This window comes from Bradyrhizobium sp. RDI18, from assembly GCF_043203335.1.
Lineage (GTDB): Bacteria > Pseudomonadota > Alphaproteobacteria > Rhizobiales > Xanthobacteraceae > Bradyrhizobium > Bradyrhizobium retamae.
Map to the genome: position 1 here is coordinate 1 of NZ_JBICRN010000001.1, position 46,448 is coordinate 46,448.

The following is a 46,448-nucleotide window of genomic DNA, read 5'->3' on the forward strand; positions in this document are numbered from 1 at the left end:
TCCTTCAGGCAGCACCGGAATGAGCCGCTCGATTGTCATCTGCGACCAGACGCGCGTCGCGCGCTTGGCGCTGTCGGCCGCGAAATCGTTCTTTTTTGCGGCGATGATCGCATTCGCAACGGTAGCCTTGAGATCGCGCCCCGAGACCAGCGCCTTCGTCGCGTCATCCGCTTTGGCGTCGCGCTTCGTCCAGTCGTCACGCACCTCCGCATGGCGGCTTCCGACAGCACGCCACGCCGATAAGATGTGTTCAGGATTTCGAACGGGTCGTAGGGCCAGCCAAAGCAGCGCGTAGTTTGATCTCATCCAGGCCAAGCGTTTCGCCATGCGCCGACGATTTTCCAAGCTTTATTCGGCGAGCCATAGCCGATCTGCGTCTTGCACGCGATCAACCACGGCTTCGAATGATCAGCCTTCGCCGTCTTGATCGCTGCTGAAATCGCCGCCGCGTCATGACCGTCGACGCGGATCGTATTCCAGCCAGACGCCTCGAAGCGCTTCACCTCACTGTCCGACACGGCAAGGCTCATCGCGGTCGATGGTGATCGAGTTGTCGTCCCAGAACACGATCAGCTTGCCGAGCTTCAAATGTCCAGCCAGCGAGATCGCTTCCCGGCTAATGCCTTCCATCAGGCAGCCGTCACCGGCGATGACATAAGTGTGGTAATCGGCAAGATCTGAGCCGACCCGCGCCGCGAGCAGCTTCTCCGAAATCGCCATGCCAACCGCGCGACGCCTTGGCCCAGCGGCCCCGTCGTCGTCTCGATGCCTGGTGCATGACCATATTCCGGGATGGCCCGCTGTCTGCGATCCGAACTGCCGGAAATTCCTTGATCTCCTCGATCGTCATTTCCCGGATAGCCGGTAAGAGATAAAGGAGCGAATAAAGAAGCATCGAGCCGTGACCAGCCGAGAGAACGAAACGATCCCGGTTGGCCATTGTGGCGCGCTGGCGTCGAACTTCAGCGCCTCGGTGAAGAGGACCGTGGCAACGTCCGCCATCCCCATCGGCATGCCCGGATGCCCGGAATTGGCAGCCTGAACCGCATCCATCGAGAGAGCGCGGATGGCGTTAGCCATGTCCTTGAGGCTCGGCGAGGATGTCTCCGCCACGACTTGAGCTTTGCTCATTATCTTACTTAAGGCCGTTCCGGCGGCCGCCGCTGGCGCGCTGTAAAGTGGTGGGACACGGGGATCTACCGCGCGCGCAATGGTAGCGCGCATTGACTGGGCGTTTTAGGCCCCGCCGCCACGGACCGGAGCAAGGTCACGCTCAGGACGCGATACCGCCCGCCTTCGCGCCTTGCTCTCCCGCTGACCTTTGGACCGCGTTGGGTCTTCTCAAGCATCTGTGCCAGCTTGGCCTCCTCGACCTCGTCCTCGCGGAAGAGCTGAGCATGGCCTGAGACCGTCCGAGCCCGTTCCAAGAGCTTCTCGACATCGGTCGCGAGCTTGTAACTTGGTCAGATGCCGCCTGTCATACCCGGAGTGGAAGCGTCCGGGTCGGTGCAGGATAGCCACACGCTCAGAATACTTAGTCCAAGCATCAGCGTCCTCGAGATCGAGAGACGCGAGAAACGCCCCGCGCCGCATCGCCGCAACGCCGAGATCGAGAAGCTCAGTAGGCATGCATGCGATCCCGCGCCCGCGCATAGATCGGCACATGCGGATATGCGTCTTGACGATTTCCGCCGCACGTACCGACGCTTCGACGTCGTCGATGGCCAACACGAAGGGCTTTCGCCTTGTCCGTTTGCGCAGCCTCCAGCAACCTCCGGCCGACTTGCATCGCCATAGAAGGCCTTGTTGCCGAACCGTTTGACGAAATCCACCTGCTCGACGCTGATGTCGAGCGCCGTAAACGGCACGCCTTTGGCGCGCAACACGCGGGCCACATCTGGCCGAACCGGCCGAAGCCATAATAACCACATGCCCGTCGCTGTCAGGCAGCGGATCGAATGCCCAGAATCTCGACCTTCGACTTCTTCGAAAATAGCCGGTCGACGCCCAGCAACAGCGGCGTCATCGCCATCGACAGCGTTACGATGACCGCCATAATCTGCGACGAGCCACTGCCCAGCACACCCGCCGCTTGCCCAACCGACAGCAAAACGAATGCGAATTCGCTGCCCTGCGAAAGCGCGAACGCTAAAGCCGTCGCGCCGGCCCCGCCTCAAGCCCCTGCCAGCGTCCGAGCAGATATAGAATGACCGACTTGACCACGATCAGTGTGAGAGTTGCCGATATGATCAGCGCCGGCGCCGAAATCAGCAGACCGAGATTGATGACATGCTGATCGCAGTGAAGAAGATGCCAAGCAGCAAGCCCTGGAACGGCGCAATGTCGGCTTCAAGTTCATGTCGATAGCTGCTCTGCGAGCAGCGCACCCGCGATGAAAGCGCTAAGAGAGGCTGAAAGCCCCACAGCTTCCATGATCAGCGTGATGCCGACGACCGTCAGCAGCGCTGCAGCGGTCATCGCTTCCTTGACGCGCGACCCGTTCCACGAGGCGCAGCAACGCATCGAGAACATACTGACCTACGACCACGAAGACCAGGAAGGAACGATCATCCCCAAGCCCCGCGGCAAAATAATCGATCCCAGTATGGGTCTTGACTGCCGACACGGCGAAGTACGGCGCCAAAGCGATCAGCGGAATGGCCGCGATAACCTGAAACAACAGCGAATGGGAGAACCCTAAACGGCCGTGCCGGGTCGAGAGCTCGGCCGTTCTCTTCCATCACCTGAAGTGTAAATGCCGTCGAAGACAACGCCAGCGCCGTCCCGGCAAAACAGAGACGGTTGCCATTCGCTGCCCAGGAAGAAAATGCCGACGCACGCCAGCGCAAGGCCTGTAATGGCTACCCGCAGCGTTCCGAGCCCGAAAATGGCCTGACGCATGGCCCATAATCGCCGCGGACGAAGCTCCAGACCGATTAGGAAAAGGGATAGAACGACGCCGAATTCGGCGAAGTGCAGAACCTGCTCGGCGTCCTGCACGGAAAACATGCGCCCAATGCCGTAGGACCGAGAATGACGCCGGCAACCAAATAGCCAAGCACAGCGGCTATGCCGAGCCACCGATGAAGCGGAGCAGCAAGCGCCAACGCGGCCAACAAGATTGCCAGTTCATTCAGTGTCACATCGTCCCCCGTTGTCGCGGTGCCCTCGCGTTCAAGCGCAACTTAAGCAAAGATCTCCAATACGCCACCCCGCGCCGTTGTGGGTGAGCAATAACCCAAATCTGGACCACCAATGAACGTGGACCTGGCTGACGCGCACAGAATTTCACGTCTCGCCTCGCAGCAGGTGCGACACATTGAAGTCAATGGATTATTGGCCGCCGCCGAAGGAAATCCGCCGAGAGGAATTCGATATTTCAGTCTGAAAGTTCCACAGGCATGGACGCGCATCGACGACGAGGCCGCCGATCTCTTGCCAACCGTCAGTACCATCGCGAAACCATGAGACATTGGTATAACCAAAGCTCAGCGCCCGTTTCGCGGCATTCCAGCTCATCCAGAAGTTTCGGAGACAGAAAAGACCAGCGGCTTTGCTTGTCCCCGGCAGTGAGCTTTTCTAGATTGTGCTTAAAATAATTCCCATACGTTTGACGGAGCCCCATAGCCGACGTTGGGCCAGAGACCGCATTGATGGTCATGCGCGGTCCCCGCCAGATCGGGCGGCAGCCCTGCGGGCTGGCGGATGGGGATAAACGTCGATAAACACCGCGTGACCCTCGGACCAGACTTCGCGGTCTAGTTGCTTGATAGGACCGTCGTAGCGCCCCTTCGGGGGGAAGCGTCAACGGCAACCGCGCGACCGATATTGTCGGTGCGATAGCCATTCGGCCGGGCGGCGGCGGCCGAGGGGCGACGGGCCCGGAAACATCTTCGGCCAACACGCGATCAACGGAGACGAGGGTAAGACGGCCCAACGTACTTGATGCCGCGATCAACGCCGCCAAAAACGCTGGGCAAGGCCGATTTCAGCGGCATCCGGGAACTCCAATGACAAAGAATAGGCCCCACTGTCGCCAAACGATGATGAATGGGCAATATCACTAATGCGTTTTTGCTCAGGGCGTAGCAGCCGCTGGCGCTGGTGTCGTCGCGGCCGCATTCGACGGCGCCGGCAGATCAGCTTCCGACTGTCGCGTGCGGCTTGGTCACCATCTCGGTTGAGGTATCATCATCGACAAGCAACGGGACGCCGTAGTCGAGCAGCACCTTGTCGTGATGTCGGCACGGCGCTTGCGGATTACCTCCTGTACAGAGTCGCCGCTTCCAGCGTTGTCGTCTCCGTTGCGCACGCCCATCGTGATGCGGAAAGCGATACGTGCAGCTCCGTTGTCTTTGACGAGGGGAACACAACCAGCGGGTCGCCATCCCGCTTCGCCCAATAGGCTGCCATCGGTCCTCCCCACAGAATACCGGCTGCAATGTCACCCTTGCGGATATCATTCATCATGTTCACGGCGGCGATCGACGATCAATGGATAGCCGTGGACGCGGTCAGTCCGTATTTCGCTGTGAGCGTAGCGCCGGCCGAGCCCTGCTGCATGCCGATGCGCTCGGTAAAGACGCGGATCGCTGCTGAGCGATTCAACGCCGTCGAGACCGGTCCCCTTCTTGTAAATGAGCGCGGAGGTCGAACGATAAATGGCGTTGGCGCTGAGCACCATGTCAGCACGCGCGCCTTTGCCCTCACACCAAGGATCACCAGATCGCAGCGCTTATGCTGGAGCGTCATGCGAATGAAGCCCGTTGCCTTAGGAAACCACGTATAAAACGACAGGAAGCTCTGTTTGCGAAGTTCGTCGCCGATAATGTTTATGATCTTGTTTTCGAAGCCTTCGCCTTTCAGGTTCGAAAGGGAAGATCGGGTCGGCGCAAACGCGAAGCTCTTTGCGATTGACGAGATCGGCCTTGAGTTTCAGCGGCCTGCGCCGCGCTCATGAATGCAGAGATCATCGACAGGGTCGTCGCGATCATTCCGAGCGCCAAAGTTGGCGCCGAGAAGTTCGAAATCTTGAGCGCTTGTTTCCTCACGTGAGTGAATCTTTTTGTTATTATGGTGGCGTGAACGTCGCGGCCCCTTGATATGGACTGGGGGCACGTCGCGCTTGTGACCCGCCCCCGACCTTACTGAATGCCGATAACGGGGCTGCATCACGCGACACCGACGCGCGAGGCAGGCTTCCTCATATGAGAAGGTCGGGAAAAGCCCAGACCTCAGCCGGTAGTCGTCGGCAGGCAGCTTTGGCTTCCCGGCGAGATGTCTTCACGGCCATTCGGGCGACCCGGTGAGGCCAGTCTTCGGATCGGTTGCGTAGTAGGAACGGGCTTTCTTGATGTAGGTATAGTCGATGTAGCACATGATGTTCTTATCTTCGCCGAACGCCGGCATGACGAACAGCATCGCGGTTCACCTTTCGGCCACTCGAAACGGTCGCGTCGAAGGTATTGTAATCCATCGTCTTCAGCGAGTTCATGAGAGCCGGAGCGAACGTGCTGCCCAAAGCACCTGACCGTGGCACGGCAGGCGTCGTGATAACGAGATTGCCGCCCAGGTACCCCAGTCAACCATATAGTCTTTCGTCACGACCGGCACAGGATCGCCGTCCTGCATAGGCGATACCGCCGTTTCATTCCACCCAATTTGATGCCGTCCTTCGCCAGTTCACTGACGGGTTCGATAGATGGCATCGCCATCGGGCTTTGAACGCGGGTGCGGGCGGATCGTCCGGATTGGGAGCGGCATCTTCCGCAACTTGAATCAGCTTCGGGCAGCGGAGCCGCCGCGTGTGTTTCTGTCTGTCTTCGTCTGCTCCTTCGCAGCGGCAGCGCCTGCAGCCCCGAACGTCATCAATGCGACTGCAAGTGTCTTAATCAACTTGTTCACGAGGATCCTCTTCTCCCTGATTGAATTGCGTGGGTCGCCACCGCCCATTGATCTTTTTTGGAGCCCTTTTTCCGAATGGGCTCCTTGTTGCTGTCCGATAGAACAGTGCGCAGGATAAATACCTTCGCAAACTTGCCTGTTAGACTATTACAAATTGTCGCCCTCGTAGCAGATTGTGCCATTTTTGAAAGATGTTTTTTGGCCACTGCATACCTGGCGTACTTTTCACGGCAAGAGCCGGCACGGGTTGCCCCGCACCGGCTCCTTTTATGTCTAGGCTCGAGCCTATGGAGAGCCGGCAACACAGTGAGCATACCGAGGTCGGCACCTGGCGTCGCCAGCGTGAGCGCACTGGGGTAGGCACCGAGACCGTCGGTCGGGTTCGTCAAGCCAGCAGCTAGACCGATACCGGCCCAGCCACCAACGCCCGAAAGCACAGCAACATACTGCTTGCCATCGTGCATGTAGGTCATCGCGTTGCCGATGATGCCCGACGGCGTCTTGAACTTGTAAAGCTGCTTGCCGGTCTTCTGGTCGACGGCCTTGAAGTAGCCTTCGAGCGTGCCGTAGAAGGCGACGCCACCAGCCGTCGTCAGAGCACCTGACCACACCGAGAACTGCTCGGCTTCGACCAGACGATCTTACCCTTGGCGCCGTCCCACGCGATGAAGTTACCCATGCGCTCCGGCTTATCCGGGCCAGGGAACATCGAAAGCGTGGCGCCGACGAACGGCTGACCAGCCGTGTACGAGACCTTGAACGGTTCGTAGTCCATGCAGACGTGGTTCGTCGGTACGTAGAACAGGTCCGTCAGCTCCGAATAGGAAGCCGGCTGCTGATCTTTCCTTCGCGCCCGAGACGCAGGGCAGATGCCCTTCGTGTTGAAGTCCGCGCCGTCTGCGAAGGTCGAGTACTTCTTCACGCGGATCGGACGGCCGTAGTTCGGGCTCGACTTGTCGAGATCGATGCCGGTCGCCCAGTTGACGACCGGATCATACTTCTCGGCAACGAGCGGTTCGCCCGTGACGCGATCGAGCGTATAAGCAAAGCCGTTACGATCGAAGTGGTCGTCGACTTTGCGCTCCTTGCCCTTGATATCCATCGTCGGCGAGGATCGGCTCGTTGATGCCGTCATAGTCCCACTCGTCGAACGGTGTCATCTGGTAGGCCCACTTGGCGATACCGGTGTCGACGTCACGCGCGAAATAGGTCATCGACCACTTCTGATCGATCGGCTTGCCATCCGGTCCTGCACGCTGAACCGGGTTCCAGGTCGAGGGTTGCCCGTGCCGTAGTAGATCAGGTTGAAGCCGGGATCGTAGGCCATGTAGCCCCAGGTCGAACCGCCGCCGATCTTCCACTGATCGCCGTTCCAGGTCTTGAGCGAAGAATCTTGCCGACCGGCTTGCCGAGCGACATGGTCTTCTCCGGGTCGATAAGCATGTCGGCGTCCGGACCCATCGAGTAGGCGCGCCAGACTTTTTTGCCGGTGTTGATGTCGTAGGCGGTTAGATAGCAGCGAACGCCGAATTCGGCGCCCGAGATACCGACGATGCACCTTGTCCTTGACGACAAGCGGAGCACATGTGCCCGTTCCTCACGCCCATTCTTCGGATCGCCGTCGACGACCTTCCACAGTTCCTTGCCCGTCTTGGCATCGAGAGCGACGAGCGTGGTATCGGCCTGGTGCAGGAAGATCTTGCCTTCAGCGTACTGTACGCCGCGGTTGACCGTGTCGCAGCACATGACGGGGATAACTGACGGGTCCTGCTTCGGCACGTACTTCCAAATGATCTTCTGTTCGTGCGCGAGATCAGGGCATAGACGATGTTCGGAAATGCGGCGTGACCACGTACATGACATCGCCGACGACGAGCGGGCCGCCTTCATGGCCGCGAAGCACGCCGGTCGAGAACGTCAAGCCACCTTGAGCTGGCCGACGTTTTTCCGTCGTGATCTGGTCCAGCTTGGAGTAGCGGGTGTACCAGCACTAGTCACCGGACTGATGCGCCCAGTTATTCGGTCTTCGCTCGACAACTTGATCACATCCTCGTTCGCCCATGCCGACGCAGAATGCGGCAGTTGCGAGCAAGCCCGCATGCGAATGCACTTTGCGCATCGCGCTTCCTCCGTTTAAGACAAATGTCTTGCCACGCTTGTACAAGTCGATCCGCGGGACTGCCGATATCTCCCTGCTCTGATCTCGGGTTTTTGCGGGATTTCTTCCTGTTTGCCCGGCCGGAGCAGGTGGTCTTCACGGCTTAATGGCAGAAACCGGTAGTCCGCGTGAACGGGGCATGCCGATACTTTTTTCTAGCCGCGACACGTTTAAGTGCGACGATCATTCTCCTGCGGCAAATTAGGACAACCCTTCTGACCCAAAAACCCTGTGTTTATGGGGGAAAATTGCGTCGCAGCAAAAATGGTGCGCCTTACGCATTTAATTGTTCCCGAATGTGAAAAATCGCGGCATCCGATCACAAAAACTCGCTGCGTGAAGGCGTAAATTCAAATGCGTGCGGAAAGAGGCATACTCAGGAGCCGCAATCAATCCAGGCTCAATATGCATGACCGATTATCCCTTCGCCATTGAAAAACCTTCCCAAAAGATTTTCTCCGAGGTGCCGCGCTGACAGCGCTGCTACCGCTCCTGCCCCGGGTCTCGCGCGCCGAGGCCGAGCGGATCGGTGTCCTTGAAATCGCTCCAGGAATTTTTCGTTCACGTCGGCAAATACCAGCTCGTGAACAAGGCCAACCGGGGCGACATCTCCAATCCGTGTTGTATCGTCGGCTCTGAGGCGGCTGCCGTCATCGACACCAGCGGATCATTCGCTATGGGAAGCGATCTCCACGCCGCCATCAAGCAGATCACGGACAAGCCCATTCGTTCGTGATCAACACGCACATGCATCCCGATCACGTCATGGGCAACGCCGCCTTCAAGGCGCCGAACCTGGAATTCGTGGGCCATTACAAGCTTCCCGCCGCACTTTATGCGCGCAAGGAAAAGCCATCTGGCGAATGCCCGCGAGCGCCTCGGCGAAGCGGCAACTTCGCTAAAGGCACCGAAATCATCCCGCCCACGGTGCTCATCAAAGACACTCTCGAACCCTCGACCTTGGCAGGGTGACCGACTCAAAGCCCGGCCGACAGCTCAATACACCGACAATGACTTGACGATCCACGACCAACCGACTGGGACGTTCTTTATGGGCGATCTCTTGTTCTCGGGGCGCATTCCGACGCTCGATGGCTCAATCGTCGGCTGGCTCAAGCTCATTCCCGAATTGATTGGAAAAAGCCAAGCGCGCCGGGTCCCAGGGCACGGCCAAAGTCCATGGCCTGACGCCATCCTGCCCGTGCAGCTCTACCTGACCGTCCTGGCGACCGACGTCCGTAAGATGATCAAGGACAGGAAAAACTTGCTCGAACAGAGCGTCGCGACGGCGGCGCAGTCCGAGCGGATAGAATGGGCCCCTTTTCGTGTAGGCACAATCCGCGCAACGTCACAGCGCCCATACCGAACTTAGAGTGGAATGAAAGATAATGGCGCCGGGTCCGGCCGACTTCGGGGAGTCGGCGGGGGCAACAAAAGCAGCGCAATTCGCCTTCAACCTGCGCGCGGCGCGTTTTTGACCTTTTCCTGGAATTCCGGCGCGTGGGTCCACGACGTCTCACTGCCCTTCAGGCCGACTGAGATCAGCGTCTCAGCTTCTTCCTGCGCATAAGGCAGAATGTTTGCGATCTCGTCGATCGAGCACGAGCACTTTTTCATAGCATCGGCCGCGTCTGACCATTGACGGCCATGCACGTAAACATAGTCGGCGCGTGCAACGGTCGGATAGTCGTTCGCCGGCAATTCCTGCGCCCATAAGTGCGTCGTGAAACCTGGAACGAGAACGCCGCAATCGCGAGAAAACCGCTCGCGCCGGCATTCACAAGACGGCTTTTATTTGACGTCTCCTACACCATCAAGGGTCAACGTCTCTTTGAGCGACGGACCTTTTTTGTCGTTGTTCGTATAGTCCGGAAACCATCTTCGCAAAATGGCCGGGATCTTGTCCGATAGCGCAATGGTGAATACCGAGCCCTCGAAGCCGTTCATGCGTGCCTTCGCCAGATCGTTGATATAGGGCGGAGGCTCACGCGAAACCATCGACGGATTGCCCTTTAGCGTCGATCTTCACCGGCGCAATCTTCGCGTCCTGCGCCAAGCTCTTCTTGAACATGTTCTTGAGATAGGCACCGTCGCCACCGGCAAGAAGCCTGAAATGCGCCACCGCATCGTCGAGGTAGACGACGAGCAGCGGATTGCCATCCATGTCGGTGATTTCTTGCGGATCTCGCGCGCGGTCACCCGAATAGATCTGCAGCCGAACGTTCTTTTTTGCCCGAGCCGCCATCGCTCTCTCGACCGTCAGCGTAATGTTATCGGAAAAGCCGGGTCCCAAGGTCTTCGGATCCGATGGCGTGCGCCTCGAACTTGTCGACGAGGTTCGTACCCGGCGCGACGGACGCAATGAGAGCCGTTCGAACAGAATGTCGGCCGGCTTTGGAGTTTCCTCCGCCGATACGCTGGCCGACGCCATGCACGCTGCCGCAAGAGCTGCCAGACCGGCATAACGGAATGAAAACTTGGACATAAAGGGCGATCCTCTAGATCGTCTAGGTAATTTTTCCCGGCTATGAAGCGGGACATGGATCGCTTGAACAGAGATTGAAGAGAAATCTGCCAAACACCGCAGGGCCGCTTGCCGGGTTGCAAAACATCCCGAAAGTTGCCGGAAGAACAGCAACTCACAACTTACAAGCCGGTAACCCTGCAAAATTTAACGAAGAAACTTACCGAAGGCGCGCGGCCCGTCAACGGCTGCCCCCTCCCCGTAACGGCGAGCTTGAGGATCGATGCGAAGCAAAACGTCTTCGCCCCAGCACGGGACGTAAACATTTTTTCGCCGGCATCGGCTTCAATCCCTTCCGCATGATCGCACGTGTCGATCCGCTTGACCGGAGCGAGCGTCGCCAGATCGAAAACCGTAACCGTCCCTCCGTATTGGTCCGTAACGAACCCTTTCCCCTGCGCAAGCGCCACAGCATAAGGCCGACGCCCTGTCTTGACGCTGCCAACGACTTTCCGCGCTGCAATATCAATAACGGTTGCGTCGTCGCTCTTGACGTTCGCGGTATAGGCACGCTCGCCACGCATGTCGATCGTAATGCCGAAAGGACGCTTGCCGACCGGAATTGATGCCAGCACTTTACGGCTCGCAACATCAACGATCGAAATCGCATCGCTGTCGCGATCCGCTGACAGGAGCAATTTTCCGTCGGGCGTCACGGCGAGGCCCGATGGCGGTCACCCACCTGACCTCTCCAACAACGGTCAGGCTCTTCTATCGACGATCGAACTTTATGCGTATACCAGTCGGCGTAGACCTCCGGTCTGCCCGGATTGGCTGCGATCCCGAGCGGTCCGCCGTCAAGAAAAAGCCGCCGCTTCACCTTGCGCGCAACGGCATCAACCTCGATCAGCTCCTTGCTGTCGGGTGCCGTGATGTAAAGCAGTCCCCTTATCGGCGGAAAGCGCGATGCCGGCAGGCTTGCGGTCACGGTCAGCCGCTCCGTTTCCTTCATCGTATCAAGATCGACAAAGGACAGCGTATCGGACGTCTGATCCGTCAACAGTGCTTCGTGCGCCGACACAGGCAAGGCCATCGCGCATACCGCGATCAGGCCTTGCCAAGTTTCAAAGGCGCAATTTATGTGCGATTTTGCGCACTCAGCCGCCGCTCTCGACCTTCTTTTTCAAGTCCTGGAGACCTTGCTTGTAGAGGTCAGTCGGCGGCCTTGAGCGCCACTTCGTCCGTCAGGTTCGGCGGCGGATCGTTCAGCATGTAGCCGCGATAGAAACCACCCCACCACGTCACCGTCGACTTATCGGCGCCGTCAGCTTCAACTGTAATGTGCGAGGAGTAATCGTTGACAGGTAGAACCTTCACATCGACCTTCGTGATCTCGTAGGCGTACATGTGATCTTCCGGGTTGTACTTGTCGAGCATCTCATCGACCGTACCACCGTTCTTGAGTGTGAGCGTCCGCGTGGCGTTAACTTCGTTGCCGCCCTTGCCTTCGGTCTTGGCGACGATACCGAGCCAGCTCATGTCCTGGAAGTTACCGACGACCTTCCAGACTTTGTCGACCGGCGCGTTGATCTCAATTGTTTCCGTTACCTTCTGGCGGCTCGGACCATGTGCCCAAGCTGCCCCAGCGAGCGAGAGCGGCGCAGTCCGACGATCGTTGCGGCGATCACCAAGCGTTTCAGCATGCATTTCCTCCGGAGATTTCTGGTGTGGGACCCAGCCCTGAGCCCAACAACGAGCGGGCGGACATTATGCGTGTTCAGGATAGACGGAAAGACGGCAAAATGTGTCGCATTCGATCTGCCCCTTCGCTGTGCTTGACCGTTAGCGTCGCGTTGTTTTACCTGCGCCAGCGTACTTTGGTCGAATCCGCGGCCGAGAGGCTCTGGGTCCATGAGGAGCTCGATTTGGAATCCGAAAAGTCGAGGAACGGCGCGAACCATTTTGAGAACGTCGCCTGCCCGTTTTGTGGCATCCTTTGCGATGATCTCGATATCGGCCCTTCCGGTGATGGACTGAAAGTCCTCAAGAACGGCTGCGTAAAATCTGTTGCCGGGTTCGAGCGACCGCTCAGCGAACCGAAACCGCAGATCGATGGCAAGGACGTTACGCTCGACGAAGCCGTCGCTGCCGCTGCCCGCCTCATCAATGAGAGCCGTCTGCCGATCTTCGGCGGACTTGGCACCGACGTCGACGGTATTCGCGCGGCCATTGCCCTCGCTGAAAAAGGCGGCGGCATCGTTGATCATGCGCTGAGCGATGGACAGTAATCGCAATTTCCGTGTGCTCCAGTCGACGGGCTGGGTTTTGACGACGCTGACAGAAGCCCGCAACCGCGCCGATCTCTTCATCGTTGCGGGCAGCGATATCCATCAGCATCACCCGCGCTTCTTCGAGCGCATCGTGTGCAACGAAGCCTCGATGTTTGCCGACGATCCGCCGAAGCGGACCGTTGTGTTCCTTGGCGATCAGCTCGATCAGTCCGCAGTAAAAGGCAAACGCATCGGCGAAGTTCTCTCGCTGCCGCGTTCAGCCCGATCGCATCGCCGAAATTCTCGACGCCATGCGCGCCATGAACAAGGGCGGCACTGTCTCGGGCGATAGCATCGGTGGTCTGCCGCGCACCGCCGTCGAAGATCTCCTCGCACGTTGTAAGGCAGCGAGCTACGGCGTCATCATCTGGGCGCCGCCGAGCTTGACCTTCCCGAACGCTGATCTCACCGTCCAGGCGATCTCCGAGTTCGTCAAAGAGATCAACCTGACCTCGCGTTTCGCCGGCCTCTCTTGGCGGCCATGACGGCGCAACTTCTGCCGGCGCGGTGTGTAGCTGGCAGTCAGGTTTCCCGCTGCGCGTATCATATGCGTCCGGAAAACCCGACTATGACCCCGAACGTTATTCGGCGAACCGTTTGCTCGCAGCAAAAGAAGGCGATCTGCTGTTGTGGCTCTCGTCGTTCTCGTCGAACATTACAGAGCCAGAGACGGACGTCCCGACGATCTTCCTCGGCGCACCTGGCATCGAAGCCGTCGCGCACACCGAAGGTCTATATTCCGGTGGGCACCCCGGGCGTCGATCACGCCGGCACAATGGTGCGCGTCGACAATGTCGTCTCACTGCCGTTGAGACAACTTCGCCAGTCGACGCTTCCGCGCGCGGCTGACGTCCTCGAAAAAATTGAAGCTGCCCTTTAAGGCACAAATCCGAGATCGCGAATGCTCATCAAGCTCACCGGCGGCAAAGTCTACGACCCGGCGAATGGGGTCGACGGCGAAGTCCGCGATATCTTCATCGAGGACGGCCGCATCGTCTCCCCGGATCGAATGCCAAGATCGCGCAGCGAATATGCGCTCACGGCAGAGTGATCAGGCCGGCGGAATCGACCCTCACTCGCACATCGGCGGCGGCAAGATGACGATCGCCCGCATGATGCTGCCCGAAGATCATATGCACGACACCGTTGCGCGCACCGATCTGACGCGCGCGGGCGTCGGCCATGCCGTACCGTCGACGATGCTGACCGGCTATCGCTACGCCGAAATGGGCTACACCGCGGCATTCGAGCCTGCGATGCTGCCTGCCAACGCCCGCCAGGCGCACATGGAGATGGCCGACACGTCGATCATCGACAAGGGCGCCTTCGTCATGCTCGGCTCGGATGACCTCTTCCTGCGCCAGCTCGCAGGCAAGAAAGACTTCTCCGCGATCAAGGATTACATCGCCTGGACGATGCACGCCGCGCAGGCGATCGCCGTCAAGGTCGTCAATCCCGGCGGAATCAGCGCCTTCAAGTTCAATCAGCGCAAGCTCGACCTGAACGAAAAGCACGTCTACTACGGCGTCACCCCGCGTGACATCATCGTGACGTTGGCCCGGGGGTTGAAGAACTCGGCGTCGTCCATCCTCTGCACGTCCACGGCTGCAATCTCGGTGTTCCGGGCGGCTATGAAACCACTCTCGAGACAATCAAGGGCGCCGAAGGCGCTGCCGGATCCATCTCACCTGCATTCAGTTCCACAGCTATGGAACTGAAGGCGATCTGAAGTTCTCGTCGGCCGCCGCCCATCGCTGAAGCGATCAACGACAACCCGAACGTCTCGTGCGACGTCGGTCAGGTCATGTTCGGCCAGACGTGCACGGCATCCGGCGACTCCATGCGCCAGTTCGTGACGTCCGTTCTGCCAACCCGAAGAAGTGGGTCGTGATGGACATCGAGCGCGACGCCGGTTGCGTGTCGTGCCGTTCAAGTATCGCGACAAGAGCTTCGTCAACGCGCTGCAGTGGGCGATCGGCCTGGAGCTGTTCCTGCTTGTCAACGATCCGTGGCGTCTCTTCCTCCGACCGACCATCCAAACGGCGGTCCGTTCACCTGGTATCCGCACCTCATTCGCCTGCTGATGGACAAAGCCTTCCGCAACGACATGATGCAGAAGATCAACCCGGACGCGCTGAAGTATTCGACGCTTGCCTCGCTCGATCGCGAATATTCGCTCTACGAGATCGCGATCATGACGCGCGCCGGTCCGGCTCGCAGCCTTGGCTTGAAGGATCGCGGCCACCTGGGCGTCGGCGCCTGGGCCGACATCACGGTTTATGAAGATAATCCCGACCGCGAGGCGATGTTCACGACGCCGGAATTGCTCTTCAAGAACGGCGAACTCATCGTGCGCAACGGCAAGATCATCAAGGTCGTCAACGGCGCAACGCACGTCGCACGGCCGTCGTACGATCCGTCGATCGAAAAATCTCTCAAACCATACTTGAAGATTATCACACGATCCGCATGGACAATTTCCGCCTCTCCGATGACGAGATTATCAACGGTGGCCGCGGCTCGCTGATCATCCAACCGACCGGGGCGCGCGTAGCATGAGCAAGACCGTTAACGGTATCTCGATCGACGATACGTTCGCCGAAGCCTTCGGCATGAGCGGCACCGGGATCATCATCACGGCCGACTCCATGAAGTGGGCGAAAATTGCAGCGACGGTTGCGACAGGCTTCGGCACCTCCGTTATCGGCGCAGGCGCTGAATGCGGTATCGACAAGGAACTGTCAGAGGACGAAACGCCGGATGGCCGTCCCGGCGTTCGCATCCTGATCTTCGGGTTTTCGCCGACGCCCTGCTCCTGCAGGTCCGCAATCGTATCGGCCAGTGCGTGCTGACGAGCCCCGGCTCGGCTTGCTATGCGGGCCTCAAGGCCGAAAAGACGATGCCTCTCGGAAAGGCGGCACCCCGTCTATTCGGCGACGGCTATCGACGGCTAAAAAACTCGGCGAAAGCCGCTACTGGCGCGTACCCGTCATGGATGGTGAGTTCATCATCGAAGAAGACACCGGCGTCACGACGGATGCTGTGGGCGGTGGCAACATGCTGATCGTCGGCCGCGACCGCAAAGGCCTTCTCGAAACGGCGGAGCACGCTGTCGAAGAGATCGCCAAGATCGACGACGTCATCACCCCGTTCCCCGGCGGCATTGTTCGTTCGGGCTCGAAGGTCGGTGCGAAATACGCTGGCATGCGCTTCGTCTAACGACGCGTTCTGCCCGACACTGCGCGGCACGATCAAGCACAGTGAGGTATCGCCCGATACCCTCGCAGTGCTCGAAATCGTCATCGACGGTCTGACGTCCAAATCCGTCGCCGACGCCATGCCGCGGGTCTCAAAGCCGTAACAGATGTCGGCGCCAGCCGCGGTGTTGCGCGGATCACCGCCGGCAATTACGGCGGCAAGCTCGGACAGCACCATTATCATCTGAAGGATCTGATCTGATGAGCGGCCTCACGCTGCGCTTTAAGGCGCCCGCGACGGAGCGGATCACTCTCGACGGCATCACGCCCTCTAAGCTCGCCGCGCTATCGTCCCACGAGATTGGCAAGCTGAACGTCGGCATCGAAAAGGGCGGCGTCGCCCTGGGCGATGCATTCGATATTTCCGGCAGCGCCGGCGATACCTTGACCATCGAAGGCGCAACGTCGGAAATTGATTTCGTCGGCGGCGGCCTCGATAGGCACAATCCGCGTCGTCGGCAACATCGGCTCGTTCGCTGCGCGCCTGATGACCGGCGGCAAAATCGAAGTTCGCGGCAATGTCGGTGACTATCTAGCGTCTGGTTCCACCGGCGGCATGATCCTCGTTTCCGGCAACGCCGGAGACAATCTCGGCGGCGTCGCGACCGGCGATCGTTTCCGGCATGCTCGGCGGTACGGTTGTCATCGAAGGCCACATTGGCGCCCGCGCCGGAGACAAGATGCGTCGTGGCGTTATCGTCGTCAAAAGGCAAGACCGGCCCAGGCGCAGGCTCACGCATGATCGGCGGCACCATCTGGGCGGAAGGCGGCTTCGGTGCCGAACCTGGTCTTATGATGCGCCGTGGCACACTGATCGGCCCGAGCGTCGAAAGCCTGCTGCCGACGTTCGTCGATTGCGGCAAACACGATCTCGTGATCCTGCGGGTCATCGCCCGCTATCTGAAGGAAACGCTTGGCCATCTAGCGCCTAAGCCCATGCCCTTGTTTGTCCAGAAGATTGGCGGCGACACTGCCACGATTGGGCGGGGCGAAATCCTGTTACCGGCGGCTTAAACTGCCGGCCTTGGGGCCGGCCGACATAAGAAACGGATTCCCGGTGCGTAGCGTCTCAGTATGATGACGCTTCAACGACACATCGCCCGGGAACCTCGCCATGATCGCCCTCATTTTGTCGGCTTGCTTGACGAACGATCCAAACGTCTGCCGCGACTATAAAATCCTGATTGATGCGAACGTCGACGCACGAACGTGCATGGCGCATGCCCAGCCACAGTTCGCCCGATGGTCTGCGGATCACCCCGGTTGGACGGTGAAACGCTGGCATTGCGGTCCGACCAGCAGAAGATAAGATCTGAGCTATCAAGCGGCCTGATTGTCAGGCGGTCCGATTATCGGCCTGACGTGGCGATCGAATACTTTTGCGAAGCCACGCTGCTGACTTCGATGACGAACTTTTGCCGGATCGCCCGCTCGAAATCACCGTAACCCAGCGCCGGCAGCACGAAACTGCTCGGACCGCCCATAACGTGCGCGCGATACCATTGTTCGAGCGGTGGCTTCCACCGGGAACGGCCTTCGGCAGCAGCGCTGAATCCTCGGGCGGTGTCGAGCAAAATCGGCAATCCGTTGATCGTCACACCATTGCTGACGAGTTCGTTGCGGACTTTATCGATCGGCTCCTCGGCGTTGCAATTGTCGGGACCGTCGCCCGAAACGTCGATGATGATGCGCGAGGCCTTCGCGGGAATCTGCGGCACGATCTTATCGTTCGCAGATCGCAGCATCCGCGTCATGCATGTGAATTCCCCGCCCTGCTGCGGCAGGGATCGCACGCGCTTCGCCGCAGCCAAGGCGTCAGCCTTGTTCGCAATCCTGATCCACGGAATGACGAACGACGGCGTGTCGGCCCACGTCACCATGGAAAACAGAATGCCGCCCGCCGAACCGCCGGTAATGGCATCAATGACGCCGGGATCTTCCAGCGCCTTCGCAATACCTTCCATCTGCAGCTTATAGCGGCCTTCGTCGACGGAGTTCGACACGTCGACAGACACAACCAGCGCCGTATCGACCGGCGGTCCTTCTTGCGCGTTGGCAGACGTCACAGCGAAACCAATGCCGGCGACAATAGCCAAGATCGCTGCGATGGTCGCTCGTCCCTGTCCGACAAAATTAAAAATGCGAGGCTCCTGCAGGCGCGAGCGCGGCGCGAACACCGAATTCACACAAGCCAGCAAACAGGCATGATTGCGCAAGCCATCTGCGCCGATCGTAATACTCGCGCTTGCTACGCACCATTCCCCAGTGAAGAGGCGTCCTTGTGCATCGCCACATATTTTCCGCCGCGCGAGAGATCTCGGACTAGGCCAAAAGGTCGATCAGGCTCACGACGAAACCCTAGTAAGCGTTCTTGCCCGTCAGCAATGAAATCGGCGTCATCGCGATGATGTAAAGATCGAGCAGCACCGACCAATGGTCGATGTAATAGAGGTCGTGCTCGACGCGCCGGACAAGCTTCTCGTGGGTATCGGTTTCCCCACGCCAGCCGTTGATCTGCGCCCAGCCGGTGACACCGGGCTTCATGCGGTGGCGCGCGAAATAGCCCCGCACGACATTCTCGTAGAGATCTCGCCCGCACGCGCGCCGGTTGCATGCGGCCGCGGTCCGACAAGAGACATCTGCCCTTGCACAACGTTGATGAGCTGCGGCAGCTCATCGAGACTCATGCGCCGAATGATCCTGCCAACACGAGTGACACGCGGATCGTCGCGCGTAACGAGTTTGCTCGCCGTGACATCCTGCTGATCGACGTACATCGAGCGGAACTTCAGGACTTCGATCAGCTCATTGCTGAAGCCATACCGCTCTGCCGAAAGAAAATCGGTCCGCGGCTTTCGAGACGGATCGCAATCGCTACGATCGCCAGGATTGGCGAAGCCAAAATCAACAGCAGCGAACCGATCAGCCGATCTTCGACTGCCTTGAGCATATGATCCCAGTCGCCGAGCGGCTTGTCCATCGCCGCCAACATCGGCACCCGACCGATGAAGCTATAGGCTCGCGAGTTGATCCGGAGCTTTGAATTCAGAGCCGAAATCCGCACATCGACTTGCAATGCAAACAGCTTGTCGAGAATCTGCATCAAACGCTCTTCGGCGCGCGCCGGCACCGTAACAATCAAAAGGTCGACGCACGACCTGCGGCAGAAGTCTGCCAGGTCTTCGAATGTCCCGAGCCGCGCGACACCTCCGAAGTCGCCGGCTGAGCGATCATCTTGCCGGTCGTCGAAGATGCCCAGAATGCACAAGTGATTGTCCGGGTCGTTGGTCAACTCGCGGATAAGGTGCTCCGCATCCTTACCGCCGCCAACGATGACCGTCCGGCGGACCAGCAGGCCAGCGCGTGTCAACCGACGAGCTACCAACGCCGCAACGAAACGCACGAAACACAAAAGGAGGGCTGACAGCTCCATCCATGCGCCGACGTCCTCCGGTGACACCGACGTGTCGCCCGCAAGGAAAATCACGCCCGATACCGCGAGTGAGACGACGGCGACGGAAATCAGCACTTTCCAGACTTGCTGAACAAACTTGCGGAGGGATGGAATTGTATATGACCACTGCACGCGCAGCGCGGCAATGAACAACCCGGCCACAAAGACCGTCGCCCAGAAGCTGCGCCATGTTGGCGTGAAAGATTGATGAAGGAGTAAGTTGACCAGCGGCCAAGCGGCCATCACCGACAGGGCGTCTGCGCATGCGACGGCGAATAGCAATTTTGGCCTTGAGGCATTGCCACGGCGGTCGAAAAACAGCGACCTCAGCCGAGGAGCCCACTCCGGCACGCGCGCCGAAGCATCCTTCTCGAAGATGGATCGGGCTCGACCCGTTTCCTCAATCATTGCGCAAACCGCGTACCCGCCAACTGCCGAAATGGGCATACGCGCTTGCCAGTGAGGCTCTGGTAAACGAAAGCGCCGGAGGCATCCGTAGAATAGAAAAGGGTCACAAAACAAAATCGGCACGGCAAAAGATAACGTAATTGTGTGCCGCAAAATGATACGCTCGGCCGCGATCCTTTGATCTCGACATCACCCCCGTGCGCGGGCTGTTCCCTTGGGAACAGGTAACCAAGCCACCTCTTCCTACCTTATGGCTAACGGAGAGACGTTCCGTTCGTCGGCCTTCCCGACCCGACGCAACAGCGCCCCCACGCACGTCCCTGAATCCTCAGACCTGCGCGCGAAGCGCCCCGTCACCCGACGGCACGAAGGCCGAATGCACTCGCATCTGATCAAGGAGACAGCAATGTCGAAACGATTCTTATTTCCGCTGGTTGCCGGAGCGTTCGCTCTGGCTGTCGGCGCCTGCGCCGCGGTGGCGGCGCCGACAACCCCGCTAACAAACCTAGCGTCAGGCAACGTTCAAGGTTTTCTAATCCCCGTGCACGCCGGGGGCGGTGGTGGCGGCGGCCACGGTGGGGGCTTCGGTGGCGGCGGAGGTCACAGCGGAGGCTTCGGGGGCGGAGGCTTTCATGGCGGTTTTGGCGGTGGTGGGTTCCACGGTGGCGGTTTCCATGGTGGCAGCTTTGGCGGCTTCCACGGCGGTCACTTTCGCGGTGGACACATGGGGGGACGATCGCACGTCCGCACCCAGTCTCTTGCCCGAGCGAACCTAAATCACGGTCGCCATTTCCATCACGGACATGGACACGGTCATCACCACCGTCACCGCTTCTTCATCGGCGGCTATCCCTACTTCTATTATGACGACGGATACTATGATGATGGCTATGGCGACGATTGCTGGTGGAGCAGCCGCTATCATCGCTGGGCCTGCCCGGATTATTGAGCGCAACTGATACCCACTTTGGCCAGCGCCCCTGAACCTTTTCGTTCTGGGGCGCTTTCCGTATCGGCCGCCAAGCGATGGTCTTGATTGGCCGTTAACCTGTGTTCTGATGTTTTCGAGCCACACGCTTTGGCAGAGGCACGATTACGGAGCATGCGCTAATCAATAGGCAACCTGATTGAGATTATGTTGGAGGCCTCTGTTTTCTCGCATCAGCTGCTATTTAAGGTCTGACAAATGTTCAGTTTGCGTCTTCAGCGGAAGCGTTCGATCGTCCGGTTGGCAACCATCGCGTTATCGACCCTGGCCGTCAGTGCCGCCCTCACCCCCGCAGACGCCGGAAAACGCAATCAGCGCCCTACCGAAGAGACGGCCCCCGGAAACCCTATCCGGCCCTCCCGTCATCGCGATCGTCTCCATCAAAGATCAACGCGTTACGGTCTACGACGCAGACGGTGGCTCCATGAGCGGACGGGTGTCGAGCGGCCGCGACGGCTACGAGACTCCGGTCGGCGTCTACAGCGTTCTTCAAAAGAAGAAGAACATTTATTCGAACCTTTACGATGACGCCTCGATGCCCTTCATGCAGCGGATCACATGGTCGGGCATTGCCCTGCACGCCGGTCAGTTGCCCGGCTATCCCGCGTCCCATGGCTGCGTTCGCATGCCCGACAGCTTTGCCCAGCGCCTTTTCCCGCTGACGAAACTCGGCATGCGCGTCGTTGTTGCTTACGATGACGTCGCGCCAGTCGAGATTTCTCACCCGCTGCTAATGAAACCGACGCCGCTGCAATCCGTCCAGACCGCCACGGCCATCCCGATGTCGTACCAGGATCCGATCGTGAACGATCCCGATTCCAGCCCGACGTTCTCTCCTGACCTCCGCGCATGGCCGGAACGCCAAGTGGAACTCAATGCCCTGAAATCAATCGCCGACGGCAAGCAGATCCTTGCCGACGCAGCCCTCGATCAGGCCAAGGAGATGGAGCAGATCATCGCCGACAAGAAGGCGCCGCGAGACAGGGCCGCAAAAGCGCTGCGCAAAGCCGAAGCAGCCAAAAAATCTGCCGACAGCCGCTTGGCGGCGATCGACAAGCGCCTGTCAAACGCCAAGTCCGATAAGCTCAAGAAGAAATGGACAACAGAGAAAGAACGCGCCGCCAAGAAATCCGATGAAGCTGCTGCAAAAGTTGCCACGGCCACAGAAGCTTTGCAGGCCGCCGAGGCCGAATTACAAAAGGCGACGATCAAGCCGCCCCGGCATTGGCGGCGTGATCAGGCAGTTGCCGTTCTCAATGAAGCCAAACGCAAGGCGTTGCCGATCTCAGTCTTCATAAGCCTGAAGACGCAACGGCTCTATGTCCGTCAAGGCAACGAGCCCGTTTTCGACGCGCCCGTCACCATCGCCGATCCGCAACAGCCTATCGGCACGCACGTCTTCACGGCCGTTGGATACAAAAATGGCGGCAAGGACGTGAGCTGGACGGCCGTTTCGCTCGAACACAACGACAACGCCGATTATGCGTATAACGAAGACCGCAAGTATAAGCTCAATGATGCTGGCACGCCTCCCCCCGACCAACGTGGCCGAAGCGAGCGCAGCACTCGATCGCATCACTATCTCGCCGGATGTGTCCACTAGGTTGAGCAGCGCCGTATGGCCGGGATCGTCGCTGATCGTCTCGGACGAACCGATGAGCAAGGAAACCGGAAAAGCCACGGATTTTATCGTCCTCATCAGCACGGAACCTCAGGGCGGCATCAAGAAGCGGCCGAAGCAGTTCTTCCGCAACGATAATTTCATGAGCGACAGCGCCGATGACTACTACTACGGCTATGATCGCTACGGGCGCCGGGCCTATCCTCGCCAACGCTCAATGTTTGGCTGGTGGTGAACGATCCCAAATCTTGGTGCGGCCTACCTTGCGGCGCGGATCGATTTCAAGGTGGCCTCCGCCGTTTCTGCGGCCCGGCAGGTGGCGAGCACGACCGTTAGCGGCGATGCCATGACAGTCCACGTGCGAAATGCCCTGATGGTCGCTCTGACACATGTATGCGGCGTATTCCTTGAAATTGCCGCGAGAAAGATATTGCCTCCCGAATGAGGGGGCCGGGAGGAACCACAATGAACGCACACGAACGTCTTCCGAATGATATTACCGCATTGGGGGTTATTGAGCAGCTTCGGGACGCCCTGAAGTTCGCCGACACCGAGCTTCAGAAACGCTGCGTCATCTCAACCAAGGTGCGGAGGCCCTCGACTTAGCGGAACGCATACTTGCGAGCGCCCAGCACCGGTACGACTGACTGGAATAGGCATTGGCATAGTCAAACGGCGGCCGGTGACGGAACAGCTGCCCTACGCAGCGATGCCCTATGAACTTCACCGATCACTATGCTCGGATCGTCAGCGGCGAAAGCAACCAAGGCGCCAAGACCGCCGCATGCGAGCCATCAGCACCGAGCTTTGCGACAGAAGCCGATCCCAGACGCCCAGGTTCACCGTCTCGTCGAACAACTCTTCGAATTCAGCGCGACGGCTGAGGCCCAGTCGGCTCCGATGCGGATAATAAAAGACCAGGGCGGGCGAACGCCGCCACCAAACCTTGAATTCTGCGTCCGACATATTTTTCGGTGAGACCGGCCAAAGCAGCCCGCCGATCTTGGCCATATCGGCCGTGATAAGATCGTAAACTGCGCTCGCGATACCCTTGCGCTGACAAGACCGCGAAACCTCGGCGCTGCTGATGACGCAGATGCCGTTCTTCGGCTTTACGATATCGCAAAACCCGATCGGCCTCCTCGCCGATGATAGCCGACAGCCCGTTCGGAAGACACGATAGACCACACCGACGTCGGAGATTCCACGGCTCACGAAGAAAAGCCGCTGGCTTTTCGTCATCAACTCAACGATCGGCTCCTGGCGAATAAGCGTGGCCAGCCGCCTATCGACGTCGTCCGATTCCTGAAGTGTCTTCGTGCGCTGCGCTAAGAGGCGGGAATATGTCGCCTCAGCCTCATCCAATCGCCCCGAAACGATCACGACGGAGTATCCTTTTGCAATACGGATAGTTTTCAAAGTCAGCTTAGCAATGAGAGCCGATTATTGCGCCCCCAATCGCTCCCGATCCGTTAACGTCGGGGCTAGCTCCTTCGACCAGTTAAAACTTCCGTTTCTGATGATGCACGCATCCCCGAACGACCGTTAACGCTGCCCAACCCGACCCCATCCCGCCTCCGGTCCAGCGGAAACAACCGGAACGATCCGTAAAGCCGGCCGTTTTTCAGGTCGAAAGCGCCAGCCGAAGATGAACGGTGGGCGTCGCCCGAAAGCCCGCTACCGCGACATTTCGGCGACCCGGCCCGCGTAATCGTCGCGTTGGTGACAAACCCCTAAGAGCCTATAGAGGGGGCATCGATTGTCTCTTTTTGTGCGCCGCGTCGGGAAAGCTTCCGCGCCGGCGGCAATCAAAAGCTCAATATTTCGGCCGGGCCAGTCGTATTACCGTGATTGGGCGTCGGACGGCGTGCAGTGCTTATTTTGCCTGTTGCGGCAGACGTTCCCGTTCCTGGCAACTGCAAAAGGACTACGAAAGTTGCAGCCTTCGAATAAACGGAAGAAGCCGATGCAAGACCGATTGCCAGAAAAAAAACCACCGGCCAACGGTGGACAGGTCACACCTTCCGATAAAAAGCCGCTGCTTTCGAAGCGGGGCATAGGCCTTCTTGGCTTTGTCTGCATCCTCGCCCTCATTGCTGCCGGCTACGCCTATTGGCAGCACGAAACGCTCTATCCATCGACGGACAACGCCCAGGTCGAAGCCAATATCATCCAGATCACGCCGTTGGTGACAGGCCTCATCATGGACGTGAAAGTCAAGGAATTCTCGACCGTCCAGCAAGGCGACGTTCTGGTCGAGCTCAATCAAGCGCCTTTCCGCGCCACCCTCAAACGCGCTGAAATTCGCCGCGACATCGCCAAACAGCAAGCCGCCCAGGCGACCGGACCCCAGGCCGCAGCCGCCAAAGGCAATGCTGAAGAGGCCGATATCGCCGTTGCCGAAGCCAATGCTGAACTTTCGCACGCGACGATCAAGGCGCCGGTCGACGGCACAGTCGGCAAAGTCCGATCCAGCCCGGCGAAGTCGCGAAAGCCGGCGTACCCCTCTTCCCGCTCGTCGATACTTCGACGTGGTGGGTCGACGCGAATTTCAAGGAAACCGACCTTGCCCGCATCAAGCCCGGCCAAAAGGCGTCTGTCTGGCTTGACAGCGATCCGTCGAAAAAGTTGACCGGGAAGGTCGAAGCCGTGAGCCGCGCCAGCGCCTCGGCGTTCTCACTGATGCCTTCGGAAAATGCGACGGGGAGCTGGGTCAAGGTCGTCCAGCGCTTTCCCGTCAGGATCGCGCTTACGGTCGAACCGGGCGACCTGCCGCTGGGCGTCGGCGCGTCTGCGTCTGTAACCATCGACACCACGTCCGATGGAGCGGGTAGTGCCACCAAATAACCAGGTCGTGGCCCCAGCCGACGCCACCGCGGGACCGAGCAGGCTGCTGAGTTCGCTCGCCGTGCTGCTGGCGGTGCTGATGGTCATTCTCGACATGACCATCGTCAACGTCGCCCTGCCCGACATGATGGGCACCCTCGAGCGACGCCCGACCAGATCACCTGGGTTCTAACGTCCTATATCGTCGCCGAGGCCATCGTCATTCCGATGAGCGGCTTTCTCGCTGAGCGCTTCGGCCGAAAACGCGTGCTGACAGTCAGCGTCGCAGGCTTCGTCGTGTCCTCAATGCTCTGCGGCCAATCGCATTCACTGATGCAGATGGTCATCTTCCGCCTGCTTCAGGGTGCCTTCGGGGCAAGCGTCGTCCTCTCTCACAAGCGACGATGGTCGACAGTTTCGAGCCGGAGAAGCGCGGCAAGGCTATGGCAATCTGGGGTATCGGCGTCCTGCTCGGCCCGATCATGGGGCCAACGGTCGGCGGCTTCATCACCGACCACCTCGGTTGGCAATGGGTATTTTACGTTAACCTGCCCATCGGCATCGTCAACCTGCTTCTGATCGCCGCCTACATCAAAACGACGCCCCATTCGGGCTCGTCGATCGATTGGCTCGGCGCTGCACTCCTGGCAATCGGTGTCGGCAGCCTGCAGATGCTGCTCGACCGCGGCAACAGCGAAGGCTGGTTTGCATCTCAGATGATCGTCAGCCTCGCACTTCTATCCTTCGCGTGCCTATCCTGGTTCACGGTTCGCAGCTTCAATCGGCCGGACGCAATCCTGAAGCTCAATCTTCTGCGTGACCGCAATCTCGCGACGTCGACGTTCCTGATCATGGCGTTCGGTGTCGGCATGCTGAGCACCATCGCGCTGCAGCCGCTGTTCCTGGAACATTTGCTCGGCTATCCGGCAAGCACAGCCGGTCTGGTGATGGCACCGCGCGGTATCGCCGTGGCCATCGGCATGATCGTGGTCGCGACCCTGATCCAACATATCGATTCCCGCTGGCTGGTATTCGTCGGACTGACACTGTCCGCCGCCGGAACCTATGTGACGACGACATATAACCTCGACGTCGATCGCTTCTGGATCATTGCGCCGAGCATCGTCCAAGGCATCGGCATGGGCATGATCTTCGTGCCGCTCTCGACACTCGCCTATCAAACGCTACCGAAAAACGCTTCGGATCAGGCCGCGAGCATCTTCAACATCGCACGTACAATTGGCGGCTCGCTGGGTATCGCAATCGGCGCAACGGTCCTGACGCGCGTGACGCACGAGAACCTTCAGACCCTCTCGGCCGGGATCAATCCCTACAATCCCGCCCTGCACATGTGGCTTAACTCGACGGGACTGTCGCCTACCGATCCGCGTGCGATGCAGATTCTGGGCTATGAGCTGACACGCCAATCGACGATGATCGGCTTCGTCGAAGCCTTCGGCTTCGTAACGCTGAGCTTCCTGTTACTCATCCCGTTCGTGCTGCTGTTGAGGCAAACTGGCGCTGCCTCGCCTTTCGGAGACATCAGAAAGCACTGACGCTTGCCGAGTTTCAGCACCTTATCGCTGCTGTGTCTGATAGTTCGGATTGAACCACACCGGCACCTCTTCCGCCGGCAGTGGCGGCCGTCCGCGGATCGCGTCCGCGAGCTTCTCTGCCATCATGATGGTCGGCACATTGAGGTTGCCACTGACGACATCCGGCATGATCGACGCATCGACCACCCGCAAGGCTTCGACGCCATAAACCTTGCCCGTGCCGTCGACGACGGCCATCTCATCGGTTCCCATCCGGCACGAGCATGACGGATGATAGGCGCTTGGCTTTCGCACGGATGAAGGCGTCGATGGCGGTGTCACTCGTTTCGACGGCCCCGGCGCCAATTCTGCACCGCGATACCGATCGAAAGCCTGCTGCGAAAAGATCTCGCGCGTTAAACGGATGCCAGCCCGCATCTCCTTACGGTCCTGCTCCGTCTGCATGTAGTTGAAGAGCACCCTCGGATACTCGCGCGGATCGGCCGATTTGAGCTTCACATAGCCCCGGCTCGTCGGCCGCATCGGTCCGATATGCGCCTGAAGCCATGCCCTTCGCCGCCGACGTTCCGTCGTAGCTGATGGCCATCGGGAAGAAGTGATATTGCAGATCGGGATGCAAAACGCCGGCGTCACTGCGGATAAAGCCGCCGGACTCGAAATGGTTCGTCGCGCCGAGGCCCTTCCCCGTCAGCAGCCACTCGATGCCGATCTTCAATTTTGCCAACGGATTATTGGCGCTGTAAATCGAAACCGGCTTGGTGCACTCGTACTGGACGTAGGCCTCGATGTGGTCCTGCAGGTTTTCTCCAACGCCCGGCAAATCCTGCACGACCGGAATGCCGTGTTTCTTCAATTCATCCGCATTGCCAATACCCGACAGCATCAAGATTTGCGGTGAATTTATCGCGCCGCCGCTGACGATCACCTCGCGCGTTGCACGCGCCGACTGCAGATTGCCGCCATGGCTGAACTCGACGCCGACGGCACGACGTCCCTCGAACAGGATGCGCGTGACGAGCGTTTTCGCCTTAAGTTCAACACCGCCACGCTTCTGCGCTGGCCGCAGAAACGCCTGAGCGGCGCTCCAGCGACGGCCTTTGTAGACCGTCATGTCCATGCGGCCGAGGCCTTCCTGCTGGTAACCGTTCATATCCTCGGTCACCGGATAGCCCGCCTGCCTGCCTGCCTCAATGAAGGTATCGTAAAGCGGGTTCGTGCACGGCGACGTCGTCACATAAAGCGGCCCGGAATTGCCGCGATACTTATCGCCGCCCTTGAGCCGCGTTTCGGCCTTCTTGAAGTACGGCAGACAGTTGAAATACGACCAGTCTTGCAAGCCCTGACGACGCGCCCAAGCGTCGTAATCGAAGGCATGACCGCGAATATAGATCATGCCGTTGATAGACGACGAGCCACCGACGACTCGTCCACGCGGACAGTACATCCGCCGATTATCGAGATAAGGCTCCGGCTCCGACTCGTACCACCAGTTGTATTTCGTGCCGGCCAGCGGATAGGCGAACGCCGACGGCATATGAATGAAAATGCTGTTGTCTTGCGGCCCGGCTTCGAGAACGAGAACGCGAACCCCTTCGTCTTCCGTCAGGCGGTTCGCGAGGACGCATCCCGCCGACCCGGCACCGACGATGATGTAGTCGAAGTCTTGGATTTTGCTCATCGTTCCTTGGACCTCAGTCTTTCTGTCTTAATCAGAAGATGCATCATTCGTACGGGCACTGCACATCGCCCAGTTCCACATAGACGCTCTTCAACTGTGTGTAGTGCTCGATGGCGGCTTGGCCGTTCTCGTGGCCAAAGCCCGACTTCCTTGATGCCGCCGAACGGCATCTCGACCGGCGTGATATTATAGTTGTTGATCCAGCAGATGCCCGCTTCGAGGCGCGCTGCGACGCGATGCGCACGTGCAAGATCGCGCGTAAAAAGCCCCGCGGCCAATCCGAAGCGCGTCGCGTTCGCACGCGCTATGACATCATCCTCCTCGCGGAAGCGCAAAACCGACATGACCGGCCCGAAGATTTCTTCTCGCACAATGCTCATTTCGTCCGTGCACTCGGTGAAAACGGCCGGACGCACATAGTTGCCGCGATCGAGCGGAGCCTCATCAACGCGTTCGCCACCGTAGCAGAGCCGTGCGCCCTCCGCGCCTTTCCGGCCTCGATGAAACTCAAGACCCGTTCCATATGAGGCCGCGAAATCAACGCCCCCACTTGTGTTTCGGGATCGAGTGGCAAACCGATGCGCAGCTTTCTCGTCCGCTCCACCACCATATCGACGAAGGCATCATAGATGTCGTCGTGGACGAACACGCGCGTGCAGTTCGTGCAGATTTCGCCCTGTGTGTAAAAATTGCCGAGCATCGCCGCGGAAACGGCCTGCCGAAGATCAGCGTCCTGGAACACAAGAAGTGCCGACTTGCCGCTGAGCTCCATCGTTGTGCGCTTCAAAGTAGCGGCCGCTGCAGCAACGATCTTCTTGCCAGTGCCCACCGAACCGGTCAGCGAGATTTTCGCAACGCGCGGATCTGTCGTCAGCATTGAACCGGTGCGTGCGTCTCCGTGCAAAACATTGAAGACGCCGTCAGGCAACCCTGCTTCCGTGTAGATCTCGGCAAGCTTGGCCGAGGTCGTCGGCGTCATCTCCGACGTCTTGAAGATCATCGCATTGCCGCATGCCAACGCCGGCGCCGACTTCCAGCACGCGATCTGGATCGGATAGTTCCATGACCCGATACCGACACAAATCCCTATCGGTTCGCGGCGGGTATAAACGAACGCATTATTCAGTGCGATCTGCTCGCCGTGCAACGTGGCCGCCACTCCGGCGAAATATTCGATACAATCGGCACCGCTGACGATATCGACGACTTCCGCTTCTTGAATTGGCTTGCCGGTGTCATGAACCTCGATCTCGGCCAACTCGCGATTGCGGTCGCGAAGAATCCGCGCCGCCCTATTCAGAACGCGCCCACGCTCCGCACCGGACATTCCGGACCAGCGAGTGAGTCCTTCTTTTGCTGATTGCAGCGCAGCATCGATCTCGGGCGCAAGCGCGATCTCGACCTGTGAAATCAACTCGCCGGTAGCCGGATCGACATTCGCGAACGTCTCCCCGTCCGATGCCGCAACAAAACGGCCCCCGATATAGTTTTGGAGAACTTTCGCCATCGACCACACTCATTGAATTTGCCCATGCTGCAAACCGAGCGCGGCACCCTTCGTTCGCAGCAATTTCCGGCGCCAAAGCCTGCGCCGATCACCCATCACGCTATGCCGGTCCAGAGGCCTGAAAGCATTGTCAGATACGACACAAATGTTATCCCCCGCGACAGTCGAAACCGCGCTGGAAGACCAACGAAAGTCGAAACGATCTTGCGGTGCAACCGCCTTCTTTTGCAGCACCGAACGCCTGTTTCTGCGGCAGGAATTGAACTTTCTGGAACTTGTCAAAACACGGCGCAGTGCTAAGATTTTGTCATGATCTGCTCGACGTCATAGTCAGGCGTAACGATCACCCCGCCTCGGTCTTTGACTAGAAGCGGAGGCCGTAGATTTGCGGAGCATCCGGGAGCTTTGCTGCGTGAATGAAGTTCCGTCGAAACTCAGAACGATCCGTCGGATCGGGTTTCTGACACTGAACGAATACACCATGATCGCGCTTTCGAGTGCGATCGAGGTTTTGCGAATGGCCAACCGTTTGAGCGGGCAGGACCACTATTCGTGGACCATCCTTTCCGTCGACGGCAAGCCGACGTCCTGCAGTAATGGCCTGTCTTTCGCCGACGCTAAAACCTACGATGATGCCGGCGATCTCGATATGGTACTCGTCTGCGGAGGCACGCACGTCGAGCGATACGTCAACGACAAGCTCATCAATCTTCTCCGCCGGATATCGCACGATGGCATCGTGCTTGGTGGCCTGTGCACCGGCACCTACGCGCTCGTAAAATCCGGCCTTCTCGACGGCTACAAATGCACCGTCCATTGGGAAAACATGGCGGGCCTTCGCGAATTCCATCCGCGCGTGCAGTTCCAGGAAGAGCTTTTCGTTATCGACCGCGACCGCGTCACCTGTACGGGCGGGATAGCGCCCGCCGACTTGATGCTCTCCGTTGTGAAAAGCGCATTCGGTAAAACGCTGGTTGCCGATATTTCCAACCAATTCATTCTGGAACGCGTGCGCGACGGGTTCGACCGCCAGCACATCCCGATGGCAGCGCGCCTGGGATACAATAACAGTGCGCTGGTGGACATCGCCGCGCTCATGGAAGCCAATTTCGAAGAACCGCTGACAGCCGTCGAATTGGCAAAATTGGCGGGCCTTTCGTTGCGCCAAGTCCAACGCATGTTCCAGGTTTCTCTCGAAACGACGCCGACAAAATACTATTTGCAATTGCGTCTCCGGCGCGCCCGCGAGCTGCTCGTGCAATCGCAAATGTCGATCACGCAGATCGCTATTTCCTGCGGTTTTCAATCGACTTGCCATTTCAGCAAATCGTATCGGGCCCTTTACGGACGCACGCCGCGCAGCGAACGCCAGCCCCAGACGGTCCCAGCCGAATTCAGCGCGCCGCCGCTGCCACGACAGCGTAAGTCCGTGGTGCGCGCACGCGTCCCCTCGATTTAGATCGGCGCTCGCGGACACCGAAAGACCGTCGATTTACGCAGGATCAAATGGACACCCTTCGCGAAAGGAGTGTAGCCTGAGGCGCGTAAGCGCTAGATCGCGTCGCAATTGCAAAAATAGATAGCCCGCCGCTGCTATTGGCTGGTGGGGGTCGCCCTCGCCGGGTGGCGCCTTCAACAGGCAACCGACAGAAGGGCGATCCGATTTCAGATCCCCAGCAAGCGGACTGTTGTCCAACACGCCTGCCATTGCCAACAACAGGAGTTGTCATGACACGCATAGCGATTGGGGCCACTTTCGCCCTCGTCCTGGCCGCAACCGCGGCGCACGCTGCCGACAGTACCACTTGCAAAAGTTCGCTTCGCCGACGTCGGCTGGACTGACATCCAAGTGACGACCGGACTGACAAGCAACATTCTCGAAGCGCTCGGCTATGAGCCCGAGGTCAAGACGCTCTCAGTTCCCGTCACCTACGCCTCATTGAAAAACAAGGACATCGACGTGTTTTTGGGCAACTGGATGCCCAGTATGACCGCCGACATCAAGCCCTACATCGACGACAAGTCCGTTGAGGTGCTTGGCGTCAACCTCGATAACGCCGGTTACGGTCTCGTCGTCCCCGACTACGTCGCCGACGCAGGCGTCAAAAGCCTTAAAGACCTCAGCGCCCATAAAGATCAATTCGACGGCAAGATCTACGGCATCGAAGCCGGCAACGACGGCAACCGCATCATCAGCACAATGATCGCCAAGCCGGAGAACAACCTCCAGGGCTTCGAATTGGTCGAAAGCTCAGAGGCGGGCATGCTCACCGAAGCAGAAAAGGACATGAAGAAGAAGAAGTGGATCGTCTTCCTCGGCTGGACGCCCCACCCGGTCATGGGCGCCATGAAAATCCACTACCTCGACGGCATGGGCGATTCCGGTTTCGGCGCTGCAACCGTCAGTACCAACGTTCGGGCCGGCTACGAAAAAGAATGCCCGAACGTCGCCAAGTTCCTGAAGAACGAAAAATTCAATCTTGCCATGGAAGGCGCCATGATGGAGCCGGTGCTGAAAAACGGTGCCGATCCGAAGGCGACTGCGCTCGAATGGCTCAAGAAAAATCGAAGCGGTAACACCGTGGCTGGCAGGCGTAACCACGTTCGATGGTGGCGACGCACAGGCTGCGCTGAAGACCTACCTCGCAAAGTAGGGTCCTGTCACTATCCGACCGGCAAAGGACTGGACGGCCGCTTCACAAGCGGCCGTCCGCCGCCGAATGAAGCTTGAGAACTGGGAATGGCGCAGATGGACCCCGTATCGAAGCTTGTAACTGCCTGGAAAATTCCGGTTGGACAATTCGGCAAAGCGATCTTCGACTTCGTCACCGACTATTTTCAATGGTTCTTCGATGCCATATCGACGGTTCTCGAGACGTTCGTCGACGGAACGTCCGATTTCCTGCTGCAAATCCCGCCTCTCGTTCTGGCGGTTATTCTCGCCGGCCTCGCCTATTGGCTTCGGCGTTCCGCCGTTCTCGCCGTCGGCGTTTTGATCGGCCTGCTGTTCATTCTGAACCAGGGCTTGTGGAAAGAGACTGTCAAACGCTCGTGCTGGTTCTTTCGGCCACCGCACTCTCTATGATCATCGGCGTCCCCATCGGAATTTGGGCGGCGCATACGCCTCACGTCTGGCGCATCACGCAGCCTATCCTCGACCTGATGCAGACGATGCCGACCTTCGTCTACCTCATCCCCATTCTGATCTTGTTCGGTCTCGGCGCTGCGCCCGCCTGATCGTCACGATCATTTTCGCTATGCCCGCCCCCGTGCGCATGACGTATCTCGGCCTGACCTCAATTCTAAAGCCGATGCTGGAAGCCGGAGAAAGTTTCGGCGCGACGAAACGCCAACTCCTATGGAAGGTTGAGCTGCCCGCAGCGCTTCCGTCCATCATGGCCGGTCTAACCCAATGCATCATGCTGTCTTTGTCGATGGTCGTCTTCGCCACGCTGATCGGCGCACCGAGCCTCGGCAATCCGGTCAACCGCGCGTTGGCCAATCGCAACATTCCGCTGGGCATCGAAGCCGGCCTTGCGATCGTGATCCTCGCCATCATCCTCGATCGCGTCCTTGCCATTAAACCGGAGGTCCGCAAACGAGCGTCGCGGTCGATTTCAAAAACGTCGATATCATCTTCGGCAAGGACGTTGCCCGCACCCTCGCCATGGTCGATGCCGGTGCGACGCGAGCTGAGATCCTTGCCAAAACGGGAGCCGTGCTTGGCGCCGCCGGTGCGAACCTGACGGTCAACGAGGGCGAGATTGCCGTTCTGATGGGCCTGTCCGGCTCGGAAATCGACCCTCCTGCGCGCCGTCAACGGCCTTAACAAGGTCTCGCGTGGTTCGCTCCTGGTGAAGGACGGCGACCGCATGGTCGATATCGCAACTTGCGATGCCGCAACCCCTCGACACATGCGGCAGAACCAAGTCGCAATGGTGTTTCAGCAGTTCGCGCTACTGCCGTGGCGTACCGTGCGCGAGAATGCCGGCCTTGGCTTGGAGCTGGCAGGCGTTCCGGCCGCTGAACTCAAGGAGCGCGTCGATCGCCAGCTCCATCTCGTCGGGCTCGATAGCTGGGCCGACAAATACGTACACGAACTTTCCGGCGGCATGCAGCAGCGCGTCGGCCTTGCTCGTGCCTTTGCGACGGACGCTCCAATCTTGTTGATGGACGAGCCTTTCTCCGCGCTTGATCCGCTGATCCGCACCAAGCTGCAGGATGAGTTGCTGCAGCTTCAAAAGACCATCAAGAAAACGATCATCTTCGTCAGCCACGATCTTGAAGAAGCGCTCAAGATCGGCAACCGCATTACCATCATGGAAAGCGGACGCATCGTACAGTCGGGGACGCCGGAAGGCATCGTCCTTAACCCGGCCGACGATTACGTCCGCGACTTCATCGCTAACGTCAATCCGTTGTCCGTGCTGACAGCCTGGAACGTCATGCGCGACAAACGCGACCTCGAAACTGCTGGCGACAACTGGCTCTGGCTCGACCGGCGGCAAACGACCAAATTTAGGATCGACAGCACGGGCAAAGTTGAAGCCGCCGAATGCCGCGGAAAACAAGCAAGCTGGGTGACTTGCGGCGACATCGAAGAACCAGTGTCCGATGAGTTCTCACCAGTCTACTGGGCAAGACCCGGCACCAGCCTAAAGACCGTGATCCTCGCGATGCATAAATCGGGCACAGCTCCGGTTGCACTGTTCGATGACGACGACCGCTTCGTCGGTTCGATCGGCGTCCCGACGTACTGCAGGCCATTCTGCGCCGTTCAGATTGATTTTCCGGCCGAGTCGCTGCCAGCGACCTCAGTTATTTTTCGATCGTTACATCGCTGAGCGGCTTGCTGCAGCAGATCAGGATCATGCCCGCATCGATCTCGCGTTGCCGGATGCCGCCGCCATGCGTCATCACCACCTGACCGTCGACTTTCTTGCTTTTGCAGGTGGTGCCACAAACACCTTTGCTGCACGAAAACAGGCAGACGCAGGCCAGCGGCCTTCGCCGCTTCGAGAATGAATTGATCGGGACGGCAATCAATTGTGCGACCCGACTTGGTGAACTCGATTTTGAACCCTACGCTCGGCACCGATGCTGCCGCAACGGCCGCCTGCCCTTCCTCTTTCTCAACCGGACTTAATCGCTCGAACGAGAAGCTTTTTCTTCATGATAGCGTGCCATGTCGAAACCGGCGGCCGTCAGCATAGCGCGAACATTCGCCATGTACGCTTCAGGGCCACAGCAAAAGATTTCGCGCTCCGACAGATCCGGTACAATCGACTTCAAGAGCGGCAGCGTCAGAAAGCCTCTCGGCGCGCTCCAGTCGCGTTGCTCGCCGATATTTTCGCAGACGAATGCCGTTCGAAATCGGTTCATCCCATGTGCCATGGTGGCAAGTTCATTACGGAAAATAATGTCCCGCGGCGTCCGCGCGCTGTGAACGAAAACAACGTCGCGATCTTCGCCAAGATCGTAAAGCGCACGTGACATCGACATCAACGGCGTGACACCGGACCCGCCGGACAAGAACAGGTACTTCGGTGCTGTATGCAACGTGCAACTGAATTCGCCGGAGGGTCCGAAAGCTTTGATGGCAACGCCAGCTTTCAGATTGTCATGGAGCCAGTTCGAAACCTTGCCGCCCGGCACGCGCTTCACGGTAATCGACAGCGTGTCAGGCCGCGTTGGCGATGACGACATCGTATAGCAGCGATTGATCGTCTCGCCATCGATCTCGAGTTCGAGGGTGATGAACTGCCCTGGACGAAAACGAAACATCTTTGCCGTCGGCGTGCGAAACAAGAAGCTTTTGACATCCTCCGTTTCCGCCCGAACATGCGTGCAGACGAGCACATCGTCTTCGTCAGAATTCCACTTGCCCGGCACGGCATCCCATTGCGCCGGGCCGAGCCTGTCCTGCATCTCGCTCATGTCGTTCAGGCGCTCGCGGCAAACGGGCTGACGGTCGCCGATTCATGTCCGGTTGCCGTCCGAAGCCGCTGGAAATACCAGGACATGAACTTCTCGACCAGTTCTTCCGTATAAGGCGAATAAGGCCCAGGAACATAGGCTGCACTATGCGAGCCGACCTGCGTCCTCTCGACGAGCGCTCCATCCTGCATATTGGTCGCGTGCCAAACAGCGCTGAGCGCCTTGGGATCGTAGTCCTGCCCTTCCACGGCATCCTTATGAACGAGCCACTTCGTCCGCAGCAACGTACGTTCGCATCGATCGGCAGCACGCTGAACGTCACGATGTGATCGCTCATAAAATGGTGCCACGAATTCGGCTGTGTCCAAAACGACAGGCCGCCAAGATTGCGCAGAGAAAGATCGCCGAGCAATTTCTTGCACGCAACCTTGCTGTCGAGCGTCTGGGATTCTCCCGCCTTATCGAGCGGAAGCCGTTCCGTTCGGAACGCTGTCACCCTGCTGTCGAGAAACTCCAATTCGACGGACGGTAATCCGCATGATTCCCACCTTGCATGCTCACGCGTCGTCAGATCCTTGAACGCGCGCACATCGTCTGCATTCTCAGGTGACGGCTGATACCCGAATCGAACTCATAGAGCGAAATCGTAAGCTCCGGATGATTGCCCTTGCAGTGGTAGCATTCGCGATTGTTCTCCATCGTGAACTTCCAATTGCCGTTCTCGATGAGATCTTCCTCATACGCGACTTTGCAATCGCTGATGCGGTGCGGAAGAATATAGGGCTCCATCTCGCGCTGCATCTGCTCGAAGTCGACAGGCGGATTGTCCGCAAGGCAAACGAAGATCAGCCCAGCAACATTCCCGACATGGACCATCTTCAGACCGAATTTACTCCGGTCGAAGTCATCGCCCATGTGCTCCGTGTGAATCAGATTGCCACGGAGGTCGTAAGTCCACTGATGGTAAGGACAAACGACATTGCCAACGCTGCCCTTGTCTCCATCGCAAAGGCGCGCGCCGCGATGACGGCACACGTTGTGAAACGCCGTGATCGACATGTCATCGTCACGAGCCACGACGATCGACGTCTTTCCGATCGGAACTGTGAAATAATCGCCTGGCTCGGGAATGTCAGGTTCACAGCCGACGTAAATCCACGTCCCGCCGAAAATGACCTCCATATCGAGATCGAAAATTTCCTTGCTCTGATAGAATGGCGCTTCCAGGCTATAGCCCGGTCGTCGTCTGGCTATCAGGGACCGCAGTTCATTTGATAATTGCATGTGGTCCTCCCGTTTCAGGGGCTCAGCTCAAAAATCAACGAGGCGATGTTCTCTCAGATAATTCAGCACCACTTGTGCTTTATCGACGGATGTCCCCTCAAAAGCGACAACACCGCCTTTCACCTCAGACACGATCGCCGAGAGCAATCGAGCGTGAGCCGCCTTTTTCCTAAGGCCTTAAGACGCTGGGGATGACGCGGCTCGGCTTCCACTGCCCAGCTTGGCTGGAGCATCACGCTCTCATCCAGACCGGCGCTCGGCAAAGGCTCGATTTTTTCCGGAAATACGGCGCGCATAGGCATATTTCAAACGCACAGGCGCTAGGGGGATGCACGGCGACAATGACCGGCAACGGGCAGGCCAACCGGCGCCTCTGCCCCCTCGGCAGAAACTGGCAATCGTTGCCTCGCGTCCCGACGCGCCGACTTCAATTTTGACTTCCAGCGCATTTGAGATAATCGGCCGCCCGAGCGCCTCGGCCAGAACACCGGCAACAGACCACTGCCTGCGCCCTGCTCTGCCCGGCTCCCCGTCAGGATGATATCGGAGTTTCTCAACGCCTCAGCCAGCGCCGAAATCGAACAGCTCGGGCGCCCCCTGCAGCACTTCAATTCTGCTGGCACCAAGGGCCATGTAATCCTTGAGTGCGTGGTCTTCTTTTTCTCCGGCGTGAACGATGCGTAGGCATCGCCGGCTAGAGCATTGCCGACGGCCATGGCAACCGTATCGCCGTGACACGCGCGCCACCACCGCTCACCGGATGGCGACCGGCCGAAACCAGTACTGCGACGGAAACGGGCGCGCTCATACCTGCCCCTCCGGCGTTTCCGACTGAGCTCGTGCTTGCCCGACGCGCGCGATCAAAGCTTGCATCACCTCTTCCGCGTCCCCAACCACCGTTAAATCCGCGCGCTTGATGATCGGCGCACCGGGGTCGCAGTTGATTGCGATCACATGACGGCACGCCTTGATACCCTGCAAATGCTGAACAGCGCCCGAGATGCCAACCGCGATATAAGTCGTCGCGCTAACGGACTTGCCTGACGCACCGATCTGTTTGCTGCGCGGAAACTTCCCCATCATCGACCGCAACGCGACTGGCGCCGACCGCCGCATCGAAGCACGCCGCCATCTCTTCTAGCGTCGCAACATTTGTTACGCCATTGCCCGCCGATACTATGAAGTCCGCTTCCTCCAGCGCGATGGAACCCGTTTCCGCCGCTTCGAGCCCGAGGTCGCGGCACGTCCTTGACGTCTGCAATCAACGGCGCGGGAAGCACTTCTCGGTACCAAGGAAAGGCAGATTACTGTCAACCGCGCCTGCCTGCAGCAGCGCAAACACGGCAGCGGCGCGTCCGCCAGACAACCACCGCCGGACCACCCGACGGCGACGTGCTTGCCGTCGATTTCTGAAACGTGCGTCGCTGCAGAAGTACGAAGCTTCGCAATCAGCCGTCGCCCGAGATCACCATCACCCAGTGCGTTATCGGGCATGAAAATGTGCTCTGGCTGATAATCATTGATCAACACTTCGACCACAGCCTCTTCACGCCGAGGTTCGAAGCGGGCGGCATCGAGATCGCCCACGATTACGACCTTATCAGCGCCCAGCTCCGCTGCATTCTCATGAAAAGCGCGAATCACGGCAATCGCCCGTCTCCGACGCCGCGAGAATGGCAGCTGCTGCAATCGCCTCACGAGCGTGGTCGTCGTGCCGTCCTTGATAGGTATGCGTGATGGCCATATGCCCCGTGGCGGCGACTTGGGTCCTGGAGTTTCGCACTTGGCGCTTCCGAATTTCGTGAAGCGCCAAGGGTGAAGTCCCCCGTACCGGTCTCGCCGAGAACGATCCTGCGCAGGCCGTTCGGTCCGATACGATACAGACGGCGCGGATCAACCCGTTTCGGCCCGCTCATGGCCGTTCCTCCAGCGAAGCTGCGACGAGTTCCGCTATATCGAGCACTTCCGCACGATCGCCAGCCACGCCCTCTAGCATTGCCGTACATTGCGGACAGGCCACAGCCACAACCTCGGCGCCGATAGCGCGAATATCGGCCATGCGCATATCCGGAATGCGCAGCTTGCCGGGGATGTCGGTCAGCGGCGCACCACCGCCACCGCCGCAGCACGCGCGCGAAACCCGGAGCGCTCCATCTCTCGAACGGTCGCACCGAGCTTTCGCAGGAACGCGCGCGGCGCGTCGAACTCGCCGTTATAGCGACCGAGATAACAGGGGTCATGATATGTCAGTGCGCGCGCGTCTTGCCGCTCGACCAGTTGCAATGCACCCCGCTCCATCAGCTCGTCGATCAGAGCTGTGGTGCACGACAACGTAACGCCCGCCAAGCGCCGGATACTCGTTGCGAAGACTGTGCAGCACGTGCGGATCTGCTGTCACGATGCGCTTGAAATCGAGCTTGGCCAACGTCGCGATTGTTCTTTTGGGCGATTGAAAGGTTGCTTCATCCCCCAACCGACGCGCCGTATCACCGGTATCCCGCTCATCTTCGCCAAGCACGGCGAAATCCGCGTTAGCAGCTTTCAGAATTTTGACCAGCGAACGAAGCGTCCGCTGATAGCGCATGTCAAACGCGCCCTCGCCGGCGAACAGCAACAGATCGACCGGCTTCCCAGGTTCAGCCGTCGGCGCGTCGAGGTCAATTGCCCAGTTGTGTCTCACTGTTTTTGCGTAGCCGCCTTGCGTATCGGTCTCGCGTAAATTGGCGGGAATCTCCGGCGCCGTCCCAGGGACATCGCCCTGCGTCAGGTTTACGCTCCGGCGCATGCCGACGATCGCGTCGACATGCTCGATCAACATCGGACATTCCTCGACGCAGGCCCGGCAGGTCGTGCACGACCAAAGCGTTTGCGCCTCGATAAGCTGCGGGACGATTACGTCATTCGGCGCACCGCGATGTGTACCGATCGCGACGCCAGGATAGGGACTGCCCGCATAACTCACGTCGCTTGTGTCCAGAACCCGCAGACGAGATCCTGAATAAGTTTTTTCGGATTGAGCGGTTGCCCCGCAGCGAAAGCGGGACATGCCTGTTCGCATTTTCCACATTGAACGCAGGCATCAAGGCTCAAGAGCTGATTCCAGTGAAAATCAGTCGGCGCGTTGACACCATATTCGCGTTCATCCAGATGCAACGGCTTGAGAGCCGCTGATCGGACGCCCGAGAACCGCTCAGGACGCGGATGAAACGCGAGATGCAGAAGCCCTGCCACAGCGTGCTTCATCGGGGCAGCAAGTCCGATTCCGAGAACCAACTCGGCGGAGCCTATAAGCAGAAAAAAAAAAAATATCGCCAGCGTTGCAATCGCAGCCGAAAGCATTCCCGGCGGAACCGCCACGGCAATGAGCAGCCCCAGCGCGAACGCTGCAAGCGTGAACGGCAGGCGATCCCACGCCCCGCGTGACAGACGTGACGGCGGATTCCGCCGCCGTTGCCAAACGCAATAGACGCCGACAAGCATTAGGGCGGCGCCTAGAACGATGCCCCAATCGAGAAGCCGAGAATAAATCCCCAGCCCATAATTGACAGCAACTAACCCGATTGCGAGCACTGCGCCGCCTGCTGTCGCAACGTGCATGTGCAATATAAGGCTCGCGCGCAACGACGTGGTGCAAGTCAACGAAGTAGCGCTTCGGAACGGCAAACAATCCCGACCATGCAGCCGTGGCCGGCTGTCCTGCACGCCACAGCACCGCGCGACGCGTTATACCGAGCGCCAGTGTCACCACCGACACCCAAAAACAGCACGGTGATGACAGGCGCGACAGACACGATCAGAAATCCTTGCAGAGCCGGAGCGAGTCGTAGATCGCCGCGTGGATGTTGTGCATCGACACGCAATCGCCGACGCGAAACAGCACGAAGCGGTCTCCTTCCGTCGAGTCGCTCAGCACAGGTTGCGGCGTATTGGAATAGAGCGCGTCGAGATCGACCTGACCACGGTTGATCGACTTCTCTTTCAGCGACCAGTAAGCTCCGTGTTCGGCGTTATGCCGTTCTCGATGACGACCTGGTCAACCGCGCGTTCTTCAAGCTCGTTGGTTATTCGTTGCGCAGAACCGCAATCTTCTTGTTACCCTCCGCATACACACGGTCGAGCCAGAAGTTCGGTGTGGGAATGATACCCTGCGCATACATGCGGCGATAGAAGATCGGAAACGTCGTGCCACCGACATCATCGCCGACCTTGACATCCGGCGTCACGATCTCGACCGTGCAGCCGCGGCTCGCAAGAAAGTCTGCAGTGCCGAACCCAGCATGTGTGCTGATACCGTCATAGACCAGCACGTTCTCTGCAGGAGGTACTTTCTCGGAAAGAATATCCCAGGCACTGACGGACAGCCCTTCGGCCGCACCCCATTCTTCTACCTGCTCGACATGGCTTCGCCCGCCTGTCGCCAGAACAACGATATCCGGCCGCTCGCCGACGATCATTTCGGGCGTCGCCTCAACGTCGCCAGGCGGCGATCGACGCCAAGCCGCTTCGTTTCGAGATCGAACCAGCGAACGATACCCGCCATCTGCTCGCGCTGCGGTGCTTTCGATGCGAGATTGATCTGCCCGCCGACAGTTTCGTTCCGTTCGAACAAAATGACGTCATGTCCGCGCGACCGCGATACGCGTGCCGCTTCAAGTCCAGCCGGCCCAGCCCCAACCACGACAACGCGCCGCTTTGCGCCAGTTGTCGGCGCGATGATGTGAGGCATCGTGGCTTCGCGCGATGTTGCCGCGTTCTGCACGCACAGCGTATCCGAACCCGAATACATGCGATCAATGCAATAGTTGGCGCCGACGCATACGGCGGATCTGATCTTCCCGGCCTTCGCGCACTTTTTTTCATGATGTGCGGATCGGCGATGTGCGCGCGTCATGCCGACGATATCGACCATGCCGTTTGCCAGAATACGCTCGGCCTGTGTGATATCGCGAATGCCCTGCGCATGCAGGATCGGAACCTTCACGACCGACTTGATGCCCGCCGCCAGATGCACAAACGGTTCAAGCGGTAACGCCATCGGCGGCATGCAGTTGGCAAGCGTGTTGTGCGTATCGGCGCCGGAGCCGATCACGCTGATGAAATCGATAGCCCCGTCTCAGACATGGCCTGCGCAATTTCCTTCAGCGTCTCGTGATCAAGGCCGTCGTCATGAAACTCATCGGCGCACATGCGTATGCCGACGCAATAGTCGCGTCCGACTGCTTCACGCACGGCCTGCAGCACCTCGATCCCGAACCGCATACGATTGGCGATACTCCCACCCCATTCGTCCGTTCGCATGTTGCTGCGTGGTGACCAGAACTGGTCAATGAGTTGCTGATGCGCGGCTGAAATCTCAATCCCGTCGAAACCCGACTTCTGCACGCGCTTCGCGGCCGCTGCGAAATCGCCGATGATCCGCCGAATGTCTTCGATCTCAATTGCCTTGGCATTGCCGCGATGCACCGGCTCGCGCACGCCCGACGGCGACACCAGATGCGGCCACGGATCGCCAGCATAGGCGGAACGACGCCCCAGTGCGTCGCCTGGATCATGATCTTCATGCCATGGCGATGAACCGTGTCGGCCAAACGCGCCATCGGCTCGATCACGCGATCCGTCGTCAGATTGACCGGCTTCCACGCCCCTTGCGGCACGTCGATTGAAACAGGGCTCGATCCACCGCAGATCGCCATGCCGAGACCGCCCTTGGCCTTCTCTTCATAATAGCGGATGTAACGATCGCCGGGCATGCCGCCTGCATCCGCATAGACCTCGGCGTGCGCCGTCGAATAGATGCGGTTCGGCAACGTCAGCTGATTGAGCTTGATCGGGGTGAAGATATGCGGATAAGCCGCCATCGCCTGATCCTTGCGCCGCTTCGCGTCAACAATAAACGACCGTCGCGGCGAGGCCGCCAAGCGACGTTTCTTTGTATTTCGATTGCAAATCGTGACCGGTCTGCCGCATCGTCTCGATCACAGCGTCAAGCGAAACGAGGTGCCCGCCGTCATCCATCATTGCGAGGCGCGCGGCGTTGATCGCTTTCATCGCTCCCATGCTGTTGCGCTCGATGCAAGGCACCTGCACCAGCCCGCCGATCGGATCACAGGTCATGCCGAGATTGTGTTCCATACCGATCTCGGCCGCGTTCTCAATCTGCTCTGCCGTGGCTCCCATAACGGCGGCAAGTCCGGCGGCCGCCATCGAGCAAGACACACCGATCTCACCCTGGCAGCCCATCTCTGCGGCCGAAATCGAAGCGTTCTTCTTGTAGCATGCCGATGCCCGCTGCCGTCAGCAAGAAGGTGACGATATGATCGTCGCGGGCGTCGGCATCGGGCGCCGCATCACAAAAGCGCGTATAATAGGCAAGCACCGCCGGGATGACGCCCGCCGAACCATTGGTCGGCGCCGTCACCACGCGCCCGCCCGCCGCGTTCTCTTCGTTGACGGCTATGGCGAAAGCGCTGACCATATCCATCGCACGAAAATCAGCCGTGAGCTTGCCATCTACATCGCTCGCCTGCCGATAGAGCGCCGGGGCACGACGCTTCACTCTGAGACCGCCGGGCAGAACGCCCTCCGTCGCAAGCCCGCGCTGCAGACAATCGTTCATCACCTGCCAGACTTTCAAAACCTTTGCGCGGGTCGCAGCTTCGTCCTGGTAGGCAAAGTCATTGCGCCAGACGATCGGCGATTGTCAGGTTGTGGCGCTGACAGAGCGCGAGAAGCTCCTTCGCTTTGCTGAAGGCATAGCGCACAGGCCGATGCGGAACCTCATCCGTGCTGCGACTTGCAACCAGCGCTGCCTTATCGAGAACTGCCGCCGCCGATTGAGAAATAGGTGTTTCGGTAGAGCGAAAACGCCAAGCCCGTCGAACGCCTCAATGATCATGCCGTTCGGATGCTCGCTGAGCATCTTATCGCGATGAAACAGAAGATCCGTTTCGGGCGTGAAGGCAATATCGCCTTCACCACCGAACGCCAGAGTCTCAACCGCCGGACATCATCGACGCGTTGCGCCAGCATTGTGGGTCCGCGTCTTCTGGCGTTTCCTCAGCAACCCCGATGACGGCAAATCGGTGCGTGGCCGATGCCGGTCAACGCCAGCGATCCATAAAGATCGATGACAACGCGTTCGACCAAGTGCATCAGGTTCGCCGTCCGAAACTCGCGACGAAACTGTTGACAGCGCTCATCGGCCCGACCGTTGCGAGCTTGAAGTGGGCCAATCCCAATGCGAAAAGCTTCGAAGACGCTGGGAATTCATCCTGCCACTCCATCCCCGGCGTGGCCCGTTGCCTCGATAGCGGCAATCCTTAGTCCATGGGCGCGGCGCCGCGGCGTGGGTAAGATAGCGCCAGATATAGTCGGACTGAAAACTGCGGCGCATTAAAAGGCAGAGCCATTGCTTCGAACGATAGGCATAGACGGATGACTTACCGAACGTCGTCCCGACAACCCGTCCAGGCTGGAAGGCCGCGAAATTGTAAACGCTGGCGTGCTGAAGCACGTCGAGCGCGTTCCGGCCCTGAAGAAGAACCTACCTGTACGCCAGACTTGTCTGCGACCTGGCTGATCCCCTGAAGACCGGCCTTGAGAGCGGCAATCAGTTCACCTAGCCAGGACCGCGCGCAAAGGACCAGCCACTCATCCGGCGAGATCCACAGCACTTTGGCACCCCATTAGCCACCGTGAACGTACACGGATCAACAGGAAGCGGAACGCCGATCGCGGCCGACACCTTCTCGACGAATGCCGGATCCGTGGAATTGCCCCGCAAGGATGACACAACCCACCAGCGGAATTTCATTCGCCCATACACCGCGAACGTCGTCAGCGGGCTGCGCCTGAGCCCCAAGATCGAAAGCATGAAGCGGCGATTGCATGGTCGGCTTAGCCATTCTGCCGCCTCTCCTTCGGATCGACGAAAAGGTGACACCAGTTTCGCCGCGTCTTGCCGCACCTGCATATGCAAACAACGTATCGCGCCCGGCGCTCCGACCGTCATCCCTGCGCCCGGCTGATGCCATCGCGCGACGACCGTGCTATCGACCGGCCAAGCTCGGCACTGAAATAGCTCGACGTCACATGGCCTAACATCCGCAACAAAGGCGGCGTTACGCATCGAGATTTGCTCGGTGATCGCACGCGCCTTCCCGCCAGAGCGACTTACTGCACGGTCGGATCATCTGTCAGCAAACCGACGAGCTGCTTGCGGTTTGGCGCGGCCGTATCGCTGCGCGCAAACGACCGTTTGCCAATAAAGCTGAACGGCTTCTTCATCGACCTGGCCCATGCCATATCGAGATCGAGCAACGAAATCGACCGTCCGTATCCTGGCCAACGATGATAAAACTTCCTGCGCAGCACATGCATAGCATCAGTGCCATAGGGCGTGATATGCCGAGATTCGTCTCCCGCGGCCATCAGCGCTTCCAGACATGACGGCCATAGCTTGCATCGACATTACTTCGAATGCCAACCTCGCCCGAAAAGCTGATCCAGAACACGCGGGCAGGCCCCCACCTTCATCCTTCGCGCCAGTCCACGCCGTTGAACGCCGACGGCAGGTCAATATCGGTGCGAACCCCCACTCAATGCCTCGCGGCTCTTCGGCCCCGCCCGGCGGCTGTCGCCCAATGATCGGTGACTGACGTCATATAGACATCAAGCTCGGCCACTTCGCGATGCAGACGCCCAGTTCTCCAGCCGTGAGCACGCGCGCAGCTCCCGTCGTCGTCGTCATCAGGAAGTGATCGTCCACGGCTTGCCATCGTTTTCGCCATCGCGTCCATCACCATCGCCGTTCTCATCAAGCATCAAGCCGTAACGGCACTTGCCCACAACGCGAGCGTCACGCATTGTGAGCCGCGATTGAGGTGCGGACGTCTTTACCCTGAAGGTCGATCTTGCCGAGTGTTGAGGCATCCCATGATGCCGTGCTCCGCGGCGAGCATCGAACATTTAACCGCACGGCGCAGCATCCTGATCTTCACCGCGACGAAGAAAGTATTGCGGCGAACCACTGCCCAACGTCTTCGAACACCGCACCGCGCGCACGTGCGAAGCATCG

General features: G+C 59.1%; 50 protein-coding genes and 13 pseudogenes. 29 read left to right on the forward strand and 34 right to left on the reverse strand.

Going from position 1 to position 46,448, the window contains the following annotated elements; translation table 11 throughout:
* Window positions 1-1,131: pseudogene (locus tag ACFXS9_RS00005) on the reverse strand (thiamine pyrophosphate-dependent enzyme); the annotation flags it as partial.
* A gap of 1,300 nt (window positions 1,132-2,431) precedes the next feature.
* Between ACFXS9_RS00005 and ACFXS9_RS00010 the strand changes: the two are divergent.
* Window positions 2,432-2,701, forward strand: a complete 270-nt coding sequence (locus ACFXS9_RS00010) for a hypothetical protein (protein WP_392683692.1) — start codon at window positions 2,432-2,434, stop codon at window positions 2,699-2,701.
* On the opposite strand, the gene ACFXS9_RS00015 is transcribed toward ACFXS9_RS00010, so the two are convergent.
* Window positions 2,698-3,009, reverse strand: a complete 312-nt coding sequence (locus ACFXS9_RS00015; protein WP_392683695.1) for a cation:proton antiporter — start codon at window positions 3,007-3,009, stop codon at window positions 2,698-2,700. The genes ACFXS9_RS00010 and ACFXS9_RS00015 overlap by 4 nt on opposite strands.
* A 246-nt stretch (window positions 3,010-3,255) precedes the next feature.
* On the opposite strand from ACFXS9_RS00015, the gene ACFXS9_RS00020 reads away from it, so the two are divergent.
* Window positions 3,256-3,468, forward strand: coding sequence for a hypothetical protein (locus tag ACFXS9_RS00020; RefSeq protein WP_392683698.1), 213 nt, complete (start codon window positions 3,256-3,258; stop codon window positions 3,466-3,468).
* Between the two features lie 991 nt (window positions 3,469-4,459).
* On the opposite strand, the gene ACFXS9_RS00025 is transcribed toward ACFXS9_RS00020, so the two are convergent.
* The 3 genes and pseudogenes from ACFXS9_RS00025 to ACFXS9_RS00035 form a co-directional block, all read right to left on the reverse strand.
* Window positions 4,460-4,684 (reverse strand): hypothetical protein, encoded by a 225-nt coding sequence (locus tag ACFXS9_RS00025; RefSeq protein ID WP_392683701.1) that lies wholly within the window; start codon window positions 4,682-4,684, stop codon window positions 4,460-4,462.
* Between the two features lie 599 nt (window positions 4,685-5,283).
* A complete protein-coding gene (locus ACFXS9_RS00030) occupies window positions 5,284-5,421 on the reverse strand; it encodes a hypothetical protein (RefSeq protein ID WP_392683704.1) in 138 nt (45 codons plus the stop codon).
* Window positions 5,422-6,206: 785 nt separating this feature from the next.
* Window positions 6,207-8,023, reverse strand: a pseudogene (locus ACFXS9_RS00035) (PQQ-dependent dehydrogenase, methanol/ethanol family); the annotation flags it as partial.
* 574 nt (window positions 8,024-8,597) lie between these two features.
* On the opposite strand from ACFXS9_RS00035, the gene ACFXS9_RS00040 reads away from it, so the two are divergent.
* The 3 genes from ACFXS9_RS00040 to ACFXS9_RS00050 all read left to right on the forward strand — a co-directional run bounded on the left by ACFXS9_RS00040 (window position 8,598) and on the right by ACFXS9_RS00050 (window position 9,434).
* Window positions 8,598-8,798, forward strand: a complete 201-nt coding sequence (locus tag ACFXS9_RS00040) for a hypothetical protein (RefSeq protein ID WP_392683707.1) — start codon at window positions 8,598-8,600, stop codon at window positions 8,796-8,798.
* Entirely contained in the window at window positions 8,795-9,034 is a 240-nt protein-coding gene (locus ACFXS9_RS00045) for a hypothetical protein (protein ID WP_392683710.1), read from the forward strand. The genes ACFXS9_RS00040 and ACFXS9_RS00045 overlap by 4 nt, the downstream gene beginning before the upstream one ends.
* A gap of 79 nt (window positions 9,035-9,113) precedes the next feature.
* Complete coding sequence (locus tag ACFXS9_RS00050; protein WP_392683713.1) at window positions 9,114-9,434, forward strand: hypothetical protein; 321 nt, start codon at window positions 9,114-9,116, stop codon at window positions 9,432-9,434.
* Window positions 9,435-9,514: 80 nt separating this feature from the next.
* Here the strand turns inward: ACFXS9_RS00050 and ACFXS9_RS00055 are convergent, their stop codons facing one another.
* From ACFXS9_RS00055 to ACFXS9_RS00080, 6 genes and pseudogenes are all read right to left on the reverse strand, one after another.
* Window positions 9,515-9,763 carry a hypothetical protein gene (locus tag ACFXS9_RS00055; RefSeq protein ID WP_392683829.1) on the reverse strand — a complete coding sequence of 83 codons (249 nt, stop codon included), beginning with the start codon at window positions 9,761-9,763 and terminating at the stop codon, window positions 9,515-9,517.
* Between the two features lie 90 nt (window positions 9,764-9,853).
* Window positions 9,854-10,060 (reverse strand): hypothetical protein, encoded by a 207-nt coding sequence (locus ACFXS9_RS00060; RefSeq protein WP_392683715.1) that lies wholly within the window; start codon window positions 10,058-10,060, stop codon window positions 9,854-9,856.
* Entirely contained in the window at window positions 10,047-10,700 is a 654-nt protein-coding gene (locus ACFXS9_RS00065; protein WP_392683718.1) for a hypothetical protein, read from the reverse strand. The genes ACFXS9_RS00060 and ACFXS9_RS00065 overlap by 14 nt, the downstream gene beginning before the upstream one ends.
* Before the next feature lie 8 nt (window positions 10,701-10,708).
* A complete protein-coding gene (locus tag ACFXS9_RS00070) occupies window positions 10,709-11,242 on the reverse strand; it encodes a YncE family protein (RefSeq protein WP_392683720.1) in 534 nt (177 codons plus the stop codon).
* On the reverse strand, window positions 11,239-11,586 hold the full coding sequence (locus ACFXS9_RS00075; protein WP_392683723.1) for a YncE family protein: 348 nt from the start codon (window positions 11,584-11,586) through the stop codon (window positions 11,239-11,241). Before ACFXS9_RS00075 ends, ACFXS9_RS00070 begins: the two co-directional genes overlap by 4 nt.
* A 97-nt stretch (window positions 11,587-11,683) precedes the next feature.
* Window positions 11,684-12,233, reverse strand: a pseudogene (locus tag ACFXS9_RS00080) (SRPBCC family protein).
* A 146-nt stretch (window positions 12,234-12,379) separates the two neighbouring features.
* Between ACFXS9_RS00080 and ACFXS9_RS00085 the strand changes: the two are divergent.
* The 10 genes and pseudogenes from ACFXS9_RS00085 to ACFXS9_RS00130 all read left to right on the forward strand — a co-directional run bounded on the left by ACFXS9_RS00085 (window position 12,380) and on the right by ACFXS9_RS00130 (window position 17,127).
* Entirely contained in the window at window positions 12,380-12,814 is a 435-nt protein-coding gene (locus ACFXS9_RS00085) for a hypothetical protein (RefSeq protein ID WP_392683726.1), read from the forward strand.
* On the forward strand, window positions 12,804-13,148 hold the full coding sequence (locus tag ACFXS9_RS00090; RefSeq protein ID WP_392683728.1) for a hypothetical protein: 345 nt from the start codon (window positions 12,804-12,806) through the stop codon (window positions 13,146-13,148). The genes ACFXS9_RS00085 and ACFXS9_RS00090 overlap by 11 nt, the downstream gene beginning before the upstream one ends.
* Window positions 13,117-13,341, forward strand: coding sequence for a hypothetical protein (locus ACFXS9_RS00095; protein ID WP_392683731.1), 225 nt, complete (start codon window positions 13,117-13,119; stop codon window positions 13,339-13,341). The genes ACFXS9_RS00090 and ACFXS9_RS00095 overlap by 32 nt, the downstream gene beginning before the upstream one ends.
* A 416-nt stretch (window positions 13,342-13,757) precedes the next feature.
* Window positions 13,758-13,907, forward strand: coding sequence for a hypothetical protein (locus tag ACFXS9_RS00100; protein WP_392683734.1), 150 nt, complete (start codon window positions 13,758-13,760; stop codon window positions 13,905-13,907).
* Entirely contained in the window at window positions 13,888-14,574 is a 687-nt protein-coding gene (locus tag ACFXS9_RS00105; RefSeq protein ID WP_392683737.1) for an amidohydrolase family protein, read from the forward strand. The genes ACFXS9_RS00100 and ACFXS9_RS00105 overlap by 20 nt, the downstream gene beginning before the upstream one ends.
* Before the next feature lie 204 nt (window positions 14,575-14,778).
* Window positions 14,779-14,940 carry a hypothetical protein gene (locus ACFXS9_RS00110; protein WP_392683740.1) on the forward strand — a complete coding sequence of 54 codons (162 nt, stop codon included), beginning with the start codon at window positions 14,779-14,781 and terminating at the stop codon, window positions 14,938-14,940.
* Complete coding sequence (locus tag ACFXS9_RS00115) at window positions 14,940-15,383, forward strand: amidohydrolase family protein (RefSeq protein WP_392683743.1); 444 nt, start codon at window positions 14,940-14,942, stop codon at window positions 15,381-15,383. Before ACFXS9_RS00110 ends, ACFXS9_RS00115 begins: the two co-directional genes overlap by 1 nt.
* Before the next feature lie 28 nt (window positions 15,384-15,411).
* A pseudogene (gene fhcD / locus ACFXS9_RS00120) lies at window positions 15,412-16,315 on the forward strand (formylmethanofuran--tetrahydromethanopterin N-formyltransferase).
* A complete protein-coding gene (locus ACFXS9_RS00125; RefSeq protein ID WP_392683746.1) occupies window positions 16,315-16,641 on the forward strand; it encodes a hypothetical protein in 327 nt (108 codons plus the stop codon). Before fhcD ends, ACFXS9_RS00125 begins: the two are co-directional and overlap by 1 nt.
* A 210-nt stretch (window positions 16,642-16,851) precedes the next feature.
* Window positions 16,852-17,127, forward strand: a complete 276-nt coding sequence (locus ACFXS9_RS00130) for a hypothetical protein (protein WP_392683749.1) — start codon at window positions 16,852-16,854, stop codon at window positions 17,125-17,127.
* 335 nt (window positions 17,128-17,462) lie between these two features.
* Here the strand turns inward: ACFXS9_RS00130 and ACFXS9_RS00135 are convergent, their stop codons facing one another.
* The 5 genes from ACFXS9_RS00135 to ACFXS9_RS00155 form a co-directional block, all read right to left on the reverse strand.
* Entirely contained in the window at window positions 17,463-18,209 is a 747-nt protein-coding gene (locus ACFXS9_RS00135; protein ID WP_392683752.1) for a DUF1194 domain-containing protein, read from the reverse strand.
* A gap of 262 nt (window positions 18,210-18,471) precedes the next feature.
* Entirely contained in the window at window positions 18,472-18,684 is a 213-nt protein-coding gene (locus ACFXS9_RS00140; RefSeq protein WP_392683755.1) for a sugar transferase, read from the reverse strand.
* Complete coding sequence (locus ACFXS9_RS00145; protein ID WP_392683809.1) at window positions 18,654-18,917, reverse strand: sugar transferase; 264 nt, start codon at window positions 18,915-18,917, stop codon at window positions 18,654-18,656. Before ACFXS9_RS00145 ends, ACFXS9_RS00140 begins: the two co-directional genes overlap by 31 nt.
* Complete coding sequence (locus tag ACFXS9_RS00150) at window positions 18,914-19,975, reverse strand: hypothetical protein (protein WP_392683757.1); 1,062 nt, start codon at window positions 19,973-19,975, stop codon at window positions 18,914-18,916. The genes ACFXS9_RS00145 and ACFXS9_RS00150 overlap by 4 nt, the downstream gene beginning before the upstream one ends.
* A gap of 532 nt (window positions 19,976-20,507) precedes the next feature.
* Window positions 20,508-20,675 (reverse strand): hypothetical protein, encoded by a 168-nt coding sequence (locus ACFXS9_RS00155; protein WP_392683760.1) that lies wholly within the window; start codon window positions 20,673-20,675, stop codon window positions 20,508-20,510.
* 103 nt (window positions 20,676-20,778) lie between these two features.
* Here ACFXS9_RS00155 and ACFXS9_RS00160 point away from each other — a divergent pair, with 103 nt between their 5' ends.
* From ACFXS9_RS00160 to ACFXS9_RS00170, 3 genes are all read left to right on the forward strand, one after another.
* On the forward strand, window positions 20,779-20,934 hold the full coding sequence (locus ACFXS9_RS00160) for a hypothetical protein (protein WP_392683762.1): 156 nt from the start codon (window positions 20,779-20,781) through the stop codon (window positions 20,932-20,934).
* A gap of 303 nt (window positions 20,935-21,237) precedes the next feature.
* A complete protein-coding gene (locus ACFXS9_RS00165) occupies window positions 21,238-22,566 on the forward strand; it encodes a L,D-transpeptidase family protein (RefSeq protein ID WP_392683765.1) in 1,329 nt (442 codons plus the stop codon).
* A gap of 52 nt (window positions 22,567-22,618) precedes the next feature.
* Window positions 22,619-22,819 carry a hypothetical protein gene (locus tag ACFXS9_RS00170; RefSeq protein ID WP_392683768.1) on the forward strand — a complete coding sequence of 67 codons (201 nt, stop codon included), beginning with the start codon at window positions 22,619-22,621 and terminating at the stop codon, window positions 22,817-22,819.
* Between the two features lie 512 nt (window positions 22,820-23,331).
* Here ACFXS9_RS00170 and ACFXS9_RS00175 read toward each other — a convergent pair.
* Entirely contained in the window at window positions 23,332-24,003 is a 672-nt protein-coding gene (locus ACFXS9_RS00175; RefSeq protein WP_392683771.1) for an N-acetyltransferase, read from the reverse strand.
* A 1,050-nt stretch (window positions 24,004-25,053) separates the two neighbouring features.
* Here ACFXS9_RS00175 and ACFXS9_RS00180 point away from each other — a divergent pair.
* From ACFXS9_RS00180 to ACFXS9_RS00195, 4 genes and pseudogenes are all read left to right on the forward strand, one after another.
* Window positions 25,054-25,431 carry an HlyD family efflux transporter periplasmic adaptor subunit gene (locus tag ACFXS9_RS00180; RefSeq protein ID WP_392683812.1) on the forward strand — a complete coding sequence of 126 codons (378 nt, stop codon included), beginning with the start codon at window positions 25,054-25,056 and terminating at the stop codon, window positions 25,429-25,431.
* On the forward strand, window positions 25,418-25,603 hold the full coding sequence (locus ACFXS9_RS00185) for a hypothetical protein (protein WP_392683774.1): 186 nt from the start codon (window positions 25,418-25,420) through the stop codon (window positions 25,601-25,603). The genes ACFXS9_RS00180 and ACFXS9_RS00185 overlap by 14 nt, the downstream gene beginning before the upstream one ends.
* A 29-nt stretch (window positions 25,604-25,632) precedes the next feature.
* Window positions 25,633-25,728: pseudogene (locus tag ACFXS9_RS00190) on the forward strand (hypothetical protein); the annotation flags it as partial.
* Between the two features lie 86 nt (window positions 25,729-25,814).
* Window positions 25,815-26,966 (forward strand): DHA2 family efflux MFS transporter permease subunit, encoded by a 1,152-nt coding sequence (locus tag ACFXS9_RS00195; protein WP_392683777.1) that lies wholly within the window; start codon window positions 25,815-25,817, stop codon window positions 26,964-26,966.
* A 21-nt stretch (window positions 26,967-26,987) separates the two neighbouring features.
* Here ACFXS9_RS00195 and ACFXS9_RS00200 read toward each other — a convergent pair whose 3' ends face one another.
* From ACFXS9_RS00200 to betB, 3 genes and pseudogenes are all read right to left on the reverse strand, one after another.
* Window positions 26,988-27,488 (reverse strand): GMC oxidoreductase, encoded by a 501-nt coding sequence (locus ACFXS9_RS00200; protein ID WP_392683780.1) that lies wholly within the window; start codon window positions 27,486-27,488, stop codon window positions 26,988-26,990.
* Window positions 27,388-28,644: a choline dehydrogenase gene (locus ACFXS9_RS00205; protein ID WP_392683783.1), complete on the reverse strand. Its 1,257-nt coding sequence runs from the start codon at window positions 28,642-28,644 to the stop codon at window positions 27,388-27,390. The genes ACFXS9_RS00200 and ACFXS9_RS00205 overlap by 101 nt, the downstream gene beginning before the upstream one ends.
* 43 nt (window positions 28,645-28,687) lie before the next feature.
* Window positions 28,688-30,151, reverse strand: a pseudogene (betB, locus tag ACFXS9_RS00210) (betaine-aldehyde dehydrogenase).
* A gap of 412 nt (window positions 30,152-30,563) precedes the next feature.
* Between betB and ACFXS9_RS00215 the strand changes: the two are divergent.
* From ACFXS9_RS00215 to ACFXS9_RS00235, 5 genes and pseudogenes are all read left to right on the forward strand, one after another.
* Entirely contained in the window at window positions 30,564-31,610 is a 1,047-nt protein-coding gene (locus ACFXS9_RS00215) for a GlxA family transcriptional regulator (RefSeq protein ID WP_392683786.1), read from the forward strand.
* 269 nt (window positions 31,611-31,879) lie between these two features.
* Window positions 31,880-32,805 (forward strand): annotated as a pseudogene (gene choX, locus ACFXS9_RS00220) (choline ABC transporter substrate-binding protein).
* 95 nt (window positions 32,806-32,900) lie between these two features.
* A pseudogene (gene choW / locus ACFXS9_RS00225) lies at window positions 32,901-33,732 on the forward strand (choline ABC transporter permease subunit); the annotation flags it as partial.
* Between the two features lie 50 nt (window positions 33,733-33,782).
* Window positions 33,783-34,937, forward strand: a pseudogene (choV, locus tag ACFXS9_RS00230) (choline ABC transporter ATP-binding protein).
* A complete protein-coding gene (locus ACFXS9_RS00235; protein WP_392683789.1) occupies window positions 34,934-35,176 on the forward strand; it encodes a hypothetical protein in 243 nt (80 codons plus the stop codon). Before choV ends, ACFXS9_RS00235 begins: the two are co-directional and overlap by 4 nt.
* 117 nt (window positions 35,177-35,293) lie before the next feature.
* Here ACFXS9_RS00235 and ACFXS9_RS00240 read toward each other — a convergent pair whose 3' ends face one another.
* The 5 genes and pseudogenes from ACFXS9_RS00240 to ACFXS9_RS00260 all read right to left on the reverse strand — a co-directional run bounded on the left by ACFXS9_RS00240 (window position 35,294) and on the right by ACFXS9_RS00260 (window position 38,959).
* The gene (locus tag ACFXS9_RS00240) at window positions 35,294-36,088 is read right to left on the reverse strand and encodes an FAD-binding oxidoreductase (RefSeq protein ID WP_392683792.1); all 795 of its coding nucleotides are present in this window, start codon (window positions 36,086-36,088) and stop codon (window positions 35,294-35,296) included.
* Window positions 36,089-36,093: 5 nt separating this feature from the next.
* A pseudogene (locus ACFXS9_RS00245) lies at window positions 36,094-37,372 on the reverse strand (aromatic ring-hydroxylating dioxygenase subunit alpha).
* Between the two features lie 804 nt (window positions 37,373-38,176).
* A complete protein-coding gene (locus ACFXS9_RS00250) occupies window positions 38,177-38,455 on the reverse strand; it encodes an FAD-binding protein (protein ID WP_392683795.1) in 279 nt (92 codons plus the stop codon).
* Window positions 38,400-38,633 (reverse strand): FAD-binding protein, encoded by a 234-nt coding sequence (locus ACFXS9_RS00255; protein ID WP_392683798.1) that lies wholly within the window; start codon window positions 38,631-38,633, stop codon window positions 38,400-38,402. The genes ACFXS9_RS00250 and ACFXS9_RS00255 overlap by 56 nt, the downstream gene beginning before the upstream one ends.
* Window positions 38,549-38,959 (reverse strand): hypothetical protein, encoded by a 411-nt coding sequence (locus ACFXS9_RS00260; protein ID WP_392683815.1) that lies wholly within the window; start codon window positions 38,957-38,959, stop codon window positions 38,549-38,551. The genes ACFXS9_RS00255 and ACFXS9_RS00260 overlap by 85 nt, the downstream gene beginning before the upstream one ends.
* Here ACFXS9_RS00260 and ACFXS9_RS00265 point away from each other — a divergent pair.
* Entirely contained in the window at window positions 38,873-39,109 is a 237-nt protein-coding gene (locus ACFXS9_RS00265; protein WP_392683832.1) for a hypothetical protein, read from the forward strand. The genes ACFXS9_RS00260 and ACFXS9_RS00265 overlap by 87 nt on opposite strands.
* Before the next feature lie 175 nt (window positions 39,110-39,284).
* On the opposite strand, the gene ACFXS9_RS00270 is transcribed toward ACFXS9_RS00265, so the two are convergent.
* The 7 genes and pseudogenes from ACFXS9_RS00270 to ACFXS9_RS00300 form a co-directional block, all read right to left on the reverse strand.
* On the reverse strand, window positions 39,285-39,473 hold the full coding sequence (locus ACFXS9_RS00270) for a hypothetical protein (RefSeq protein ID WP_392683818.1): 189 nt from the start codon (window positions 39,471-39,473) through the stop codon (window positions 39,285-39,287).
* A 135-nt stretch (window positions 39,474-39,608) separates the two neighbouring features.
* Window positions 39,609-40,190: a hypothetical protein gene (locus tag ACFXS9_RS00275; protein WP_392683800.1), complete on the reverse strand. Its 582-nt coding sequence runs from the start codon at window positions 40,188-40,190 to the stop codon at window positions 39,609-39,611.
* Window positions 40,191-40,330: 140 nt separating this feature from the next.
* Window positions 40,331-40,525, reverse strand: coding sequence for a 4Fe-4S binding protein (locus ACFXS9_RS00280; protein ID WP_392683821.1), 195 nt, complete (start codon window positions 40,523-40,525; stop codon window positions 40,331-40,333).
* Between the two features lie 45 nt (window positions 40,526-40,570).
* A pseudogene (locus ACFXS9_RS00285) lies at window positions 40,571-41,126 on the reverse strand (DUF3483 domain-containing protein); the annotation flags it as partial.
* A gap of 39 nt (window positions 41,127-41,165) precedes the next feature.
* A pseudogene (locus ACFXS9_RS00290) lies at window positions 41,166-43,230 on the reverse strand (FAD-dependent oxidoreductase).
* Window positions 43,231-43,255: 25 nt separating this feature from the next.
* A pseudogene (locus tag ACFXS9_RS00295) lies at window positions 43,256-43,988 on the reverse strand (L-serine ammonia-lyase).
* 84 nt (window positions 43,989-44,072) lie between these two features.
* A complete protein-coding gene (locus tag ACFXS9_RS00300; protein WP_392683824.1) occupies window positions 44,073-44,360 on the reverse strand; it encodes a serine dehydratase beta chain in 288 nt (95 codons plus the stop codon).
* Here ACFXS9_RS00300 and ACFXS9_RS00305 point away from each other — a divergent pair.
* Window positions 44,301-44,444 carry a hypothetical protein gene (locus ACFXS9_RS00305; RefSeq protein WP_392683803.1) on the forward strand — a complete coding sequence of 48 codons (144 nt, stop codon included), beginning with the start codon at window positions 44,301-44,303 and terminating at the stop codon, window positions 44,442-44,444. The two genes, ACFXS9_RS00300 and ACFXS9_RS00305, sit on opposite strands and share 60 nt — an antisense overlap.
* Here ACFXS9_RS00305 and ACFXS9_RS00310 read toward each other — a convergent pair.
* Both ACFXS9_RS00310 and ACFXS9_RS00315 read right to left on the reverse strand, forming a co-directional pair.
* Window positions 44,429-44,638: a serine dehydratase beta chain gene (locus ACFXS9_RS00310; RefSeq protein WP_392683827.1), complete on the reverse strand. Its 210-nt coding sequence runs from the start codon at window positions 44,636-44,638 to the stop codon at window positions 44,429-44,431. The genes ACFXS9_RS00305 and ACFXS9_RS00310 overlap by 16 nt on opposite strands.
* Before the next feature lie 906 nt (window positions 44,639-45,544).
* Window positions 45,545-45,802 (reverse strand): hypothetical protein, encoded by a 258-nt coding sequence (locus ACFXS9_RS00315; RefSeq protein ID WP_392683806.1) that lies wholly within the window; start codon window positions 45,800-45,802, stop codon window positions 45,545-45,547.
* Window positions 45,803-46,448 lie beyond the last annotated feature (646 nt).

Excerpts from the sequence above, each read along its gene's own strand:
- ACFXS9_RS00030 (WP_392683704.1), bottom strand. The coding sequence starts at position 5,421 with ATGCTGTTCGTCATGCCGGCGTTCGGCGAAGATAAGAACATCATGTGC.
- ACFXS9_RS00090 (WP_392683728.1), top strand. The coding sequence starts at position 12,804 with ATGGACAGTAATCGCAATTTCCGTGTGCTCCAGTCGACGGGCTGGGTT.
- ACFXS9_RS00150 (WP_392683757.1), bottom strand. The coding sequence starts at position 19,975 with ATGATTGAGGAAACGGGTCGAGCCCGATCCATCTTCGAGAAGGATGCT.
- ACFXS9_RS00115 (WP_392683743.1), top strand. The coding sequence starts at position 14,940 with ATGGACAAAGCCTTCCGCAACGACATGATGCAGAAGATCAACCCGGAC.
- ACFXS9_RS00200 (WP_392683780.1), bottom strand. The coding sequence starts at position 27,488 with ATGCGGCCGACGAGCCGGGGCTATGTGAAGCTCAAATCGGCCGATCCG.
- ACFXS9_RS00275 (WP_392683800.1), bottom strand. The coding sequence starts at position 40,190 with ATGTTGATCGAGCATGTCGACGCGATCGTCGGCATGCGCCGGAGCGTA.
- ACFXS9_RS00015 (WP_392683695.1), bottom strand. The coding sequence starts at position 3,009 with ATGTTTTCCGTGCAGGACGCCGAGCAGGTTCTGCACTTCGCCGAATTC.
- ACFXS9_RS00160 (WP_392683762.1), top strand. The coding sequence starts at position 20,779 with ATGGACACGGTCATCACCACCGTCACCGCTTCTTCATCGGCGGCTATC.
- ACFXS9_RS00130 (WP_392683749.1), top strand. The coding sequence starts at position 16,852 with ATGATCGGCGGCACCATCTGGGCGGAAGGCGGCTTCGGTGCCGAACCT.
- ACFXS9_RS00095 (WP_392683731.1), top strand. The coding sequence starts at position 13,117 with ATGAACAAGGGCGGCACTGTCTCGGGCGATAGCATCGGTGGTCTGCCG.
- ACFXS9_RS00010 (WP_392683692.1), top strand. The coding sequence starts at position 2,432 with ATGATCAGCGTGATGCCGACGACCGTCAGCAGCGCTGCAGCGGTCATC.
- ACFXS9_RS00240 (WP_392683792.1), bottom strand. The coding sequence starts at position 36,088 with ATGAGCGAGATGCAGGACAGGCTCGGCCCGGCGCAATGGGATGCCGTG.
- ACFXS9_RS00105 (WP_392683737.1), top strand. The coding sequence starts at position 13,888 with ATGCGCTCACGGCAGAGTGATCAGGCCGGCGGAATCGACCCTCACTCG.
- ACFXS9_RS00020 (WP_392683698.1), top strand. The coding sequence starts at position 3,256 with ATGAACGTGGACCTGGCTGACGCGCACAGAATTTCACGTCTCGCCTCG.
- ACFXS9_RS00060 (WP_392683715.1), bottom strand. The coding sequence starts at position 10,060 with ATGGTTTCGCGTGAGCCTCCGCCCTATATCAACGATCTGGCGAAGGCA.
- ACFXS9_RS00205 (WP_392683783.1), bottom strand. The coding sequence starts at position 28,644 with ATGAGCAAAATCCAAGACTTCGACTACATCATCGTCGGTGCCGGGTCG.
- ACFXS9_RS00315 (WP_392683806.1), bottom strand. The coding sequence starts at position 45,802 with ATGGCCGCGGGAGACGAATCTCGGCATATCACGCCCTATGGCACTGAT.
- ACFXS9_RS00250 (WP_392683795.1), bottom strand. The coding sequence starts at position 38,455 with ATGATGGGGAAGTTTCCGCGCAGCAAACAGATCGGTGCGTCAGGCAAG.
- ACFXS9_RS00195 (WP_392683777.1), top strand. The coding sequence starts at position 25,815 with ATGGTCGACAGTTTCGAGCCGGAGAAGCGCGGCAAGGCTATGGCAATC.
- ACFXS9_RS00025 (WP_392683701.1), bottom strand. The coding sequence starts at position 4,684 with ATGGTGCTCAGCGCCAACGCCATTTATCGTTCGACCTCCGCGCTCATT.
- ACFXS9_RS00305 (WP_392683803.1), top strand. The coding sequence starts at position 44,301 with ATGAAACAGAAGATCCGTTTCGGGCGTGAAGGCAATATCGCCTTCACC.
- ACFXS9_RS00170 (WP_392683768.1), top strand. The coding sequence starts at position 22,619 with ATGAGCAAGGAAACCGGAAAAGCCACGGATTTTATCGTCCTCATCAGC.
- ACFXS9_RS00125 (WP_392683746.1), top strand. The coding sequence starts at position 16,315 with ATGAGCGGCCTCACGCTGCGCTTTAAGGCGCCCGCGACGGAGCGGATC.
- ACFXS9_RS00100 (WP_392683734.1), top strand. The coding sequence starts at position 13,758 with ATGCTCATCAAGCTCACCGGCGGCAAAGTCTACGACCCGGCGAATGGG.
- ACFXS9_RS00050 (WP_392683713.1), top strand. The coding sequence starts at position 9,114 with ATGGGCGATCTCTTGTTCTCGGGGCGCATTCCGACGCTCGATGGCTCA.